Below are 57127 nucleotides of genomic sequence, written 5' to 3' on the forward strand. Positions count from 1 at the left end.
CGGTCGTGACGGTGAAGGTCGAGGACCTGGAACGTATGTCGGGTGTGGCGACGACGGCGACCGGTGGCGTCGTTCCTGTCGCGGAGGCGCTGGCGTTGGCGGAGCGGTCGCTGCCGTTTCTGGCGGTGTTCGACCGTGCCGGGCTGCCGGTGCATTTGGGGCGGATGAAACGGCTGGCGTCTCGGGCGCAGCGGCTGGCGTTGATCGCGGCCCTGCGGGGGTGTTCGCGTCCCGGTTGTGATGCGCCGGCGAGCGTGTGCGCGGTGCATCATGTGCTGGATTACCGCAAGGGCGGGGCGACCGATCTCGAGAATCTCACGCTGGCCTGCGATGGCTGCCATGCGTTGATCCACGACGGCCCGGGTGGCTGGAAAACGATTGTGGAAGGCCCGAATTCACCGTATGCGGGACGCACGGCGTGGATCGCGCCCCCGCACATCGACCCCGACCAGACCCCGGAGATCAACCACCGCCACCACGCCGGTGAACTGTTCGCCGAAATCCTGTCCCGCATCCACGTACGCGACGAGTGTGCTCGTGAGGACCATCGGCGGTGGCAGCACGAACAGGCACAGCGAAAACGCACTGCCGCCTGATGCGAGACGCTGCAGTTGTGTGGGGCGCTGCTGTGCGCGACCCGGCCGGCCCGAACAACTTTGTAAGCGGCAATGCAGTGGGTTTCGGTTGTGGGCGGGGATACCGAGAACGCCGCGGTTGCCTCTACGGCCGGGGGTTGGGTGTCGGGCGGTGTTCGTGCACACTTTCCGTGTGGGGAGTGGGACAGCCGGGTCGCCGCAGGAGCGGGCTTTGCGTCATGTTGCGGCACTGTCCTCGGGAGATCCGTTGGACCCTCGACTGCGGCTGACGATGAACTTCCACCCCGACCGCATGGTGGGAGACCGGCCGATCCTGCTCAGGATGATCGAAGACGGTGTCTACCGATCGCAGTTCGTGACAGGGACCAGCAATGGCGGCCTGACCGCTCACTCCGGCGGGGAGCGGTGGCGCTGGGAGAGCCGTATCTTCGCGGGCGCCTACGATCATGTCGCTGCCGCCGAGCGACCCGTCTACGGCTCACTGAACTTCCGCAGCAATCCCGCCGGCGGAGCGCCGCGTTTCGGCTCGTCCTACTTCCGACTCGCCGCCGGCACTCTCACCCGAGCGACCTTCTGCTACCCGGATAGTTCCACCGAACCCTCCAACTTCGGTGTCGCGGCGGCCTTCTCGCTGATCGAGTTGGCAGAGGCTGACGACCTCGATGTCCTTGATGGTCATATCGAGGCGCAGATCCATGGCCCGGTCCGGCTCGATCGTGACGTCGAGGCCCTCGTTCTGGATCCCAGCTATCGCGACACGGCTGTTCAGGATGCGGCACACCAACTCCCGTGTCCCCTCGAATGGCATCCCGGATTCCGGCTCAGCGTGGGTCAGCTGTGCCATCATCCCGACTTCCGTGGGCAACAGTACGTCGATCTGGGAGTCGAGATCGCGGTCGACGGGTGGCTCGATCCCAGAATCGTCGGTGACGCTGCGCGGACAGGCCGCTACGATCCGCAGGACCTCAAGAAGGTCTGGCACTACTTGGCGAGATTCGGTCATCCTCGCTCGCCGACGGCGTCAGATTTCGCCGATGCCAACGGATCTCAGGCCCGGGAGGCAGCACGGCGTGAACCCCTCATTGCTCGGGGATGCGGACCATGGCTTCCTGTGCGTACGACGCGACCAGAGCGCCCTCCTCCGTGAGGATGTCGCCGCGGCCGTAGGCGCGGGAATGGGCGAGCAAGGGGCTGTGCTGGCGCAGTAGCAGCCAGTCGTCGGTGCGGGTGGGGCGGTGGAACCAGAGGGTGTGCGAGGTGACCGCTGAGACGAATGCGGTGCCGTTGCCGCCGTGGGCATATCCCTCCAGGGGCAGCAGCGCCGTGCCGATCAGAGTCAGATCCGTGGCGTAGGCGACCAGCGCGGGTGCGAGTTCGGGTGCGACGTCCGGTGTCCGCATCCAGAACTCGAATTCCGGTGGCGCGGAACCGAGATCGTCCAGATCCACGGTGGTGCGGGTCTCCCAGGGCAGCAGATCCCACTGCACCTTGTGCTCGGCCGACAGCAGCGCCGGTACGGGCTCGACGGTCTGCCGGTCCGGCCCCTGCTCCCCGGCGTGCAGTGAGACCGACGCGGTCGCGACGACACCGCCGGACTGTTCCGCCACGACCGACACCGTGGCGAACGACCGCCCCGCGTGATGGCGGTGCACCCGGTACCGGATCGGCTCGTCGGTCCGGCCCTCGCGCACGAAGATCACATGCAGGGATTTGATCGCCTTGTCGGGCACCGCCGCGCCCGCCGCGCGCACGAACTGGCCGAGCAGCTGGCCGCCGAAGACCCGGCGGTAGGTCAGGTGCAGATTCCGGCCCTCGAACAGGGTTTCGGGTTCGCCGGATGAGGGCGACGGGGACAGGTCGAGGCACGAGACGAGGTCACTCCACAGTTCGGACATGACCCGAGTGTAATAGCAGTTCTCATGGACAAGAATGTAATTCTCACCTGGTCGCGAACCCGTGCGCGCAGAAGTCCCAGGTCTCGGCCGCCGTGATCGGGTGCTGGGACTCCTCGGCCGAGGCCCCGGCGGACTGCGCGATGAACATGACGGTCTGCATCAGCATGGCGGCCGTCCGGCGCGAGTTGATCTCCGGACGCAGCTGCTCGGCCGCCTTGGCCATGTCCATCAGCTCGGTGAACAGCGACAACATCGGCACGTGCGCGACCTTGACGTGACCCGGGTGGGAGATCAGCAGCTGCGGCGCGAAATCGGTGAACAGCGGGCGCCGGGCCGCGGGATCCGGGCGGCACAGCTCGAACAGCAACTCGACGGCCACCCGCAGCTTGTCGAGGGGTTCGGTCTGCCCGTCGGCCGTGGCGCGCAACTGGTCCGCGGTGCGGCTCAGGGCGTCCTCGAACAGTGCGAGCAGCAACTCGTGCTTGCCGTCGAACTGCATGTAGAAGCTGCGCAGCGACTGCCGGGAGCGGTCCACGACCTCCTGCACGGTGAAGTCCGTGGTGCCCTTCTCGGTGATGATCGCCTGGGCGGCGTCCAGGAACCGCTGGACGCGCTGTTCGGCGCGCAGCTTCGCGGTACGCAGCGAACGTTCGACGGCGCGCTGCTTCCAGGCGGGCTTCTCGCTGGGCGTGGTCACCGGCGCCTCGGTCCTCGGTCATATGGAGAGAACATGAATGCACTGTACCGGAGAATGGTAGTTACATGATCCGGACCAACACATTTCCATCTCTCCTGAAGAGAATGCTATTCTCATCCCACGCTCACGCCGGAGCCGGTGCGCATCCGGACCGGTTCGGTCTTCCCGGAGTTGAGGAGTTCGACGTGTACATCCGCTACGAGGTCGCCGACCGGATCGCGACCATCACGCTCGACCGGCCCGAGGCGGCCAATGCGCAGAACCGGGACCTGCTGGACGAGCTCGATGCCGCCTGGACCCGCGCCGCGGACGATCCGGGCGTGTCGGTCATCGTGCTGCGTGCGGAGGGCAAGCACTTCTCGGCCGGGCACGATCTACGGGACGGCCGCGGTGCGGAGCTGAGCAAGATCACCCTGGAACTCATCTACGAGAACGAGGCGCGCCGCTATCTCGAGTACTCGCTGCGCTGGCGCAACGTCCCGAAGCCGTCCATCGCGGCGGTGCAGGGCAAGTGCATCGCGGGCGGCTTGCTGCTGTGCTGGCCGTGCGATCTCATCGTGGCCGCCGACGATGCGCAGTTCTCCGATCCGGTGGTGCTGATGGGTATCGGCGGGGTCGAATACCACGGCCACACCTGGGAACTCGGCCCGCGCAAGGCGAAGGAGATCCTGTTCACCGGGCGGTCGGTGACGGCCGAGGAGGCTCGCCAGGTCGGCATGGTGAACGAGGTGGTCCCGCGCGCGGAACTCGACGCGCGGACCGCGGCGCTGGCGGCTCGCATCGCGTCGATGCCGCCGTTCGGGCTGCGGCAGGCCAAGCGCGCGGTCAACCAGACGCTGGACGTGCAGGGCTTCTATGCCGCGATCCAGTCGGTGTTCGACATCCACCAGACCGGCCACGGCAATGCGCTGAGCGTGACGGGCTACCCGATCCTGGCGGCGCTGGACGAGATGAAGTCGAAGACCTAGCGGCCCCGTCGCCGCCATCGCCTGCCGCATCCGGCAGCACCGGCGAACCGGGCACCCCGGCTCAGCCGTTCTCTTTCGAAGCGAGGAAACTCTATGCGCGATCTCATCATTCGCCGGTCCGCGGTGTGCTGCGGAGCGCTGCTGGTCGCCGCGGCGGCGCTGACCGGCTGCGGCTCCGACGACGAATCGTCCACCACCGCAACACCATCCGCCGCCACCAGTGCCGCGGCCGGGCAGGCGGATGCCGCCACGACCAAGGCCGTCACCGACGTGTACACGGCCTTCTTCAGCGGTTCCACCCCGCCGCAGCAGAAGGCCGCGACGGTGCAGAAGGGCGACGTGTTCCTGCCGATCCTGGAGGCGCAGGCGGCCAATCCGCAGGCCCAGGGGACCTCGGTGACCGTCGCCGGGGTGAAGCTCGGGGATCCCGACCACGCCGACGTCACCTACACGCTGCTGGTCGGCGGCACCCCGATGCTGCCCGACCAGACCGGCCAGGCCGTGAAAGAGAGCGGCCAGTGGAAGGTCGCCACCTCCACCTTCTGCGCCCTGCTCGCCATCCAGGGCGGCAACTCACCCGCCTGCTGAGCTGGAACGGCGGTGTGCCGCAGTGTCATTCGACGGCCGACGACATCTGCCCTTGCGACGGCGGCCGCCCATAGTCGTCGACGGTCATGGAGTTGTAGTGGCGGGCGCTCTTGGTGGTGAGGCGGAGCAGGGCGCGGGCGGGCCCGGCGGGTAGGGCGGATATCAGTCGGGCGCCCTGGACCAGGCCCGATACGCCGAGGCGGGACCTGGGAATCAGGGTGTTCGCCGCGCTCAGCGCCACGGCATGACTGCCGCGCACGTGCCCGGCCATCGCGCGCTCGTAGGCGGGGAAGGCGCGCTCGTGGTCGCCGCCGGCTCGGGCCAGCTCGCCGGCGAGGACGTACGCGCCGACGACGGCCAGGGTGGTGCTGCCGCCGACCGCCGGACCGGGACAGTAGCCCGCGTCGCCGACGAGTGTCACCCGCCCGCGCGACCAGGTGTCCATCCGCAGCTGGGTGATCGAGTCGAAATAGAACGCCGGGCTGCGGTCGAGCTCCACCAGCCAGCGGTCCACGTCGCTGTGCATGCCGCCGAATGCGTTGCGCAGCAGGGCTTTCTGCTGCGGTACGGCATCGTGACGACAGTCGAGTTCGCGATCGCCGCGGAACAGGAACAGTGCCCGCGCGTCGTCGAGGTGGCGTGCGCTGTAGATGCCCGCGGTGCGGCCGACGCCGACGTGGATGAGTAACTCTCCGTCGCGGCCGAAGTCCTTGGGCAGGCTGGTCACTCCGAGATAGGCCCCGGTGCCCGCGCTGAAGCGGGACTCGTCGCCGAACGCCAGGCGACGCACCCCGGAGTGCAACCCGTCCGCGCCTACCACGAGGTCGAAGCGGCGCGGCGCGGCGCTGTCGAACCGCACCTCACAGTCGGGTGTGATCGCGGTTATCGCATCGCCGAAGATGTATTCGACGTCGTCCTGCGTTGCGTCGTAGTAGATCTCGCTGAGATCGTCGCGCATGACCTCCACATGCCGGTCGGAGGTGGCTCCGAATATCTTGGAGAGGTCCGACCGGACGGGACGCCGGGCGCCCTCACGGTGGAGCGCCAGCCTGTCCGTGCCGGTAGCGCGCTTCTCGATGCGCGGGAGCACCCCCATCTGCTCGGAGATGTCCACGGCGGGCCGGAACAGGTCGACCGCGTGCCCTCCGGTCTTGCGCAGAGCGGGTGCGCGCTCGACGACGGTGACGGAATATCCGTGCCTGGTGAGCCAGTACGCGAGCACAGGACCGGCGATGCTGGCGCCGGAGACGAGGATCTGCATGAGCGTGCCTGCCTAGGCAGCGTGGGAATCGGAGACCTTCATGGCGTGAAGTATCACAGCGCCGGTGCGGCTGCGTCTTGAAAAAATGTTCCCGACATCGGTGTGAACGGTACCGGGCGGCCGATCTGCAGGGCGAGACTGCTTTCCGGCCGGAGCGTCGGCGCGGGCTCAGAGCTGTGCCAGCCGCGGAGCGGCGCCCGCCGCGCGAATGTAGGCCCCTGCCTCCCTGCTCAATTCCCTTGTGCTGCCAAATAATCCGTCCAGCACCAGCGTGCGGCGGACGTGCCGGTGCAGGTCGTGTTCGGAGGTGAAGCCGATGCCGCCGAGAACCTGCTGGCAGTGCCTGGCGGCGGTGAGGGCCGCCTGCCCCGCGGCGGCCTTGCCCAGCATCGCGCCGAGAGCGTTGCGAGAATGGTCAGGCAGTGCGCCGAGATCGCTGTCGGCTGTGCCCAGGATCGTGCCGAGGTTGTCGGCCGTACCGGCCGCAGTGCCGCGGTCGTCGCCGGCTGTACCCGGTGTTGCGCTGCGGTTGTCGTCGGCCGTACCTAACATCGCACCGAGGTCGTCCCTGGCCATATTCAACACAGCCTCCGCGCCCTCGAGGGCGACCAGGGTTTCGGCGAGGCGGTGGCGGACCGCCTGGAACGAGGCGAGCGGGCGGCCGAACTGCTTGCGCTCCACCACGTGTCGCCGTGCGAGCGTGAGCATGGCGTGCCCGGTGCCCAGCAGCCACCAGCCGAGTGCGTGCCGTCCCGCGGCGAGTGCCGCGCTCGGCAACTCGGCCCCGGTCGCGACGGTCCGCAGCGGTAGCTCTTCGTCCAGCGAACGCCCGGGCTCACTCTCGCGGTCCCAAACCACCCACATGCCCCCGGCGAACGGCAACGGAATCGGCCCGGCATCCGCCGACTGCGCGGCGTGCCCGACGATGTCGTCGAGAACCGAAGCGTGCGAGCCTGTTTCGCCGAGCAGCCGACAGACCGTGGAGGCCGCGACAGTGGGAGCCTCCGCCAGCAGCTCCGGCCACCCGAGTTCCGCCAGCGCGGCATCCACGTCGCGCCGATCGGCCGCGGCCATGGTCTTGCGCAGCGTCGCCGTGAGCAACTCCCACTCGTGGGTATCAAGCTCGGCCATGACCACTCCTCGCGGGCACCGATGTTACGAAATCCGCAGGTGCCCTGTTCAATGCGTGTCCGGGCCGGATCGGCGCCGTCGCACGTCGTGTCGTGGCGCGCGGGTCCGCCGTCGGCGCGGCAACGCCGTCCCCGGCGGCATCGGCCCGCTCCCGCACGATATCCGCCACTACTACTCCTTCCCCAGATCGAGCAGTCGGCGAGCGATGATGTTGCGCTGGATCTCCGCCGTGCCGCCGTAGATCGTGGCGGCGCGGGAATAGAGGTACTCTGTGCGCCAGCGCGGATCGGTGAATTCGATTGCGCCGGGCAGCAAGTCGCGCGCGGTGTCGAACAGCCGCTGTTCGGCCGTCGCGAGCAGCACCTTGTCGACGGAGGTCTCCGCGCCGAGCCGGGCGCCGTCGGCGAGGCGGCGCTGGGTGGCGGCGGACCGGCAGCGCACCGTGTGCAGCGCCAGATAGGCGGCGCCCAGTTCGGCGTCGTCGCCGGGGCAGGCCCGCCCCGCGATCTCGTCCAAACGCGTGAACAGGTAGGCGATCCGGTGCCAGAAGCAGGTGGAGCGCTCGTAGGGCAGCAGGTCCATCGCCACCCGCCAGCCGTCGCCGGGATCGCCGAGCATGCGGTCCCCGGGCACCACCACATCATCGAAGAACACCTCGGCGAACTCGTCCACGCCGTGCATGGTCCGCAGCGGCCGCACGGTGATGCCGGGGGAGTCCATATCGACGAAGAAGGCGGTGATGCCGTCGTGGCCGGGGCCGGTGCGGGTGAGCAGGACGCACCGAGATGCGTACTGCGCCAGGCTCGTCCACACCTTCTGCCCGCTGATCACCCAGTCGCCGCCGCGCGGGGTGGCCTTGGTGCGCAGCGAGGCGAGGTCGCTGCCCGACTCGGGCTCGGAGAACCCCTGACACCACTGCTCCCGGCCGGACAGCAGCAGCGGCACGGTCTCGGCGGCCAGCCCGGGACGCGCGTATCCGATCATCGTCGGCGCGAGCACCTCGATCATGGAATAGATTCCTGGCTCTGCCAGATCGCGCGAGGCGACTTCTTCGCCGAGTACCGCGCGCAGGGCGGCGGGACCACCCAGCCCGGTCACCTCCGCGGGCCAGCCATAGCGCATCCAGTCCGCGTCGTAGAGCGCGCGCCGCACCCGCAGCAACTGCTCGACCTGCGCATCGAGGGACTGGTCCGGCCCCGGCGTGAGGTCGTTGTCGTCCAGCCACGCGCGCAGACCCGACCGGAACCCGGCGATCTCCGCGCCGGCGGACGTGCCCGGCACCGGTCAGACCACCGGCTCGCGGACGATATCGAGGTAGGCCGCACCGGAATCCGGGACGCGCGGCTGCTTCCACACCTCGACCGGGAACGACACCATCACCAGCGACTGCAGCAGGTGGAACAGGTTGCGCACCTCGTCGGGCAGGTCGTACAGGTCGTACTTGTCGCAGTACTCCATCGCCGCCTCCAGACGCGGGAACACCGTGTCGTAGAGGTCCTGCATCTGCTCCATGGACGAGGCGAGCCGCTTGCGGTAGCGCTCCGGCTCGGTCGGCAGGATCCAGTCCGAAAACCGTTGCCAGTCAGCGAATTCGGCCGGTAGCCGGGGCCCGGTTCCGTTACTTTGCGCTGCCATTGCGGTACTCCTTCACGATGCGCTGAGCCGTCTTGTGCAGGTGGCGGAGCAGGATCTCCTGGTCGTTGAGCGGGAACTCGGTGATCTCGCGGGTGGCGATCATGGTCTGGGTCGCCTCCAGGGTGTTCGCGTCCTGCAGCGCGTATTCCTTGAACGTGACCGCGGCGAGCTCCTGCGCCAGCCGCTCGCGCGCGTTCGTGGCGGGCACGAAATACAGGCTGGCCTCGAAGATGTGCCGGTCCACGGCGGTCGGCCAGTAGTGATAGGTGAGGAACCAGCCCGGCGCCCAGAACAGCAGCGAGAAGTTCGGGAAGAACTCGAATTCGTCGACGCCCCAGGCCCGGTGCTTGGCCGGGTTGATGCCCTCCGGCAGCGGATCGAGGCCCTCGATATCGGGCCGGTCCCACGGGCCGAACAGGCCGCTGCGCAGCACCCGCTCGATCGGCTTGACCATGCTCGGATCCTTGGGCGGCGCCATGCCGCCCCACGACGACACCATCGAGTGCGGCGCCGCGATCTCGTAGTGCAGCGCCTCGTAGCCGACGTTGGCCAGCTTGTCGGCCTCGTCCTTGACCGCCTGCTTCATATGCAGGATCGGCGCGTGGTAGAACTCGGCGAAGGCGTCGATGAACAGCTTCCAGTTGCTGCCGATCTCGGCGCGGTAGCTGAACACCTCGGTCATCTTGTCGAACGGGTAGCCCTCCAGTCCCTTGGCGAACGGGCCCAGGTACTCGGTGAGCGGCTTCGCGTTGTCGTCGAGGTTGACGAAGATGAAGCCCTCCCACACCTCGCAGCGCACGGGCTTGAGCCCGAACTTGCTGTTGTCGAGGTCGAAGAACTCCTTCTCTTGCTGCACGAAGGTCAGCTCGCCCTCGAGGCTGTAGCGCCAGGCGTGGTACTTGCAGGTGAACTGGCGGCAGGTGCCGGCGGTCTCCTCGCCGGGGTAGTCGTCCCACACCAGCTTGTTGCCGCGGTGGCGGCAGATGTTGTGGAACGCCCGCACCACGCCCTTGGTGTCCTTGACGATGATCAGCGAGGTGCCGATGCAGGCCAGTTCCTTGGTGAAGTAGTTGCCGACCTTGGGCAGCCGGTTCACTCGGCCGACATTGAGCCAGTTCTTGCGGAAGATCGCCTGCCGTTCGTCCTCGTAGAACGCGGGATCGATCGAGTCGGTGTAGTCGACCGGCTCGGTGCCCAGCTCGGGATAGTTCTGCGTCCAGCTCCCCGCCGCTGGTTTGGTGAAGTGTGCCAAGGGATTACCTTTCGTAGTCCGGCGGCCGCGCCGACGGTGACGGGCACCGGGGCTGTGCCGGCCCGCCCCACCTATGAGAATCAGATTCTCATATTTCAACTATCAGATTTCCATGGGACCGAGACGGTGTCAACGCCTACGGTCACCGTCCGCCCCGGTGGGCGCCGCGGGCCGCGTGCCGAGTCCCTCCGGTGACCACGTGTAGATCCTTGCTCTCCCAAATCCATCCATTGATTATCCAATTCTGAGAAGATAGTTTCCATAGCGGGCGCGATGTGACGGCCACGTTCGGTACCGGCCGCTCGGCCCACAGAGGAGGAACTACGGTGAAACCGCAGCGCACAATCGTTGCCCTGATGGCGCTCGCGCTCCTGGTAGCCGGTGGGTGCGGTCGCGAGGGCGGCACCCGCGGGACCGAGGAGGGCGCGGGCCCCGCCGCCGCATCGGGCGATTTCGGCACCCTGACGAAGGTCTGCGGGCCCGGGGACGCGAAAAGCGCCTCCGCGCAGGGGGTTACAGCCTCCGAGATCGAGATCGGCATGTTCTCCGACATCGGTTTCACCAAGAATCCGGACTTCGTCGACGCCGCGAAGGTGTTCACCTCCTGGTGCAACGCCGCGGGCGGGATCAACGGCCGCAAGCTGACGACCAATCTGCGCGACACCAAGCTCATGGAGGTGCGCCAGCGCATGCTCGACGCCTGCCGGGAGGACTTCTTCCTCGTCGGCGGCAGCGCGGCGCTGGACGGCCTGGGCGTCAAGGACCGGCTGTCGTGCCTGCTGCCGGAGTTCCCCGCGCAGGTCACCCAGACCGCGAACACCGGGTCGGACCTGCAGCTGGCCGCCGGGTCCTCGGCCTCGGAATCGGTCAACCCGTACACCGGTTTCCAGGACTGGCTGCTGAAGGAGGCCTATCCGGAGTCGGCCGCCGCGGTCGGGATGATCAACGGCGACTCGCCCATCACCAAGGTCATGGGCGACAAGATGGGCGAATCCCTCACGGCCGCGGGCGCGAAGATCGTCTACAACGAGCTGTACCCGATCGCGGGCGTCGCGGACTGGACTCCCTACGCGCAGGCGATCAAGGCCGCGAATGTCAAGGGCCTCATATTCTTCGGTGACTTCCGCTACCTGGCCAAGCTGGAGGACGTGCTCACGAGCATGAACTACAAACTGGACTGGATCGACGCGAACGCCAACTCCTACAACAACATGTTCCTCGACGCCGCGAAGAGTTCGCTGGGTGCGCAGAACAACGTGCTCGACATGAGCGGCACCGCCCCGCTCGACGCGGCCGCGAAAGTGCCTGCGGTGCAACAGCTGAAGGACCTGTTCGAGCAGTACGCCCCGGACGCCGACATCACCTTCCAGGTGCTGCGCGCCTTCCAGTCCTGGCTGCTGTTCGCCAAGTCGGCGAGCGGCTGCGGCGACACTCTCACCCGCTCGTGTGTCTATACCACCGCGAGCAAGGAGACGGCGTGGACCGGCGGCGGGCTGCAGGCGCCGATGGATCTGTCCAAGCCGCTGTCGGAGCAGACTCGCTGCTTCAACGTGCAGAAGGGCACCCCCGACGGCTGGAAGACCGCCGAATTCGCACCGAACAACGGCGAATTCCGTTGCGGCTTCACCGCTTACAAGTACACCCGAGACTTCGGCAAGCCCACCACCCTCGCCGATGTCGGCAAGTCCATGACCGACCTGAAGTGACGGACTGATGGAGCAGTTCCTCGCGTTCGGGATCGTCGGCCTCAGCACCGCGGCGATCTATGCCGTCATCGGCAGCGGACTCGTCCTCACCTACACCACGACCGGCGTGTTCAACTTCGCGCACGGTGCCGCGGGCATGGTCTCGGCATTCGTGTACTGGCAGTTGACCATCGGCTGGGGCTGGCCGGTGCCGGTGGCGCTCGCCGCGGTGCTGCTGGTGTTCGCGCCGCTGTTCGGCCTGCTGTTCGGCAAGGCGCTGGCGCCGACGCAGGGGCTGGGCGACGCCGAGAAGCTGGTGATGACCGTCGCCCTGCTCAGCGGGCTGATCGTGGTGGCGCGATGGATCTGGGATCCCAACAAATCCCGATCGCTGCCGCGGTTCTTCGCCGACAGGTCCTCGATCGATCTCGGCGCGGTCACCCTCACCTGGCATCAGGCGCTCACCATGGGGGTTGCGGTCGCGGTCGCCGTGGCGTTGCGAATCCTGCTGTACCGCACCAGAACCGGTGCCGAGATGCGGGCGACCGTGGACGACCGCGCACTGGTCGGGCTCACCGGCGCGGACCCGCGGCGGGCGAACCGGATCGCGTGGATCCTGGGCATCGAGCTCGCCGCGATCGGCGGCATCCTGATCGCGCCGACCGTGGCGCTGGACGCCGCGCAGCTGTCGTTGCTGATCGTCAGCGCCTACACCGCGGCCATCTTCGGCCGGTTGCGCAATCTGCCGATGACCTTCGCGGGCGCCGTGGCGGTCGGCCTGCTGGAGAGCTACCTCACCGGATACCTGCCGCACAACGCGTATCTGCCCGGCCTGCGCCTGGCGGCGCCCGCGCTGCTGCTGTTCGTGGCGCTGCTGGTCTTTCCGCACGGTCGGCTGCGCGGCCGCGACCGCAAGCTCAAACCTGTTCCGCTGCCGACGATCACCGGCTCGTCCGCGTTCGCCGTGGTGATCGTGGTGTTCGGGCTGATGCTGGCGACCATGCTCAGCGAGCCCGATCTGATCACCTACGGCGCGATGTTCGCCTGGGGCGTGATCGCGCTGTCGTATGTGCCGCTGCTGGGATTCGCCGGGCAGATCTCGCTGTGCCAGCTGAGCCTTGCCGGTGTGGGAGCGGTGGCCTACGCGCATCTCGGGCCGGACGGCCAGTGGTGGGCGCTGCTCGCGGCGATGGGGATCGCCGGGGTCGTCGGCGCGGTGGTGGCGATTCCGGCGCTGCGGCTGTCGGGGGTGTACATGGCCCTGGCGACAGCGGCTTTCGCCGTGATCCTGGATCGCTGGATCTTCACGCTGCCCTCGTTCGAGCTGCTGGGCGTGCGGATCTCGCTGTTCGATCAGGGGTCGGTCTCGCTGGTCGGCCCGCACCTGTTCGGGCTGGACCTGGACAGCACCGCCGAGGTGACCGTCTTCGCCGCGGTCTGTCTCGCGGTCGCCGGTCTGGCCGTTGCGGCGTTGCGGCGCAGCCGGTTCGGGCGTCGGCTGATCGCCCTGCGCGACAGCGAGGCCGCCTACGCCACCCTCGGCGGCAGCCTGCTGGCGGCGCGGGTGCTGGTCTTCACGTTGTCGGCGGCCATCGCCGGGCTCGGCGGTGCGCTGTACGGAATGCAACTGCGTGCGGTCGCTCCCGACCAGTTCAATCTGGTGGCCGGGCTGCCGATCTTCCTGATCGTCACCATCGCCGGGCTCGGTGTGGTCGGCGCGGGCCTGTTCACCGGGCTGGTGTTCGCCGGACCGCTGAACGTGATCCCGGTGCTGTGGCCCGGACTGCAGAACCTGGCCCAGGTGATTCCGTCGCTGGGCGGTATCGCCTTCGGCGGCGGCGTCCTGCGGGAGGGGGCGATCGGGCCGATGCGCAAGGACTGGTTCCCGATGCTCCGCGACCGGATCGTCGCCCCGGTGCTCGTGCTGATTCTGCTGGCGCTGTGGGGGATTCGCGTGCTGGATGTGATCGACGGCTGGATGTTCACCGGCGGCGCGGTGGTGGCCGCGATCGCGGCGCGGGTCTGGCACGGTGCCCGGACCCGGCCGGAACCCGGACCGGCGGAGGTGCCCGTGGAGTGGTGGGGCATCGAACGACCGTGGGAGGCGAAGGACGAGGAGGTGCTCGATCGTGCCGTCGCTACTGGAAGTTGATGATGTCACCGTCGTGTTCGGCGGGAATCGCGCGCTCGACGGCGCCGGGCTGCGGGCCGAACGCGGCGCGGTGACCGGGCTGATCGGCCCCAACGGCGCGGGCAAGAGCACGCTGTTCGACGTGATCTGCGGGCTGCGCAAGCCGACCCGCGGGCGGGTGTCGATCGGTGGCGCCGACGTCACCCGGCTCGGGCCGTCGCGGCGGGCCCGGCACGGCGTGGCCCGCACCTTCCAGCGGCTGGAACTGTTCGGGCGCTTGACCGTTCGGGACAACCTGCTGGTGGCGGCCGAACTCGGCAGGCATCGACGGCAGGCCGCCGGGATCGTCACGGAGATCATCGATCGGCTCGGTCTGCACGAGGTTGCCGACACCTCCGCCGACGATCTGCCGACCGGCACCGCGCGCCTGGTGGAGGTGGGCCGGGCCGTCGCGGCGCGCCCCGGCCTGATCCTGCTGGACGAGCCCGCCGCGGGCCAGGACCACACCGAGACCGAGCGCTTCGGCGCGCTGTTGCGCTCATTGGCCGACGACGGCACCGCGGTCCTGCTCGTCGAACACGACATGGGCCTGGTGATGAGCGTCTGCGACGAGGTGTTCGTACTCGACCTGGGCAAGGTCATCGCCTCCGGCCCGCCCGCGGTGGTCCGCGAGGACGAGGTGGTCCGCGCGGCCTACCTGGGGGACGTATGAGCGTGCTGAAACTCCAGCGAAACTCGTCGTCGGCCTGCGCAATCCGGGCGCGCTGTGCACCCGGTTCCAGTGTCCGCTCCGCCGCTCATTTCCCGGCACGCTATCGGCCGGGATCCATGCCCGGCGCGCAGGAGAACCCATGAGCGTTGGCAACGCAACCGAAACCACAAGGGCGGCAGAGGCGGCAACCTCGCGCACCCTGCTCGCGCTCCGGGCGGTGCGCGCCGCTTACGGCGCCATCACGGTGCTGCACGGCGTGGACCTCGATGTGGCGGCGGGGCAGGTGGTGGCGTTACTCGGGCCGAACGGTGCGGGGAAGACCACCGCGCTGAAGGTGGTCGCGGGCATTCATCCGGCCGCCTCCGGGCGGTTGCTGCTCGGTGGACGGGAGGTGACCGGGGCCGAGCCGCGGGATCTGGCGCGGGCGGGCGTCTGCCTGATTCCCGAGGGCCGCGGCGTGTTTCCCAATCTCACCGTGCGCGACAACCTGCTGATGATGACGTTCACCGGGCGGTCGCGAGCGGAGATCGAGGAGACCGCGTTCAGCCGGTTCCCCGTGCTCGGCCGGCGCGCGGGCCAGATCGCGGGCACCTTGTCCGGCGGCGAACAGCAGATGCTGGCCCTGGCCCGCGGGCTGGCCACCGATCCGGCGGTGCTGCTGCTCGACGAACTCTCCATGGGTCTCGCGCCGCTGGTGGTCGCGCAGCTGTACGAGGAAGTGGCCGAGATCGCCAGGCAGGGTGTCGCGGTGCTGGTGGTCGAACAGTTCGCGGCCGCCGTGCTGGGCATCGCCGATCACGCCGCCGTGCTGGTGCGCGGGCTGGTCCGGCGGCAGGGGCATCCGGACGAAATCCGCGACGAACTGGCGGCCCTCTACCTAGGAAGTTCGACATGAGTGAGAACAGCGAGCAGACAATCGACACAGCCGAGTTCGTCGCTCGTGGCCGAGCCGGGCGGCAGCCCGGGGGAGTCGTGAGTGAGACGCGCGCGGACCGGTTCGTCCGCGAATTGCAGGAGTTGAAGATCCCCGATCCGGCGGCCGGGCGCTCGGCGCTGTGGCTGCGCTTGGGGGTCGTGCTGATGGTGGCGGGACCGGTGCTCGCGGTGCTGGCGTACTTCATGTCGCACGGCACGACCGACCCGCTGGCTCAGCGCGACGCCATCACCCTCGCCCTGGCCGGGGTCGCCGCGGCGGTGACGGGTTCGGCGCTGTTCCTGCGCTATTCGCTGACCAATTTCCTGCGGTTCTGGCTGGCCCGGCAGTCCCACGATCTGGATGAGCTCGGTAGTCGCGTGGTGGGAGGTGGTGCGGGTGTCCGATGACAGCACCGCGGGCATGAACTTCGCACTGTCGGAGGATCAGGAACTGATCCGGACATCGGTGGCCGAGCTGTGCCGCAAGTTCGACGACCACTACTGGATGGAGAAGGACCGGGACCACGAATTCCCCGCCGAGTTCTACCGGGCCATCGCCTCGGGTGGCTGGCTGGGCCTGACGATCCCGGAGGAATACGGCGGCCACGGCCTCGGCATCACCGAGGCCACCCTGCTGGCCGAGGAGGTCTCCCGCTCCGGCGGCGGCATGAACGCCGCCAGCTCGATCCACATGTCGATCTTCGGGATGCATCCGGTGGTCGTGCACGGGTCCGAAGAACTCAAGCGCCGCACGCTGCCGCGCGTGGCCGCCGGTGATCTGCACGTGTGCTTCGGCGTGACGGAACCCGGTGCGGGCCTTGACACTCCGCGTATCCAGACCTTCGCGCGTCGCGACGGCGGCCACTACGTCGTGAACGGGCACAAGGTGTGGATCTCCAAGGCGATGGAGTCGGAGAAGATCCTGCTGCTGACCCGGACGCGGCGCTACGACGAGGTCGCCAAGAAGACCGACGGCATGACGCTGTTCCTCACCGACCTCGACCGTGCGCACGTCGAGATTCGGCCGATCGCCAAGATGGGCCGCAATGCCGTCACCTCCAACGAGGTATTCATCGACGATCTGCGAATCCCGGTGGAGGACAGGGTAGGCGAGGAGGGGCAGGGCTTCCGGTATCTACTCGACGGCCTCAATCCGGAGCGGATGCTGATCGCCGCCGAGGCGCTCGGCCTGGGCCGGGTCGCGCTGGACCGGGCCGTGCGCTACGCCAAGGAGCGCGTCGTCTTCGACCGGCCGATCGGCATGAACCAGGCCATCCAGTTCCCGCTGGCCGACTCGCTGGCGCGGTTGGACGCCGCCGAACTCATGCTGCGCAAGGCGACCTGGCGCTACGACCGCGGGAAATCCTGTGGGCGCGAGGCGAATACGGCCAAGTACCTGTGCGCCGACGCGGGTTTCACCGCCGCGGACCGGGCGCTGCAGACGCACGGCGGGATGGGTTACGCCGAGGAGTACCACGTCTCCCGCTACTTCCGGGAGGCGCGCGTGATGCGCATCGCGCCGGTGAGCCAGGAAATGATCTTGAATTATCTGGGGTCGCACACCCTGGGACTGCCGAGGAGCTACTGAATGACGCAGCGCGGACTATTCGACCTGACCGGGCGCTCGGCCCTCGTCACCGGTGCCGCCGGGGGGATCGGCTCGGCCGTCGCGCAGGCGCTGGCCACGGCCGGTGCGGCGGTACTGGTCACCGACCTGGACGAGCATGCCGCCGCGGCTGTCGCCGAGAAGATCGCCGGAAACGGCGGTACGGCAGCGAGTTTCGCGTTCGATGTCACCGACCGGGAGGCGGCCGATGCCGCCGCCGAGCGGGCCGCGGCACTCGCGGGCGGGGTGCTGCACATCGTCGTGAACAATGCCGGGGTCACCGCACCCGCGATGTTCGCGAAGACCACCGCCGAATCGGTCAAGCGGCTGTTCGACATTCACGCGCTCGGCACCATCAACTGCACTCAGGCGGCGCTGTCTCACCTGGCCACCGACGGCACCGGCCGGATCATCAACGTCACCTCCGCCGCCGGGCTCGTCGGCACGCTCGGTCAGGTCAACTACTCGGCCGCCAAGGCCGCGATCATCGGCATCACCAAGTCGCTGGCGAAAGAGCTGGCGCGCAAGAACATTCTGGTGAACGCGCTCGCGCCGCTGGCCGCGACACCGATGACGGAAACCATCCGCACGGACGAGAAGTTCTCCGGGCAGATGCTCGATCGAATCCTGCTGCGCCGCTGGGCCGAACCGGAGGAGGTCGCGGGCGCGTTCGTCTTCCTCGCCTCCGATGCGGCCTCCTTTGTCACGGGGCAGGTGCTGCCGGTGGACGGCGGCACGGTGATCTGATGGGCGGCGGCGGTACGGGACAACCGTCGGTCGGCGGGCCACTGGCCGGGATCACGGTCGTCGCCCTGGAACAGGCGGTCTCCGCGCCGATGTGCACCAGGACCCTGGCCGATTTCGGGGCCCGCGTGATCAAGGTGGAGAACCCGGCGGGCGGTGACTTCGCGCGCCACTACGACGATGTGGTGCACGGTCAGGCCGCCCATTTCGTCTGGGTCAACCGTGGCAAGGAATCGGTCGCGCTCGATCTGAAATCCGAAGCGGGCGTGGGGCTGCTGCACCGGCTGCTCGAGCGCGCCGATGTGCTGGTGTCGAATCTGGCGCCCGGCGCGACCGCGCGCCTGGGGCTGGCGCCCGCGGATCTGGCCGCGCGTTATCCGGACCTGATCGCCGTCGAGATCGACGGTTTCGGCTCCGGCGGCCCGCTGTCGCACAAGCGGGCCTACGACCTGCTGGTCCAGGCCGAGTCCGGGGTGTGCGCGGTTACCGGCACCGCGGGCGCCCCGGCCAAACCGGGCCCGCCCGTCGCCGATGTCACCACGGGTTTGTATGCGGCACTGTCGATCCTGGCCGCATTGCAGGGCAGGGCGCGCGGCGCGGGCCGCGGCGGCACCATCGCGGTGAGCCTGTTCGACACCATGGCCGAGATGATGGGCTACCACCTGACCTACGCCCGGCACGCCGGGGTGGACCAGCAGCCGCTCGGGATGAGCTCGCCCGCCGTCGCCCCGTACGGGGCCTATCCCACCGCCGACGGGCAGACGGTGGTGCTCGGTACCACCAACGACCGCGAATGGCAGCGCCTCGCCAGCGATATCCTCGGCCGCCCGGATCTGGCTGCCGCGGAACGCTTCCGGGGCAATCCGGGCCGGGTCCGGCATCGCGCCGAACTGGACGAGGTGATCGCCGCCTGGTGTGGCCGTCACGATCTGGCCGAGATCCAGAAGACCGCCGACGACGCCGGAATCGGCAATGCCCGCTACAACCGGCCCAGCGAGGTCCTCGAGCATCCGCAACTGGTGGAACGAAACCGCTGGCGCACCATCGACTCCCCGGGCGGGCCGGTGCCGTCACTGCTGCCACCGGCAATTCTGGAGGGCTTCGAGCCGCCGATGAACCCGGTCCCGGCGCTCGGCGCCCACACCGACGCCGTACTCACCGAAATCGGCTGTACAGCAGCAGAACTCGATGGACTCCGCAACGACCGCGTGATCGGTACCCGCGAATGACGACCCGGTGTTCCCGGCGGCACCGTCGACGACATGGCGAGGCCGCCCTGTCTTCATTTCCGGCGCAGTTTTGGCCGGAAACCACCACCGAGGACGGGAGATAGCAGATGCGTGAGGTAGTTATCGCTGGCGCGGTTCGCACCGCCGTCGGCAAACGCAACGGGGCGCTGTCCGGCGTGCACCCGGCGGACCTGTCGGCGGTGGTGCTCATCGCGCTGGCGGAGCGCACGGGCGTGGACCCGGCCGTTATCGACGATGTGATCTGGGGTTGCGTGTCCCAGGTGGGGGACCAGTCCAGCAATATCGGCCGCTATGCGGTGCTGGCGGCGGGCTGGCCGGAGAGCATTCCGGGCACCACCGTGAACCGCGCCTGCGGATCCAGCCAGCAGGCGGTGGATTTCGCCGCGCAGGCCGTCATGTCGGGGCAGCAGGACGTCGTGGTCGCGGGCGGCGTCGAAGTGATGAGCCGGGTGCCGCTGGGCGCGGCGCGTGCGTCGGGCCGGCCGTACGGGCCGAAAGCGTTGTCGCGCTACGACGACTTCTCCTTCAACCAGGGCCTCTCCGCCGAATTGATCACGGAGAAATGGGGATTCACCCGCACCCGGCTGGACGAGTACGCCGCCCGGTCCCACGAACTCGCGGTCGCGGCCCAGGACGCGGGGGCCTTCACAAACCAGATCGTACCTGTCACAACCGATTCCGGCGTGGTGGACGCGGACGAGGGCATTCGCCGCGGCACCACCGCGGCCACGCTGGCGGGGTTGAAACCGGCATTCCGGGAGGACGGCGCGATCCACGCGGGCAACTCCTCACAGATATCCGACGGCGCGGCCGCCCTGCTGTTGACCACGCCGGAGAAGGCACGTGAACTCGGCCTGACCCCGCTGGCCCGCTACCGCGCGGGCGCGGTGGCGGGTTCGGATCCGGTACTGATGCTCACCGGCCCGATCCCCGCGACCGAAAAGGTCCTGGGGAAGGCGGGATTGGCGCTCGGCGACATCGGCGTGTTCGAGGTGAACGAGGCATTCGCGCCCGTCCCGCTGGCGTGGCTGGCCGAGACCGGCGCCGACCCGGCACTGACGAACCCGCTGGGTGGCGCGATCGCCCTCGGCCATCCGCTCGGCGGATCCGGTGCCGTGCTCCTGACGCGGATGCTTCACCACATGCGCCACAACGGGATTCGCTATGGCCTGCAGACCATGTGCGAGGGCGGCGGCACCGCGAACGCGACGGTCGTCGAACTGATCTGAACGGAGACACAGCATGCGACGAGAAGTGCTCACCGCCGACCACGACGCATTCCGGCTGATCTGAACGGAGGTACGGCGTGCGACGAGAATTGTTCACCGCCGATCACGAGGCATTCCGGCAACTGGCCCGCGATTTCGTAGAGAAGCGGATCGTGCCGGACTATCCGGAGTGGGAGAAGTCCGGCGTCATGCCGCTGGAGATCTTCACCGAGATGGGCGATCTCGGGCTGCTGGGTTTCGCGCTGCCCGAGGAGTACGGGGGCGCGGGACTGCGCGACTACCGCTACAACGTGATCCTGCAGGAGGAGGCGGCCCGCGCCCTGGTCACCCTCGGCACCGTCCGCACCCAACTCGACGTCATCCTGCCGTATTTCCTGGAATACGCCGACGCCGCGCAGCGGGAGCGGTGGTTCCCGGGGCTGGCGACGGGCCGGTCGCTCACGGCGATCGCGATGACCGAACCGGGCACCGGCTCGGACCTCGCGGGCATGCGGAGCACCGCCGTCCGCGACGGCGACCACTACATCCTCAACGGCGCCAAGACCTTCATCACCGGCGGGCTGCTCGCCGACCTGGTGATCGTGGTCGCCCGCACCGCCACCGATCCGGGCAACCGCCGCGCCGGCCTCACCCTGCTCGTCGTCGAGGACGGCATGCCCGGCTTCGCCCGCGGTCGCATGCTGGAGAAGATGGGCTGCAAGGTGCAGGACACCATGGAGCTGTCGTTCACCGACGTGCGGGTGCCGGTCGCCAATCGTCTCGGCGAGGAGGGCTCGGCCTTCGGATACCTGGGCCACAATCTGCCCCAGGAACGGCTGACGGTGGCGGTCGGCTCGGTCGCCCAGGCCCGCGCCGCGATTACCGCGACCATCGATTACACCAAGCAGCGCAAGGCATTCGGCACACCGGTCGCTTCCTTCCAGAACACCAAATTCGAGTTGGCGGCGATGTCGACAGAGGTGGAGGCGGCGCAGACGATGGTCGACCGTGCCGTGCTCGACCTGCTCGACGGCGCGCTGTCCGGCGCCGACGCCGCCCGGGTGAAACTGTTCTGCACCGAGGTCCAGGCCCGCGTGGTCGACCGCTGCCTGCAGCTGTTCGGCGGCTACGGCTACATGATGGAGTACCCGATCGCCCGCCTGTACACCGACGCGCGGGTCGCGCGCATCTACGCGGGCACCAGCGAGGTCATGAAGATGATCGTGGCCCGAGACCTGGGGTTGTAGTCGATTCACCCGCCGCGTCGTTCGCCCTCGACGTCGCGCAGGAAGGTCTCGATCATCCGGATCACGTCGTCGTGGCCCGCGTCGACGTCGAACGCCTCCTCCATGCGCAGGAAGCGGGAGATGCTGGACATCAGCAGCACCACGGCGGCGGGCGTGTAGGTGTCGGATTCGTACCCGTAGTCCGCGAGGATCTTGGTCACCGCGTCGAGCTGCAGGGTGCGGAATCGCCGGGAGGATTCGGCGATCTCGGCGCGGATCGTCTTGCGGTGGTTGGCCAGAGCGACGAATTCCATGGTCAGTGCCGTCTGTGACTGGTCGTGTATCGCCTCCCAGAGCGCCCATAGTGGTTGCGGGGCGGCGAGGGCCTCGACCTGCAGGTGGTAGCTCCGTTCGGCGCCGCGCCGGAACAGCTCGACGAACAGGTTGTCCATGGTGCCGAAGTAGTAGTACACGAGCGCCGAATTGGCGTCCGCCCGAGCGGCCAGCCGCCGGGTGCTGACCGCGGCGTAGCCCTCCTCGAGCATGATCTCCTGCGCCGCGTCGAGGAGCGCGGTGCGCGTCGCGGAGTTCTCGGGGTCGGCGTTGCGGCCCGGATTCATCTGGTGGCCTCCTCGGGTCGTGCCCGGTGTAAAGGGTGCTGCCGGAAGACCATTGACAGCTGTCGACGGCCTGCCGTATATCTTAATCACTCGCCTAATTTAGGCAGTCGATTAACTCGACGGAATCGTGGTCCACGAGCAGAGGAGTGGCCCGAATGATGAACAGTCCCAAGGACACCCGGCCCGGGCGCGTCGCCGTGGTGACCGGTGGCGCCTCCGGCATGGGCGCGGCCATCTGCCGCGCCTTCGCCGACCACGGCTACCGCACCGCCGTGCTGGACGTCGACGCCGCCGCCGCGCGGCGGACCGCCGAAGACCTGCTGGCCAGGGGCGGCGCGGCGATGGCGTGCGCGGCGGACGTGACCGATCGGCGTGCGGTCGAGGAGGCCCTGGACAAGGTCCGTGCCGAATTCGGGGCCGTGGAGATCCTGGTGACCAGTGCGGGGGCGGTCGGGTTCGCGCCGTTCACCGATATCGCGCCGGAGGAATGGGACCGGATCATCGCGGTGAATCTGACCGGCACGTTCCACTGCGTACAGGCCGCCGTCCCGGACATGGTGACGGGCGGATGGGGGCGGATCGTGACCATCTCCTCGTCGAGTGCGCAACGGGGCTCGCCGGGGATGGTGCACTACACCGCGTCCAAGGGCGCCGTGGTCGCGATGACCAAGGCGCTGGCCCGCGAATACGCCGCCCGCGGCATCACCGTGAACACCATTCCGCCGTCGGGCATCGACACGCCGATGGCGCGCCGATCCCAAGCCGCGGGAGACCTGCCCGACAACCACACGATGGCACAGGCAATCCCGGTGGGGCACTTGGGTTCCGGGGACGATATCGCCGCCGCCTGCCTGTTCCTGTGCTCGGAGCAGGCGGGGTACGTCACCGGCCAGGTGCTGGGCGTCAACGGCGGAGCCGTCATCTGACCGAATGGGAGGAACGATCGTGACCCAATGGCCCAAGCCCGTGGAGGGCAGCTGGACCCAGCACTATCCCGAACTCGGCACCTCGATGATCTCGTTCGAGGATTCGGTGTCGCCGGAGTTCTTCGAACTCGAGCGCGAGGCTATCTTCAAACGCTGCTGGCTCAATGTCGGCCGCATAGAACAACTGTCGCGGACGGGCAGCTACTTCACCAAGGAGATCGCCGCCGCCCGCACGTCGGTGATCGTGGTGCGCGACCGCGACGGCGATATCAACGCCTTTCACAATGTGTGCCGCCACCGCGGCAACAAGCTGATGTGGAACGAGTTCCCGCGCGCCGAGGTGTCGGGTACCTGCCGACAGTTCACCTGCAAGTATCACGGCTGGCGTTACAACCTCGACGGGTCGTTGAATTTCGTGCAGCAGGAGGGCGAGTTCTTCGACCTGGACAGGGACGAACTCGGCCTGGTGCCCGTGCACTGTGACGTCTGGGCCGGATTCGTGTTCGTCAATCTGGACCGGGAACCGCGCCAGACGCTGCGGGAATTCCTGGGCCCCATGGTCACCGGTCTCGACGGCTACCCCTTCGAGAACATGACCGAACGGTACGAGTTCACCGCCGACAACCACAGCAACTGGAAGCTGTTCGCGGACGCGTTCCAGGAGTATTACCACGTCCCGGGACTGCACCCGCAGCAGGTGCCGAATCCGGTGCGGACCGGAAAAGGGTTCGAATGCGCGCATTTCCAGGTGGACGGCCCGCACCGGATGGTGTCCACCGGCGGCGCGCGGCGCTGGACCCTGCCGCCGGAATACATGTACCCGATCGAACGCATCACTCGCAGCGGCCTGGTCGGGCCCTGGGAGTCACCCGACCTCGGCGAGATGCCCGCGGGCCTGAACCCCGGCCGCGTCGAACCGTGGGGAATCGATAACTTCCAGATCTTCCCCAATATCGAGATCCTGATCTACCGCGGCTGGTACCTGCTCTACCGGTACTGGCCCACCTCCTACAACACCCACCGCTTCGAGGGCGTGCTGTGCTTCCAGCCCGCCCGCACGGTGCGCGAAAGGGTGGAGCACGAGGTCGCTTCGGTGGTCTTCAAGGAATTCGCCCTGCAGGACGCGGGCATGCTGACCGGCACCCAGACGGCCCTGGAATCCGCGTACCGCACCGCCGGGGTCACCCGTTTCCCGGTCAACGATCAGGAGATCCTGGTGCGGCATTTCCACCAGGCGGTCGCCGACCGGGTCGGCGAGTATCGGCGCGAGTTCGTGGGGGCGTGACATGCCGGAGAACCTGCTACCCCCGGAATTCACCGAGTTCGAGGAATTCGCGCAGACCTGGTGCCTGGCAACCGAATCCGAACGGTGGGCGCGCCGCATGGCCGCCACCATGCCGGAACTGATCGCCTTTCACGACGCCTTCCTGCCCCGGCTGGACGACGCCATCACCTACTGCGACAAGTTCCCGCTCGAGGAGTTGCCCGAGGACGCGCTGCATCTGCTGCAGCTGGTGTATTCGCTGGTGATGGTCGCCATGGCGGTCGAGATCTTCCAGCAGATCAAACCCACCGACAGCGCCGACGCCGAGATCGAACGCGTCGCCGAACCGCTGCCGTAATCCATGCGCCGCCGATATCCGCGGGCCGGAAGGACATTCGAGATGACGATCACCATCGACAGATTCAGCGAGGGCGTCGGAGCGGCCGTCACCGGGGTGGACCGCGCACAGCTGCTCGCCGACCACGCCGCGGCCGCCACCGTGCTCGCGGCATTGGAAGAATACGGCGTGCTGGTGTTTCGCGGGCTGCACCTGGACCCGGAAACGCAGGTGGCGTTCTGTCGCAAACTCGGCGAGATCGATACCGAGCCCGGACACCATCCGGTGGAAGGCATCTACCGGGTCAGTCTGGACACCACGAAGAATTCCTCGGCGAACTATCTGCGCGCCACCTTCGACTGGCATATCGACGGCTGCACGCCGCAGGACGACGCCTACCCGCAAATGGCGACCATGCTCTCCGCCAAGGCCGTCGCCGCCACCGGCGGGGAGACCGAATTCGCCTCCACCTACAAGGCTTACGACGATCTCACCGAATCCGAGCGGACGCGGCTGGCGTCGTTGCGCGTCGTGCATTCCCTCGAGGCGTCGCAGCGGCTGGTCACCGCGGAGCCGACACCGGAACAGCTGGCCGCGTGGCGCGGCCGTCCGTCCAAGGAACACCCGCTGGTCTGGTCGCACAAGTCCGGGCGCCGCTCGCTGGTCCTCGGCGCGTCGACCGATCACGTCGTCGGCATGGACCCCGGCGAGAGCCGCGCGCTGCTGGACGATCTGCTGCGCCGCTGCACCGCGCCCGACCGCGTCTACCGCCACGAATGGTCGGTCGGCGACACCGTGATCTGGGACAACCGCGGCGTGATCCATCGCGCCGCGCCCTATGCGGCGAATTCACCGCGAGAAATGTTGCGCACCACCGTGCTCGGCGACGAACCGATCCGATAACCAGCCCCACATCCCCGGCCCCAGGAGAACACCATGCCGCGTTGGCCCAAGCCCGCCGAAGGCAGCTGGACCCAGCACTACCCCGAACTCGGCACCGCGCCCATGTCCTACGACGACTCCATCTCGCCGGAGTTCTTCGAGCTCGAGCGGGAGGCGATCTTCAAACGCGCCTGGCTCAATGTCGGCCGCGTCGAACAACTTCCGCGCACCGGCAGCTACTTCACCAAGGAGATCGCGGCGGCGCACACATCGGTCATTCTCGTGCGCGACCGCGACGGCACCGTCAACGCGTTTCACAATATCTGCCGCCATCGCGGGAACAAGCTCGTGTGGCACGAATTCCCCCGCGCGGAGGTCTCCGGCACCTGCCGCCAGTTCACCTGCAAGTATCACGGCTGGCGCTACAACCTCGACGGGTCGCTGAATTTCGTGCAGCAGGAGGGCGAGTTCTTCGACCTGGACAAGAACGAGCTGGGACTGGTGCGCGTGCACTGCGAGGTGTGGGCGGGATTCATCTTCGTGAACCTCGACCGGGAACCGCGTCAGACGCTGCGGGAATTCCTGGGCCCCATGGTCACCGGTCTCGAGGGTTATCCCTTCGACAAGCTCACCGAGCGGTTCTGCTACCGCTCCGAGGTGGGGGCCAACTGGAAGCTGTACATGGACGCGTTCCAGGAGTTCTATCACGCGGCGGTGCTGCACGGAAAGCAGACGCCGGACAACTACTCCATGGCCGCGCAGCAGGCCGGTTTCGAGGCGCCGCACTACCGGCTCGACGGCCCGCACCGGCTGGTCAGCACGTCCGGCGTGGTCACCTGGGAACTCGACCCCGAGATGCGTAAACCGATGGAGGACCTCACCCGCAGCGGCCTGTTCGGTCCTTGGGACACACCGGATCTGGGGCCGATGCCCGCCAGCCTCAACCCCGCCGGATGCGACCCGTGGGGCCTCGATTCGTTCCAGTTGTGGCCCAACTTCGTGATCCTGATCTGGTCCGGCGGCTGGTATCTGACCTATCACTACTGGCCGACCTCCCACAACACGCACATCTTCGAGGGCACGCTGTACTTCCCGCCCGCCCGCACCGCGCGCGAACGGGTCGCGCACGAGATGGCCGCGGTGACGTTCAAGGAGTACGGGCTGCAGGACAGCAGCACCCTGGAGGCCACCCAGATCATGCTGGAATCCCGTGCGGTCACGGCCTTTCCGCTGAACGACCAGGAGATCCTGCTGCGGCACCTGCACAAGGTGGCGGGGGACTGGGTCGGCGAATACCGCCGGGAGCGTGCGGAGGTGGCGCGGCGATGACCGCCACACTGCTGCCGAAGGAGTTCGCCGACCTGGAGCCGTTCGCCGAGACCTGGTGCCTGGCAAGTGAATCCGAACGATACGCCCGGCGCTTGGCGAGCACCATGACGGAGATGCAGAGCTTCTACGACGCGATCACACCGCGCGCGGAGGCCGCGCTGGCCTACTGCGACGGGTTCGCGCTCGATGACCTGCCCGACGAGGTCCAGCACCTGCTGTACCTGCTGTATTCGATGATCACGGTGTCCTTCCCGGTGGAGGTGTGGAGCCAGCCGAGGATCCCCGACACCGGTGCGGCCGCCCTGGAGTGCGTCGTGGAGCCGATCCCGTGAGCGCGGAGCGCATCGTCCTGCGCGCGGCCCGGTGGGTGGATGTCGACACCGGCCGGGTGCACGCGCCCGCGGTGATCGTGGTGCAGGACAATCTCATTGCGGCCGTAGACCCGGCGGAGACGCCCGCGACGGCGCGCGTGATCGACCTGGGTGACGTCACGCTGCTGCCCGGGCTGATGGATATGGAGATCAACCTGCTCATCGGCGGTCCGGACAATCCCTCCGGCCTGCCGAACCCGATGCACGGTGTGCAGGACGACCCCGTGTACCGGACGCTGCGCGCCACGATCAACGCCCGCACCACCCTGCACGCCGGATTCACCACGGTCCGCAACTTGGGACTGATGGTGAAGACGGGCGGTTATCTGCTGGACGTGGACCTGGCCCGGGCCATCGAGCAGGGCTGGGTGGAGGGCCCTCGCATCGTCGCGGCCGGGCATGCCATCACCCCGACCGGCGGTCACCTCGACCCCACCATGTTCCAGCGCCTCGCCCCGCACATCATGCCGCTGAGCGTGGAGGAGGGCCGTGCCAACGGCGTGCCCCAGGTCCGCGAATCCGTGCGCTACCAAATCAAATACGGAGCCGAGGTCATCAAGATCTCGGCGTCGGGCGGGGTGATGTCGCACGGCACGGTCGCGGGCGCGCAACAGTATTCGGACGAGGAGCTGGACGCGATCGTCGACGAGGCGCACCGCGCCGGAGTCCGTGTCGCCGCCCACGCGCACGGCGACGCCGGGATCCGCGCGTGCATTCGGGCGGGGGTCGACTGCATCGAGCACGGATCGCTGGCCTCCGACGACACCCTCGCCATGATGGTCGAGCACGGCACCTTCCTGGTGCCCACCAGCTATCTGTCCGAGGGCCTCGATATCTCCGGGGCCGCTCCCGCACTGCGGAAGAAGGCCGCCGAGGTGTTCCCCCGGGCGCGGGAAACGCTCCGCAAGGCGATCGGCGCGGGAGTCAGGATCGCCTGTGGCACAGACGCTCCCGCCGTGCCGCACGGCGACAATGCCAAGGAACTGTGGGCGCTGGTGGACCGGGGCATGACACCGGCGCAGGCGTTGCGCGCCGCCACCGTCACCGCCGCCGAGCTGATCGGAGCGGACGATCGCGGCCGCCTGGCGCCGGGGCTGCTCGCCGACATCATCGCCGTACCGGGCGATCCCACGAGCGATATCACGACCACTCAGGACGTGCGCTTCGTCATGAAGGACGGCCGCACGGTCCTGCGCCGCTGATTCCGGTGCTCGGGCAGGGCAGTTCGATGACCGATACGTACATTTCGAGGGTCGGCCGGTAGAGGTCGACGTCGTCGAGTCGGCTGCCGAGCACGACGGAATCGGTGGTGGCGACCAGCACGCGCGCGAACGTCGACGCCGGGATCAGCAGCGTTCCGCCGATTCGGTCGAGACCCTCGGCGATGAACTTCGCCAGCGCCTCCACGACCTCCGACCGCTTGGCCGCCACGCGTTCTCGCGCCTCGGGGTTGCGGAGCAGATACAGCGTGAACTCGTGGCCCAGCGCCGCCTGTTCGGCGCCGCGTTCGGTGCTGAGCTGCCGCCACCGCCGGGCGATCTCGTCGAGTTCGCGCGAGCCGACCTCGGTGACCGCCGACAGTACCTCGGCGAAGGTATCGAAATAGCGGCGCCAGTACCGGTCGCTCACCGCGAGGAAGAGGTCCTCCTTCGCGGCGAAGTGCTTGTAGATCGCGCCCTTCGTATACCCGGCAGTGCGCGCGATGTCGTCGAGAGTCGCTGCCATGAAGCCCTTTTCGGCGAATACCGCCTCCGCGGCATCCAGCAGCAGCGCACGGGTGCGCTCGAGGCGCCGCTCCACCGTCCACTGTTCGACCATGGCGGCCAGCTTATCAACAGGATCCGAGAAACCTATGAGTCTCTGAGATACCCACTGGTATATTGGCGGAAAGCGCTGTACCGCAACGAATCAGAAGGAGACGGCGTGATGAGCGGACCGTCGAAGAGAAAGCACACACCCTTCGTCACCGAGTCGCTGGGGGGAGCGGGCCCGCTCGGCAGCCAGGTTCGATCGACGATCACTCCGGTCCGGGTCTGGGCCGTCGTCGGCGGCGCGATCCTCGCCTTTCAGCTCTACGTGTGGATTCGCTGGGTCACCGGGCCGCATTTCGAGCGGGTGCCCGCCGGGCCGAGCGATCCGCCGACATTGATGAAGGCGATTCTCCTCACCTGGACCGCCGTGATCCTGGTCGGCCTGCCGGTCGGCATCTACTACTTCATCGTCCGGCCCTGGCGGCGGGAGCGGCGAATAACGCTCGACGGCATGCTGCTGGTGGCCTGCGGCCTGTTGTTCTTCCAGGATCCGCTGCTGAACTACTTCAATACGTGGAGCACCTACAACACCTGGATGTGGAACCGGGGCTCGTGGGTGCTGGACATTCCGGGCTGGCGGTCGTTCGGAGAACCGGGCGCCATGATGGCCGAACCGCTGCTGATGAATGCGCCGGGCTACTCGTACGGGGTTCTGCTGTGCACGATCCTCGGCTGCTGGGTGATGCGCCGAGCCAAGGCGAAATGGCCGAATATCAGCAATGCCGGGCTGATCGGCGTGCTGATCGTCTGGACGTTCTTCTTCGACTTCGTCATCGAGGGCCTGTTCCTGATGCCGATGGGGTTGTTCACCTATCCCGGTGCGATCCAATCCCTCTCGATCAACGCGGGCACCTACTACCAGTGGCCGCTCTACGAGGGGCTCATGTGGGGAGGCGTCCAGGCGGGGCTGTGCTCGCTGCGCTACTTCACCGACGATCGTGGCCGGACATTCGTCGAGCGCGGGCTGGAGCGTATCCAGGGCGGGTTCGTGCGGCAGCAGTTCACGCGTTTCCTGGCGATCTTCGCGGCGTGCAGCGTGTTCTTCTTCGTCTGCTACAACCTGCCCGCGCAGTGGTTCGCCATGCATGCCGATCCCTGGCCCGAGGACATCCAGAAGCGCTCGTATTTCGATATGGGCATTTGCGGCGAAGGGACGGGGCGGCTGTGTCCCGATCCTGTGCTGCCCATTCCCGGAAACGACACCGGCTACATCAATCCCGAAGGCCGCCTGATCCTTCCGGAGGGCGTCGAACTTCCGAAACCCGTTCCCTTCGACCGAGGAAACTGAGATGTCGAACAGTCGACCCACCGCTGTCTTATCCGCCCCGGAGTCGCCGTTCTATCGTGCGGTCGGCGAGGAGGTGGAGGTCTTTCGCGCCGCGGCGCGCCGCGGCCTGCCGGTACTTCTCAAGGGCCCCACGGGATGCGGAAAGACGCGCTTCGTGGAGGCCATGGCCGCCGAGCTCGGCCGCGACCTGATCACCGTCGCGGGCCACGAGGATATGACGTCGGCGGACCTGGTCGGCCGCTTCCTGCTCAAAGGCGGGGAAACGGTCTGGGTCGACGGGCCCCTGACCCGGGCGGTGCGCGAGGGCGCCATCTGCTATCTGGACGAGGTGGTGGAGGCGCGCCAGGACACCACCGTGGTCATCCATCCGCTCGCCGACCACCGCCGCGAGCTTCCGGTCGATCGACTCGGCACGACGCTGCGCGCGGCGCCCGGATTCCAGTTGGTGATCTCTTACAACCCCGGCTATCAGAGCGTCCTGAAGAACCTCAAGGAATCGACCCGGCAGCGTTTCGTCGCCATCGAACTCGACTTCCCGCCCGCCGAGATCGAGACCGAGGTGGTCGCCCACGAGGCCGAGATCGACAGCGAGACAGCGCATGTCCTGGTCACGCTCGGCCATGCCATCCGGAATCTGGAGGGCTCACCGCTGCGCGAGGTGTCGTCCACCCGCATGCTGATCCTCGCCGGAGGTCTCGTCGCGGCCGGGCTGAGCCTGCGCAGCGCCGCGCAGTCGGCCGTAGTCCAGGCGCTGTCCGACGATCCGGATGTCGTCCGCGCCCTCGGCGAACTCGTCGACGCTGTCCTGCCCCGGCCATGACCGCCCCGGATCCGAACGGCCCCAGCCGGTTTCGGCTACTCGGCACCTGCATCGCCGGGAGGGCTGTCGATACCGCGGAGGCTGCCGCCGGCGAGGTCGCGCACACCGACGGCCGGGTCGTCTTCGTCTCGGCGGGTTTCCCCGTCGGGGAGCAGCGCCGCGAATTGCTGGTGCAGGCCGCCCTACTCGCCGCGGGAAGCCTGGACCGGCAGTGGGTGAAGGCTCTCCGGGGACGTCCCGCGCTCGCGCGCCGGTACCTGGCTCTCGAAGGCCACCGTGCGCTCGCCGAACTCGCCGGGAGCCTGCCACTTGCCGCCGAGCTCCGCCCCGGCGGTGTACCGCGCACCACAACCGCGGGTGAATCTCTTGAAATAGCCAAGGGGAAAACCGATGTCGCCGATCCGCCGGACTGGTTCGGCGTCATCAAGCCCTCCCGATTGCTGGAGCCCGCGGCCGGACCGGGCGCGCGGGCCACGCGGAAGGAACTGCGCCTGGAATTCGATCTCATCGACATCCCCGAGACCGAATCCGACGGCGATACGGAGCAATCCGGCGCGAGCAAGATCCTGCGGCTGTTCGAGAATCCGCTGTTCAACTCCCGGGCTCTCTCGGACTACTTCCGCAAGTTGCTCGGCAGTTCGCGTTCGCCCGGCGACGGTGCCGCCGGTGCCGAGATGCAGGTGCGCGCTGTCCGGCGGGTACAGGAGATCGGCGCGCATGCCAGTCCGCTTCCCACGCCCATCCGCTTCACCGGCGACGGCAGGCCCGGTGCGGCCGTAGGCGTCGGCGGCGCGCTCTATCCGGAATGGGACGTACACGGCAACGGGTATCGGCCCGACTGGTGCCGGGTCATCGACTTCCCGTTCACGGCCGCCGCCGACATCTCCGCCGCCGGGGTGCCGCACGACGATGTGCTCCGGCGGCGCCTGGCCCGAATCGGCCTCGGCCCCACGGTATTGCGCGGCCGCGCGGACGGCGACGAGCTCGATATCGAGGCGCTCATCGATCTGTTCATCGATCTGCGCTCCGGCTACTCGCGGCCGGAACACGTCTATCTTGAACACCGCAAACTCGCCCGCGATCTCGGCGTCCTCATCCTGCTCGATGCCTCCGGATCCGCGACCGACACCGATCCGGACGGCCTCGCCGTGCACGATCACCAGCGGCGGGCGGCCGCCACGCTGGCGGTGACGCTCGAGGAACTCGGTGACCGAGTCGCCGTGTACGCCTTCCGGTCGAACGGTCGGCACGCCGTCGAGCTGCCCGCGATCAAGACGTTCGCGCAGCGTTTCGGCGCCGTCGGGCGGGCCCGGCTCAACCGGCTCCAGCCGTCGGGTTACACGCGCCTGGGCGCCGGGATCCGCGGTGCGGGAAGGATTCTCGACGCGGAGGGCGGCACTCGGAACCGGCTGCTGGTCGTCCTCTCGGATGGCTTTCCGTACGACGACGGCTACGAAGGCCGATACGCGGAAGCCGACGCCAACCGGGCGCTCGAAGAGCTCCGCGCGGACGGCATTGCGTGCCTGTGCCTTTCGCTCGGCGCCGCCACGAGTACGGCGGCGCTGGAACGTGTCTTCGGCGCCGCCGGCCATGCGAGGGCCACTACCCTGGCCGAACTGAGTCCGCGGATGGATGAATTGTTCCTGTCCGCCCTCCGGGAGCTGAGCGCGCCGCGGGCGGTCCGGTGAGTAGGGCGGGGGCTCCGGACTACGCGTACCCCAGGATCGCCTTGGTCTCCAGGTACTCCTCGAAGCCGAATTCGCCCCACTCGCGGCCGTTTCCGCTCTTGCGGTAGCCGCCGAACGGGGCGTGGAAATCGAAGGCGTCGTTGATCGTGACCCAGCCGGCGCGGATGCGGCGGGCGACGGCGCGGGCCTGCTCGAGGTCGGCGCCCGCGACGTTTCCGGCCAGTCCGTACTCGGTGTCGTTGGCGATCTCGACGGCCTGATCGATGTCGTCGTAGCCGAGGATGGACAGGACCGGGCCGAAGATCTCCTCCCGGGCGATGGTCATGTCGTTGCCGACATTCGCGAAGACCGTGGGCTTGACGTAGTAACCCTTGGCGAGCCCGTCGGGACGGCCGGTGCCGCCGACGACCAGGGTCGCGCCCTCGTCGATGCCCTTGCGGATCAGCGCCTGGATCTTGTCGAACTGCACGCCCGAGACCACCGGCCCCACTGCAACATCCCCGGTCGGATCGCCCACCGACAGGCCGGACGCCGCGTCTCGGGCCGCCGCGACGGCGTCGTCCATGCGGGAGTTCGGCACCAGCATGCGTGACAGCGCGCTGCAGGTCTGGCCCGAGTTGTTCATGAGGGTCGCGACGGCCGAACCGACATTGCGGGTCAGGTCGGCGTCGTCGAGCACGATATTGGCGCTCTTGCCGCCGAGTTCCTGGGTCACCCGCTTCACGCTCGGCGCGGCATTGCGCGCGATCTCGATGCCCGCGCGGGTGGAGCCGGTGAACGAGATCAGGTCCACATCCGGATGCGCCGACAGCGGCGCGCCCGCACCCAGCCCGTCGCCCTGGACGAGATTGAAAACCCCGGCGGGAACGTCTGCGGCATCGAGGATTTCGGCGAATATGTGCCCGCTGAACGGCGATTGCTCGGAGGGCTTGAGCACCACCGTGCATCCGGTCGCCAGGGCCGGGAAGACCTTGACGGCGATCTGGTTCAGCGGCCAGTTCCACGGGGTGATGAGACCGCAGACGCCGATCGGCTCCTTGACGATCAAGGTGGCGCCGCGCTGCTCGGAGAACGAGTACTGCTCGAGGATCTCGATCGCCGTCGACAGGTGCCCGGCGCCGAGGTCCACCTGGAAGCCGCCCGCCAGCGCCGCCGGGGCGCCCATCTCCTCGGTCAGGGCGGCGGCCAGGTCGCCGCGCCGCCTGCCGTATTCCGCGGCGATATTGCGCAGCACCGCGATCCGCTCGGAGACCTCGGTCGCCGACCAGCCCGGGAACGCCGCGCGCGCCGCCGCCACCGCCCGGTCCACATCGGCCGCCGACCCGGCCGCGACCCGCCCGCAGATCTGCTCGGTGGCCGGATCGACGACATCGAAGGTCTGGTTGTGGGCCGGGTCGGCCCATGCACCGCCGATATAGAACTTCAGGAGTTCGCGCATTACTGCTGTCCTTCCGCGTACCAGGTTCGGAACTCGTCGTAGCTGGGCATTTCCTCGGAATTCGCCTTCGGGTCGACGGCGACGTGGACGACGCCGGGCCGGCCGCTGGCGTAGGCGCGCTTGATGGCGGGGGCGATGTCCGCGTCGCGATCGACGTATTCGCCGTAGCAGCCGAAGCCCTCGGCCACCTTGTCCAGCCGCACGTCGGTGCTCCAGTGCACGCCGGGCCGCCGCGAGTCCTCCGGCCCGAAGGTGCGCTTGTAGACGCCGACCTCGAGACCCCAGGCGTAGTCGACGCCGACCACGCACACCAGCGGAAGGTTCAGTCGCGCAGCGGTTTCCAGCTCGGCGATCTGGAACTGGAACGACGAGTCGCCGGTGATCAGCATGACGGGCCGGGTGCCGCCGTCGGCCACGGACGCTCCCACCGCGTACGGCAGGCCGGTGCCGAGGTGGCCGAAGTTCTGGTTCCAGATCACGTCGCGCGGCTTGGCCTGCGAGTAGGTCCAGCCGAAAATGGTTGTGGCGCCGCCGTCGCGGACCATGATGCCCTCGGCGGGGAACGCATTCGTCGCCTCCACGATCATCCGGGCGGGATGCACCGGGGTGCCGCCGGAGGGTGCGGTCTCCGCCAATACCGCCAGCTGCGCGGCGTCCTGCTCGATCCAGCGCCGCAGCTCCGGCGTCGGCGTGCGCGGGGTGTCGCGCAGCGCCTCGACCAGCTGCGGCACGATTGCCCGCAGGTCGCCGACCAGCGGCACATCGATCGGGCGGTTGACGCCGATCGCCGCCGGATCCTGTTCCACCAGAATCCATTTCCGGTTGGCCTCGTTCGCCACCCAGTGCCGACCGCGGCCGAAGTGCACGGGCTCGCCGAGTTCGGTGCCGATGGCCACGACCAGATCCGACTGCACGACCGCCTCCAGACCGGCCTTCGAGAAGCCGTACGGGAAGGTGCGATCCTCCAGCCCCGCGATATACGAGGTGCCGCCGGAGGTCTGCAGCACCGGCGCCGCGACGAGATCCGCGAGCGCCTTGACCGACTCTCCGGCTCGCGCGGTGTGCACCCCGTGCCCGACCAGCAGGATGGGCTGCTTCGCGGCGCGGATGAAGTCGACCGCCGCGGCGATTCTGTCCGGACCGGCGGTCTGGCCGACCAGCCGATAGTCCCTGGGCGGCAACGCGGGCGGCGCGTCCAGGTCCTCGAGGATCACATGCGAGGGGTATTCGATGTACACCGGTCCCGGGGTGCCCGACAGCGCCCTGCGCAGCCCCTCGCGGATGATCTCGTCGGTCTGATCGGCGTATTCGATACTGGCGCTGTACTTCACTGAGTTCTCCAGCAGCGGGGCCTGTCGCACGAACTGGATCCGGCCGCGCCGCACCCGCTGCTCGGTGATGCGGGCGCGCTGCCCGCCGAGGAAGACGACGGGGGAGTTCTCCACCTTGGCGCACATGACCGATCCGGCCAGATTCGCGACGCCCGGTCCCAGCGTGGCGATGGCCAGCGCGGGCCTACCGGTCATGCGCGACACCGCTTCCGCCATGAAGCCCGCCGACTCCTCGTGGTGCGGCGCCACCACGTTCCAACCGCGCTGCTCGGCGAGGTGGAACAGGTGGACGAAATTGGGATCGGGAATGCCGAATACCGTATCGATGCCCTCGGCCTCGAACAAGTCCAGAATGCGTTCGTAGACTTTCACCGCCATGTTCGCTGTCCTTCCGTGGCCATCGCGAAGCTCCGGCCGATGTGCTCGGCGTGGCCCGAGGGGACCGCCGGCAGCAGCCAGAAGTCCTTCGTGTCGCGAATGGCGTCGATGTGTTCGGCTACTTCCTCGACCGTCCAGGACGGCCGGTACACGCCCGGTGTCTCGGCGATGAACGCCCGCGCGATGCGTCCCGCGATCGCGACCAGCAGTTCCGCAGTGATCGAACAGGATTCGTGGGCCAGCCAGCCGACGGCGGGCGCCGTCAGCTCCGGCTGCATCGGCGGGTAGGCGGAGGTGTCGAGCCCGTCGGCCAGCCGGGTCAGGGCCGCGGGAACTATCACATTGGATCGCACGCCATGCTCGGCGCCCTCGAGGGCGACCACGGTGGACAGGCCGATGATGCCCGCCTTGGCCGCGGCGTAGTTGGCCACCTTGGTGTTGCCGTAGAGGCCGCCGATCGATGAGGTCAGCACCACTCGGCCGTATCCGGCATCGCGCATCCGGGGGAACGCGGCACGCACGACGTGGAAGGCGCCGCGCAGGTGCACGTCGAGGACGGCCTCGAAGTCGTCGTAGGTCATCTCCGTCAGCGGGGCGTAGCGGTTGTTCCCGGCGTTGTGGATCAGGATGTCGATGCGGCCGTAGGCGTCCAGGGCGGATTCGACGATCGCGCTGCCGCCCGCGGGGGTGGCCACGGATTCGGTGCAGGCCACCGCCTCGCCGCCCTCGGCCGAAATTTCTTGTGCCACTTGGCCTGCGACATCGAGATCCGCACCGTCGCCACTGATGGCGGCGCCGGTGTCGTTGACTATCACCTTGGCGCCCCTGGCGCCCAGCAATCGTGCGTAGGCCCGTCCCAAACCCCGCCCCGCGCCGGTGATCACCGCGACGCGATCATCGAATCTCAACTCCGGCACGGCGCCCCGGGCCTTGTTCGTCTGCTCGTCCGGGCTCATTCGCTCAGGACCATCCCCTCCAGCTCGCCCGCGTCCCGCCACGCCCGCAGCAACTCCTCGAGCACGTAGAACCCGCCCCAGAACGGATCGCCGAGGAACGAGCGGCCGTTCGGCTCGCCCTCGCTGTTGTAGTAGCCGGGCGTGCATTCGGTGACGAAAGTGCTGTTGTCGACGGTGTTCTCGCGGATCGTCCGCACCCACCCCGCCTCGGCCTCCGCGCTCGGTTCCACGACGGTCGCGCCGCGCTCACGCGCTTGCGCGATGAGGTAGGCGATGTGGTCGGCCTGCTGCTCGAACATCAGGGTGGTGGCCGCGGTGACGCCGCCCTGAATGAATCCGGTGAAGAAGATATTGGGGAAGCCGTGTGCCGTGATGCCGTGCAGCGTGCGGAAGCCCTTGCGCCAATGCTCGTAGAGCGAGCGGCCCGCGCGCCCGGTGAACGGCGCGATGGCGTACTGGCGGTCCAGCGAGGTGGTGATCTCGAAGCCGCTGGCGAAGATGATGCAGTCCACCTGATGCTCGACGCCGCGGGCGACGATGCCCTGCTCGGTGATGCGTTCCACGCCCTTGGTTTCCGAGACGTCGACGAGGGTGACGTTCGGGCGGTTGAAGGTCGGCAGGTAGTCGTCGTTGAAGACCGGCCGCTTGCACATGTTGCGGTAGTACGGCTTCAGCTTCTCCGCCGTCTCCGGATCCTCGACGATCTCCTCGACGCGCCGGCGCAGCCGCTCCATCGCCCGGTAGTCCTCGATCTCCTTGAGTTCCAGGAACTTCGCCGGGTCGGCCAGCGCCGCCCAGCCCCCGGTCTCGTTCAGCTTCGCGGCCAGATTGCGGGCGACCTCGGTCCAGCCGTCGCAGATCAGATCGGGTTCGCCGGGGCTGTAGAACGCGAAGGCGGCGTTGTGGAAATTGCGCTGACGTTCGGTGCGCCAGCCCGGCGTCAATGTCCGCGCCCATTCCGGATCGGTCGGATGGTTGTCGCGCTCGAAGATGTAGGACGGGGTCCGCTGGAAGACGGTGAGATGTTTCGCGCCGCGTGCCAAGTGCGGAATGGCCTGCACGGCAGTGGAACCCGTGCCGATGACGGCGACACGCTTGTCGCCGAGGCGATCCAGCCCGCCGTGCAGGGTGCCGCCGGTGTAGTCGTAGTCCCAGCGGGCGGTGTGGAAGGTATGCCCCTGAAAGTCGGTGATGCCCGGGATGCCGGGCAGTTTGGGCCGGTTGTAGGGCCCCTGGCACATCACGACGAAGCGGGCGCGAATATCGTCGCCGCGGTTGGTGCCGATCCGCCAGCGTTTGATCTCCTCATCCCATTCCAGGGAACGGGTGAGGGTGTGGAAGACCGCCTTGTCGTAGAGGCCGAAGTGTTTCCCGATGCGCCGGGCGTGCTCGTAGTTCTCGTCGCCGTGGGTGAACTTCTCCGTCGGCATGTAGCCGGTTTCCTCGATCAGCGGCAGATACGTGTACGCGTCCGAGTCGACCTGGATGCCGGGATAGCGGTTCCAGTACCAGACGCCGCCGAAATCGCCGCCCAGCTCGATGATCCGGAAATCCGGGACGCCCGCCCGCAGCAACCGGTGCGCGGTGATGAGGCCCGCGAAACCGCCCCCGAGCACGACCACCTCGATATCGGCGTCGATCGGTTCGCGCGGCACGACCGGCAGGTGCGGATCGCTCTCGTAGAACTCCGCGAATCCGTTCTCGGCCTCGAGATACTGCTGCTGCCCATCGGGACGCAGCCGCTTGTCGCGCTCGGCCAGATACTTCTCCCGCAGGGCGTCCCTGTCCACGTCGGGGGTTACGGTGGGCTCGCAGTGCTGCATTCGGACATCCTGGATAGTGTCGGGTTCGTCTGTGGGGCAAGTGGTTTCGTCGCCTTCAGGTCAGGTCGCGCGGCGTACCGGTGCCCATGTACGAGGCGAGGTTGTGGTGCAGGTTGACGATGCTGCGCTCCCGATACGGATTCGGCTTCGCCCCGGAGAAGCCGCGCGACTTCAAACCCTTCTGCACGGCCGCCATATTGGAGAAGTCCTGTGGCAGTACGGTTCTCCAGTTCGGGTCGCCCTCGGGCGTGTACTCCCACTCGGTCTGCGGCTCCTCGCCGGGTGGGAAGAGTTCGAAGACCGCCGCCTCGAAGATGCATTTGTCGGGGTCGAAGCCGCAGGGCCGGAATCGGTAGCACAGCATGTTGTTCAGCGCGTGGCCGATCTGGAAGTTGGGGAAGATCTGCCAGGCCGTCCCCGCCCGCGCGACGATATCCGGATCCACCTTCGGCCACACCACGCCGCGTGCCTCGTCCTCCGAGCGGGCGGTATCGAGCCAATACCGCAGCACCTCGTTGGCGGGGGTGCCCTCCGGCAGCTCGTCGACCAGCCGATTCGCGACTTCCACCAGCGTGCGCGTGGTGTTGGTGTTGGCGTTCTCCCAGGTGAAGTTCTGCAGCGTGGCCGTCGAGACGCGGGCGTCGGGCCCGTGGCCGAGACGCACCTTGGCCTGGTTCTCCTCCATGCCCTTCGGCGCGTCGTAGCCGATATTGCTGTGCCTGCCCTGGGCCCGCGCCCAGCCCAGGAACTGCCCGAAGTTCATGAACTCCGGATGGGTGTAGGGCACGTGATAGGTCTCCATGAACGCCTCGAACGCGACCTTCCAGTTGCAGTCGAAGGTCAGCCACCGCCGCCAGCGGTAGCGCATCTTCTCCAGCTCGAAGTGCTCGAGCAGACTCGCCGCGGGCTCCAGGTACTCCCGCAGCGGCACGGCGTCCGGATCCATGGTGATCCAGATCCAGCCGCCCCAGGTGTCCACCCGGACCCGGTTCAGCCCGTCGTTGCGGTCGGTGAGCCCGCACGGCCAGTCCTCGCGTTCGGCGACGAAGGTGTTGCGGCCCTCCAGGTCGTACCGCCAGCCGTGGAATCCGCACACGAACTGCTTGCGGCTGCCGCGGGCGTCGTGTGCGCCGGGCGGGGTGTCGATCAGGCGGCGGCCCCGGTGCGCGCAGACATTGTGGTAGGCGCGCAAGGTGTCGGGCGCGGTGCGCACCACGATGATCGAATCGTCCTGGATCTCGTAGGTGAGGAAGTCGCCGACGCGGGGGATCTCCTCCACGCGTTCGACCTGCTGCCACACCTTGGACCAGAGTTTGTCCGCCTCGGCGCGGGCGTACTCCGCGGAGATATAGGCCTCGACGCTGATTTCCGATGGCGTCGACAGTGGTGCTGGTGTCGCGGTGGACGTTTCGGCAACGTTGTCGACGGTGTCGGTCATGATCTCCTCCTGATGCCGGCCGCGAGGTCAGTGTGTGATGGCGGCCCGGAACGACGCGTCCTCCAGGAACAGCGAGGTGTTGTCGGGGCCGAGGTGGGTCCATTTGAGATTCAGCCCGCCGTCGACGAGCAGTGTCTGACCGGTGACGTAGGTCGACAGGTCCGACAGCAGGAACAGGATGGGCCCCGCCTGCTCGTCCGGCCGTCCTCGCCGGCCCATGGCGATGGCCCGGCGGTCACGATCGGGGTCCTCGCCGACATATGTGCGGGAGGCGGGGGTTTCGGTGACGCCGGGGGCGACGGCGTTGACCCGGATGCCGTCGAGCGCGAGTTCCGCGGCCATGGTCCGGGTCGCCGCCACGAGAGCGGCCTTGGCCGTGCCGTACGCGATATGGAAAGGGGCCGTGTTCATTCCGCTGATCGACGAGATCGACACGATCGAACCCGGGCGGCCCTGTGCCCGCATTTCCGCGGCCACCGCCTGACTGGTGAAGAACATGGTCTCGAGGTTCTGCTCGAACAGCCCGCGCCAGTCGTCGCGGGTCACGCGGGTGGCCGGCATCCAGGTCGCGGGGGCGGCGCCCCCGGCGACATTCACGAGGCCGTGCAGGGTGCCGGGCGCGGAGCGGGCTCGGTCGAGCGCGGTGGCGATACCGGCGTCGGTGCTCACATCGGCCGCGACCGGCGTGATGGGAAGGCCTTGTCCGGCAAGGGGTTCGATGTGCTCGGCGAGGTTCTCCGGTGACCGGCTCACTGCTATGACGGTGGCGCCCGCGCGGGCTGCCAGGCGGCAGACGGCCGTTCCGATACCGCCGCCCCCGGCGCCTGCGACTATGACCACCCGGCCCTTCAATCCGAGCCCGTCATAGCCGAATCCGTCGGCGGCCGGACGTTCGTTGACGTTGTCACTCACATCCGGCTCTGTTGCGAGCTCCCCTATTCGCTCGCTCATGGCCGCTCACGTCCCTCTCGCAGCGCCAGGACGCTGCCTTCCGCATCCGCGGAAACGTAGAGCGTTCCGTCCGGACCGGCGGCTATACCCGCGAACGGGCCCATCGGTCCCGACAACGGCGGAGTTCCATGCAGTGGTTTCGGCGAGACACCGGGCGGCGCGCCCACCGGTAGACCCGCCGCCAGTGTGGTGCGCGCTTTCGTCTCGAGATCGACCCGGACCAGTGCCTTGGCGTCGGCGTCCACGATATGTAACTGCCTGTCGCGCAGCAGGATTCCGTGTGGATTCGCCAGGCCGTCCACCACCGTGTCGACACCGGCGGCGGTCACCGCGACCACGCGCCCGGCACCCGACTCGGACACCAGGACGGTGCCGTCGGGCCCGAATGCGACACCGCGAGGCTGGTTCAACCCGGACGCCAGCACCTCGACCTGCCCCGCCCGGACGGCCAGGACCCGGCCCGCGCCCAGCTCCGCGGCCACGATCGTCCCGTCCGTGGCCACCGCCACGCCGTAGAGCTGGTCGAACCCGTCGGCCACGACCTCCGGCTCCGCCGCCGTGCCGGGGCGGTAGCGGGAGATCTGCCCCGTGGAGGTGGCGCACACGAACTCGCCCGTGCCGACGGCCGTCACGCCGCGCACGTAACCGGGATTCCCGGCGCTGAAAAGTGAGGCGACTGTGTGCAATTCACCGTCGCGCAAAACGTAGAAGAAGGTGCCGTCGGCGACATACAGGCCGCCGTCGTGGCCGACGGTGAGATCCAGCGGCCACAGCAGGCCACCCTCCAGAACGCCCCGGGTCTCGCCTCCGGTCAGGATCTCGGTGATCGCACCGGAGAAGTGCGAGACGAACAGGCGGTCGCCGACGAAGGCGCAGTTGTCCAGGCCGGGTTCCAAGCGCGCCAGCACCTTTCGGTCGCCGGTGCGCGGGTCGATGCGCAGCACCTCGCCGGTTTGCGCCTGAGTCGAGACGAGGCAGCCCTGGGCGTCGAACTTGACCGAGTCGGGAGCACCGAGATCGCCCGCTACACGTTCGGGCGTTCCGCCGTCGGGGTCGATGCGCCAGATGTCGTTGGTGCCCATGACCGGGTAGTAGAGAAGGCCGTCCGGCCCGACCTCCATGGCGTTCGGCATCGGCAGGTTGTCCTGCAGTACCCGCGGTGTGCCGCCGTCGAACGGAATCTCCAGGAGACGCCCGCCGATTCGGCATTCGTCGACGAACAACCGGCCGCGGTGCACGGTGATGCCATTGGCGCCCGGTAGGTCGTCGCGGAGCACGCGGGTGCGACCGTCGGTGCCGCGCAGGCTGACTCGCGCATCCATGTACTCGGTGGCGACGAGATTGCCCTCCGGATCGAAGGCCAGATCGTCGGGTGCGACGATCTCGCCGCCCTTCGCGCTGATCGTCTCCAGCTCACCGGTGGCGATATCGAGTGCGCTGATCTGGCTCCCGGCCACCTGGGCCACGTAGATGCGGCCGTCCGGACCGGTGCGCAGGCCGTTCGCGCCGAACAGCCGGCTCGGCGGGGTGAGCCGCTGCAGGCGCCATCCCTCGGCGAGGGTGAGCGGTGCGGTGCTGCGAAAGCGCGCCCCTGTGGTCACGTGGGGCCTCCCGGAGGGTGAGAATGGCATTTCCGGTTCACGACTCCGCCGGTGCCGAGCCTGCGCAGGAGATGTGTCTCCGGTCGAGCGGGGGAGCGGATCGTGTAACGCGGATCACGCTACTTCAATCCTCATAAGGATAGCAATACTTGCTTCGTTTACAGGACTGTCTGTGGTGGTAGGCGAGGTGTCCGTGACGACGAGATGGGTTGGAACATTGTTGACCCCAGCGTGTTTCGGGTAGTCCACGGCTCGTGGTCGATGCATGTGTGCGTGCCCCCGGGTGATCGTCTCCGGAGCGGAACGTCCACCGGGTCGGTGCGCCTCGGCTCGGGGTCGGTGCGGGCAGTTCACCGATAGCTCGATGAGAATGCATTAACAGTTTTCGAGAATGCTGTTACTGTACCGCCGTGAGCGGCGATACCGGCCGACTTCGGGCCGGGGTTTCGGCTGTGGCGCTAGATGCGCGGCGCCCCGGACTGCATCGCCGACCGCACGCCCGTGGGGGAGGCGGTCACCACTCCGCCCTCGAACCGTTCGAGGACCAGCGTCTGGGCCGCGGCGAGGTGGGTGCGGTACAGCTGCTCGGCGCGCTCGGCCCGTCCGGCCGCGATCTCCTTCACCAGGCGCCGGTGCGTGCGCACGGCCTCGGTCGCGTCGCCGGGGGACGGGTATTCGCCTCGCCGCGTGAGGGTTTCCGCCCATGCCTGCTCCTGCGCCGACCACAGCGCGACCAGGGAGCTGACCACGTAGCGGACGGTGAGGTTCGGGGTGAACGAGACGATGAGATCGTGGAATTCGCGCGCGGTCTGCGTGAAGGCCACGCCGTCGTCGATCAGTTCCGCCGACCGGTCGACATTCTCGGTGAGTGCGGGGATCACGGTCTCGGCGCGGTCGGGCCGGGTGGCGCATTCGGCCGCGCAGAGCGGTTCCAGCATGCGCAGCCCCGCCGCCAGATCGCCGAGCGTGACGCGCGCGCCCTGCAGCGCGAGCCCCAGGTGATACGCCGCCGACGTCTCGTCGGGGCGATGCACCTCCGCGCCGCCCACATTGCCGCGCCGCACGGTGACCAGGCCCTCGGTCTCCAGGATCCGCAGCGCCTCGCGAATCGACGGATAGCTGACGCCGAAATCCTGCACCAGCTGGTCCTGGGTGGGCAGCCGGTAGTTCTCGTCGCCGGTCAGGATGCGCGAGCGCAGTTCGGCCGCAACGGTTTCGGCGATCCGGCGTTGCGGCACCCGGCCGCGCCTGGGTGCCGTCACCGCATCCGCCCGGGCATGGTCCTCACGCGCTCCGCCTTTCCGTCATGGCGGCAGTTTAGCCATCGGCGATTGACCGTACAAATATTGCTATCCTTATGAGGATTGAAGTACTGTGCGGCAATGGACTTCACGATGGGTGAGACCGTCGCGGGGCTCCGGGATGAGCTGCGGCGGCTGATAGCCGAGGAGGTCCCCGCCGATTATCTCGGTGCTTTCACCGATGATCCGTCGGATCTGGCTGTCGCCCAACGATTCTGCCGCGTACTCGCCGACCGGGGCCTGCTGTGCGCGGCCTGGCCGGAGGAGTTCGGCGGCCGCGGCGCCCCGGTGTGGGAACAGACCGCCGTGCGCGAGGAGATGTGGGCCCATCACGAGCCGCGTGGCGCGCAGTACATGGGCGTCAACTGGGTCGGGCCGACGATCATGCGGCACGGCACGCCGGAACAGCAGCACAAACACCTGCCCCCGATCGCGCGGGGCGAGGTGATCTGGTGCCAGGGCTTCAGCGAACCGGACTCCGGCTCGGACCTGGCCTCGCTCCGCACCGCGGCCCGCCGCGACGGTGACGGCTGGCGCATCTCGGGGCAGAAGATCTGGACCTCCTACGCCACCATGGCGCAGTGGTGCTTCCTGCTCGCCCGCACCTCGCCGCGAGAGCGAAAACAACAGGGGCTCACCGTATTTCTGGTTCCGATGTCCGACCCGGGGATTCAGGTCCGGCCGATTCGGTCCATGCTCGGACCGCATCATCTCAACGAGGTCTTCCTCGACGGCGTGCGCGCGACCGAGGCCGACGTGCTCGGCCGGGTCGACGAGGGCTGGTCGGTGGTGGGGGAGGTGCTGGCGTTCGAACGCGTCGGCATCGCCCGCTATGCCCGCTGTGAGCGGCTACTGCGCTCCGCGCCGGAGGTCCTGGAGTCGCACTGGGAGTCGCTGCCCGCCGAGCTGCGGGGTCGTTGGGCGCGGGCGCTCACCCGGGCCCGGCGCGCCCGGCTGCTCGCCTACCAGGTGGTGTCGCTGCAGAGCGCGGGCCGGGTCGCCCCGGGTGACGCGGCGGCCTACCGCATCGCCGTGACGCGGCTCGACCAGGAAAGCGCCGCGGTACTGACGGAATTGGCGGCCTTCGCCACCGGGGACGGTGATCGGGTGCGGCGTTTCCGACGGGCGGTCGACGACCACTGGCGCTACGCCAATGCCGCGACCGTCGCGTCGGGGAGTATCGAGATCCAGAAGATTCTGCTGGCCCGGTCGCTGCTGGGGCGACCCCGGCGCACGGGGGAGGCGGCGTGATGGGCCGGTCGCCGACTACCGCGTCGTTCCGGCCCCACGAGCACGCGATGCGGATCGAACTCTCCGACGAGGCACAGGAATTCGGCAAGCATGTACTGCGTGCGCTGCGGGCGGCCGGTGGTGACGAACTGGTGCGGGCGGCCGAACTCGAGCCGGAACGCCGTGAGTCGCTGGTGAGGCCGGTACTCGATGTGCTCGGGGCCTGGGATCTGGAACCACGGCGGGACGGCGAGGAGCTGGAGGCCGCGGCCGCGCTGTGCCGCAGCGCGGGGTACTGGGTCACGCCGTATCCGGTCGCGGAGCGCCTGGCCCGGCCGGTCGACCTGGATGTCGACGGACTGGTGGTGGTAGCCGGGGACGAACCTGCCGCGGCGGTCGCGGGCCTCGATATACGCTGGGCGGCAGTGACTTTCGACGGCCTGCGCGGTGAGGTGGCAGTCCGGGCTTCCGGGGTCCCCGCGCGCGACTCAGCGTTTGTCACACGCCTGGACATTCGCCCGCTGGACGACGACGGCGGCGCGGATCTTGCTCTCGCACTGGTACTTCCGTGCTGGACACTGCTCGGCATGCTGGATCGCGCCGTCGAACTCACCCGCGATCACATCCTGGTCCGCGAGCAATTCGGCAGGCCCCTGGCGGAATTCCAGTCGGTGCAGTTCCAGCTGACCGACGCCGAGGTCGAGCGCCGGGGCGCCGATATGCTTGCCCGGTACGCTCTCTGGAGCATCCAGTCGGACCGTCCCGACGCGCTCCTCGACGCCGTGGCCCTGCGCTCCGCCCTCTTGGACGCCGCCGAATCCGTCTTCCGCACGGCCCACCAATTACACGGCGCCCTCGGCTTCTGCGACGAATCGCCGCTGTCGTGGCTGTCCCGCTACAGCCTGCCGCTGCGCCGACTCCCGCTCGGCACGGTGGGCACCGACGAAATGCTGACCCGGCTGTCGGGGCGACGCGGTCCGTCGGGGCTGTACTCCGACTCGACGGGAGTGTGAGGCTCGATGTACGACCTTCCCGCGGTTTTGACCGTACAGTCCGCCGGACCCGTCCGCACCGTCGTGATCGATCGGCCCGATGCGCTGAACGCGGTGAACGCCGATCTGCACCGGGCGCTGGCCGAGGTCTGGCGGCAGCTGGCCGCGGACCGGGAGGCGCGGGTGGTGATCCTCACGGGGTCCGGCCGGACATTCAGCGCCGGCGGCGATCTGGAGTGGATCACCACGTTCTTGGACGACCCAGTGGCGCGGGACGAGAGCATTCGCGAAGGTGCCCGGATCATCGAGGAGATGCTGCGTTTCCCGCTGCCGGTGATCGCGGCGGTGAACGGCGCGGCCGTGGGGCTGGGTGCCAGCATTGCCGTGCTGTGCGATGTGGTGCTGATGTCGGAGCGAGCTTACCTCGCCGACCCGCACGTAGCGGTCGGCCTGGTGGCGGGCGACGGGGGCGCGGCGTTCTGGCCGTTGCTGACGCCTATTCTGCGCACCCGGGAGTACCTGTACACCGGCGACCGGATCGATGCCACCACCGCCGTCGAGGTCGGCCTGGCGAGCAGGACCGTCGCACCGGACCAATTGCTCTGCGAGGCAAGCAAACTCGCGGAGCGGCTGGCCGCCCAGCCGCCGGAGGCGCTGCGCGGCACCAAGAGAGTGGTCAACATGTATCTGTCGCAGGCCCTGGGCGGGCCGATGCAGGCCGGGTTCGCCGCCGAGGTGGCCACCATGCAGACCCCCGAACACCGGGAACGGCTGCTGGCACTGCGAGATCGAGCGCGATGACCGCGCCGGACCTCACCGAGTTCCGCACCGAGGTCCGGAACTGGTGCCGCACACACATTCCGGCCGATTGGCGCAGCGCGCAGACCGGTGCGACCGACGCGGAGTTCCTTCGCTTCCAACAGGACTGGTTCCAGCGGCTGCGCGCCGCGGGATACGCGGTCCCGCACTGGCCGCGCGAGTACGGCGGCGGCATGTCGGTGCCGGAACAGATCGTGCTCTATCAGGAACTGGCCGCCCACGACGCACCCCGGCTGGTACTGGCGTTCGTCGCCATCCACCACGCGGCCGCGACGCTGCTGTCGGCGGGGACGGCGGAACAGCGCCTGCGGCATCTGCCGGCCATCCTGAACGGCGAGATCTGGGTGCAGGGCTTCTCCGAACCGGAGGCCGGTTCGGACCTCGCCGCGCTGCGCACCACCGCCCGCCGCGACGGCGACGGCTACCTGGTCACCGGCCAGAAGGTGTGGGCCAGCGGCGCCCAGTACGCGGACTGGTGCCTGCTGCTGGCCCGCACCGATCCCGAAGCACCGAAACGACAAGGGATTTCGTTCTTCCTCATGGATATGCGGAGTCCCGGTGTAGACGTCCGCCCGATCCGCCAGGCGACCGGCGAATCGCACTTCTGCGAGATCTTCCTCGACAATGTGCGGATTCCGGCGGATCAGCTGATCGGTGCCGAGAACGCGGGCTGGCGGGTGGCTCAGCACACGCTCGGCGCCGAGCGCGGCCTGACCATGCTGGAGCTTGCCGAACGGCTCGGCAACGCCGGATTCCGATGGCTGGTCGAGGCCTGCGCGCACCCGGATCCGCAGGGCCTGCGTCCGATCGACGACCCGGTGGTTGCCGATCGGCTGGCCGCCCTGGAGATCGAGATCACCGGACTGCGCGGGCTGTGCCGGGACCTGGTGGAACGGCACGAGACGGGCGCCGTGGGTCCGGCCGACGCGTCGATCGTCAAGTTGTACTACAGCGAATTACTGCAACGTATAACTGATTTCGGTGCCGAGATCGGAGGGATGGCCGCCCATACGGTACTCCGCAAGCCGATGTCCGGCGGCTGGGAATCCGGTGCGTGGGTCCTGGATTTCGTGGGCTCCTGGGAGTGGACCATCCCGGGCGGCGCCAGCGAGATCCAGCGCACCATCATCGGAGAACGCGGGCTCGGCCTGCCCCGGGAGCCTGCATGACGCACGGCGAATTCGACGACCTCCACGACGAATTGCGCGCGGTGGCGCGCGGCATGCTCGGCAAGGCCGGGGCCGGCTCGACGGTGGACTGGCCGCAGATCGCACGATCGGGTTGGCTGGGACTGGAGGCGCCCACCGAATTCGGCGGTGCGGGTGCGACTTTCGCGGAGGTCGCGGCGCTGCTGGAGGAGATGGGACGCGCGGTGGCGTGCGGCCCCTTCTCGTCGGTGGCGGTACTCGGTCTCGGTGCGCTCGGGCTCATCGCGCCGAACCTGGGGCGGGACAGGCTGTTTCGCGAGGCGATCGCCGGGGAATCGGTGCCGATTGCCGTGATGTCGGGGGACTGCCGGGACAGCTTCGCTATAGGCGAGAGGTGCGGTCCGTCGCCTTCCGGTGTGATCATCGGTGCAGCCGGGGTGGGCGTCGATGCGACCGTGGCGAAGTCGGCGCGAGCCGGTTCAGCGGTCCCGGCGTTCCGGCTGGTCGCGGGTCCTGATGCGCTATATCTGTACGGCAGTGCGGAATTCGTGCCCGACGCGCCCTACGCCGACCTCATGCTCGTACCCGCCCGCGCCCCGGACGGTGCGATCGTCACGGCGGTCGTCACACCCGGCGCACCCGGCATGGAGATTACGGCACAACCCGTGGTCGACACGACCCGCACCCTCGCCACGGTCACCGCCGACCATGTCGCGATCCCACCGGAATCGGTGTGGCGGTTCTCCGGTGACCCCACTACGGCCCTGTGCCGCCTGCACGACCGCGCCGCCCTCGCCACCGCCTGCGACAGCCTCGGCCTGAGCGAGGCCATGCTGCAGACCACCGTCGAATACGTCGGCGTCCGAGAACAATTCGGCCGCCCCATCGGCTCCTTCCAAGCCGTCAAACACGCCTGCGCCGACATGCTGGTGCAAGTAACCGTCGCGCGCCAACTGATCATGGCGGCAGTCCGCGCCCAGGTCGAACAACGGCCGGACGCGAGCACCGCGGCCTCGATGGCCAAGGCGTACACGACCGCGGCCGCCGTCGAGGTAGCAGGCACAGCCATGCAGCTGCACGGCGGCATCGGCTACACCTGGGAGAGCGGCATCCACGCCTACCTGAAACGAGCGACGCTCAATCGGTCGCTCTTCGGCACCCCGGCCCAGCACCGTCGCCGCATCGGCCGGCGCTACGCCTGAGGCGCCGCTCAGCCGCCGACCGCCCGCAATGCGTCCAGGTCCATGATCGCGTTCGAGGTCCGGTGCACGATGGCGCGGCAGACGTCGGCCGGTTGGAATTCCGGCATGAGGGCGCTGCGCCCGATGGTGATCATCCACGCGAAATACGGGTAGAGGCACTGTTGCCGGTAGGCCAGCCACGCGTCCTCGAAGGGTAGGGCGGGCCCGCCCGCCGCGTGCAGGCGGTCGATGTAGAACGCGATGAGGTCGCGCTCCCACGCCCGGCGGTCCTCCACCTCGAGCCCGGAGGTGATCGTGTAGGTCACGTCGAAGGCCCAGCTGCCGCGCAGCACCAGCTGCCAATCGGTGAATCCCATGCGGCCGTCGTCGCAGACGTAGGCGTTGCCGATATGGGGATCGCCGTGCAGGAGCGTCTGCGCGCCCTGCTCGGCGAGCAGCAGGGCCTTCGCGCAGGCGTCGTACAGGTCGCCCTGGACGGGAGGCAGTGTCTCGGGCACGATTTCGGGGGCGCGGCGAAGCCCGACGGTGGCCCGCTTGCGCATCCCCAGCAGCCGATCGAAGTTGCGGAAATGGTCGCTCGGCGTCTTCAGCCAGCCGCGCGCCTTCAGCTCGGGAGATTCCCAGTAGTGGCCGTGCCAGACCGCCATATTCGCCAGCAGGTCCTCGATCTGCGGGCGCGTGATGGGCTGGAGCGGAGTGCAGAACTGCGCCCGCTTGGTGGCGCTGATGTCTTCGAGCAGCGTCAGCGACCGGCCGGTGCGGGTATCCGCGGCACCGAAATATCCCTGGGGCGCTTCGATATTCAGCTGCGGTCGCAGATGCTGGAAGAATCCGGGCTCACCGGGGAGCGCGTGCGCGAGGTACTGGGTCAGGCGCTGGGTGAAGGTCCGGGTCGTCTTGCCGAACAGGTGCTCGGGCAGGTGCGCGGCCCGGCCCGCCTCGTTGTAGCCCACCGTGACCCGCCACCGGCTCGTCGTGCCGCTGTCGACATCGACGATCTCGAACGATTCCACCTCCGCGCCGGGATGTCCGGCGGCGAGCACACCGGTGAGCCATTGCGCGGTGACCTCGTTCTTCTTCATCGGAATCGCGAGGTCTTTACGCCGCAGCATCTTCTCTGCCAGCACCGCGCCGCCGAGCCGCAGTGCCCCGGGCAGCACGCCCTGCGGCGCACTCTCGGTTGATGTTTCGCCCATGCCATCGCCTTCCTCGCCCTGCCCCGTGCCGCACGCCGCGGTGGATCGCAGTATCCGGCAGCGGATGCGGTCGCGCACCGGGTCGAAAGGCCCGCTCACGGGCCGCTGAAATCGCGCTTACCTGCGTATACGCCGCATTTTTCGGCTGGCGGAGGGGGTGCGAAATGGCGCGGTGTGCACGATGATTGGCGCGCGATACCCGACGACCGTCAGGCTCGGGCGGCCCACCTTCGCTGGGCCCGGCGGAGCGCGCCCGGATCGGCGTAGCCGGCGCGCCGGGCGAGCGCCGACCGAGTGTCGTTCGGGCTGGTGTGGGCACCGCGTTCCACCACCGCACTGCGGGCCCGGTCGAGTTCGCGGGTCCAGGTCGTGCCCTCGTCCGCGAGCCGTCGCTGCAGCGTGCGCCTGCTCGTGGCCAGGTGGCGCGCGGCGCGGTCGATGGTCACCCGGCCGTCGCCGAGCAGCGCGATCAACGCGTGGTGCAGCTGACTGACCCAGGTCGCGTCGAGGCGGCGCGGCGGCGGCAGTGTCTCCGCGCACCGGCGCAGGACGGCGGCGAGCGCGGGATCCGCCGTCCGCAGCGGCGTCGCCAGATCGCCGGTGCGGAAGGTGATCTGGTCCGTCGGGGCGTCGAAATCGATCCGGTGCGTGCCGAACGCCTCGACGAAGCGGTCGTGCCGCCGCGGCGCGGGCTGCCGGAAACGGATCCGGACCGGATGCACGTCGCGCCCGGTGGCGTGCCGGGCGCGGGTCACGACGGCGGCGAGTGAGAACTGCGTGGCCAGTTGATGTCCGCGCCCGTGCCCGTTGAGCAGCCGGACGTCCGCGTTCGCCTCCTCCTCGGAATCGCCGGAGACCGCGAATCCGACATTGGTGGTGATGAGGTCCGCGTACTCCTCGGAGAGCGCCAGCCCGTCGGCGAGGGTGGGCGCCGTGCTGAACAGGTAGTCGTGTAATCCGAAGTGGCCCAGCGTATTCACCTGACCGATGCGCAGCGCCACGTCGCGGTCCTCGAGCTCGTGCTCGATCAGTTCCCACAGGTACAGCTGGCTGTTGCTCGGCACCAGGGTGTCACCGCTGTCCAGCAACCACTCCGGCAGCTCCGCCGCACGCGCCAGCCGTCGCCGGGATGCCCCGGTGACCCCGGCGTTGTCCAGCATGAAATTCGGGAAAGAGACGCTGTCTGCCGTATCCACCTGTGAGCACCTGTATCCGGCCGCGAGCGGCCGATTCGAACCGATGAGCATGTGCCGATCCGTCCGAGGGCGGACCGCTCCGTGACGGTAGCCGAATGCGGTGTTCTCCGCATGCGCCGCTGCGCCGGAGTGGGTGCGCGTGCCTATCAGGAATCTGTGACATACTGCCTCCAGACAGCGGCTTCTTACCGCCGCCCGGGCCACAGCTTCGACGCGGGCCCCGATATCGCCGCTCCGGCACCATTCGCCGCGAGCGAATCGAATTCTCGCTTCGCCGGGAAGCATCGTCCGCCTCCCGAGATAGCTCCCCGCACCGCCCGGTGCCATTCACTGCGACCTACGCAGACCCCCGAACCCTGACGCAGCCATCCATACCCCTGACCACCTTGAGAGAAAGAGCGCATGCCCATGAGTGCCGACCGAGTCACCGACAGCTCCGATCCAGCGCTGCAGGAGCGTAAGCCCATGCGTACCAATCGAATTACCGATGGCCCCGAGCGAGCGCTCCTCGAGAACACGCTCGATCGGAACCGCGAAGCACTCATCGAGACCGCACGCGGGCTGTCCGAGGCACATGCCCGCCGCCGACTCGTCGCCTCGCTGACGACGCCGATCTCCTTGCTGAAGCACGCGGCCGCCGCGGAACGGATTTGGTTCCAACGATTCTGGGCGGAACTCGGCGAATCCGAATGCGACGGGTACTCCCAGCGCGACGAGGGCACCTTCGCCGTCACCGACGACGAGTCGCTGGACGACGTGATCGCCGAGTTCGAGCGCGCGAGCCGTCGATCCCGGGCCATCGCCGCCCGCTTCGACCTCGACGACACCAGGGACGTTCCGGGCGAAGGGACGATCAGCATGCGCTTCACCCTGCTCGCCATGATCGAAGAATTCGCCAGGCACGCGGGTCACGGCGACATCCTGCGCGAGCAGATCGATCGCCCGATACCCCAGAGCCCGTAAGACTTCCGCGCCACCGGCGGGACACATTGGCACGATCGGCCGCCGGATCGGCACCATCGGCACTACTCGTTCGAGCGGGCGCGGTGTCACCATCGTCGGTGGCTATCCGCACCGCCGCCGCTGTCGATCGCCGTCCCATCCGTCGAATACCTGCCGCGAGCCCTAGGACAGTGATTGGCGCACCCGAATTCCCCGCAAGTGACCTCGTCGCCTTCGTGTCCGGTCGTCCACGGCGCACCGGTCGGCGCGCCCGACTCGCGGGTGCCGCTGTACGCGCCCGAGTTCGCGTCCGATCCGCACCGCGCATATGGCGAGATGCGAAGGCGGTACGGGCCTTTGGTGCCCGTGGACCTGGCGCCGGGCGTGCCCGCGACGCTGGTGGTCGAATACCGCACGGCGGTGCGGATCCTCAATGATCCCGAGCGCTTTCCGGCCGACCCGCGCACGTGGCAGGAGAATGTTCCGGCCGACTGCCCGGTCCGCCCGATCATGGAGTGGCGGCCCACCGCGAGCCGGAACAGCGGCCCGGACTTCCTGCGCTACCGGCAGGCCATCACCGGCAGCATCGGCGAGGTGGATTCGTTCGCCCTGCATGCCGCGGTGGGGGAGATCGCCGCGCCGCTGATCGATTCCTTCTGCCGAGCCGGGACCGCCGACCTGATCCAGCAGTACGCGTTCCCCCTGGCCTTCGGGGCGGTCAACGCGCTGCTGGGCTGCCCGCCGGAGATCGGGCAGCGGGTCGCCGACGGCATGGCCGCGCTCGTCGAGGGCGTCGACGCCGAGAACGGCAACCGAATGATCAGTGCGGCGATGCTGGAGCTGGTGCAGCTCAAACGCGCCGAGAGCGGTAGCGACCTCACGTCTCTGCTGCTGCGGCATCCCGCCGGGCTCGACGACGAGGAGATGGTCCACCAGGTGGCGGGCCACTACGGCGCCGGGATCGAATTCCAGCAGAACCTGATCGCCAACACGCTGCTCGCGATCTTCACCGACGACCGGTTCGGCGGCAGCGTCGTCGGCGGCAGCCTGTCGACCCGCGACGCCCTGGACGAGGTGCTGTTCGACGACCCACCGCTGGCGAACTTCCTCATCAGCTACCCCCGCCAGCCGATCCTGCTCGACAATGTCTGGCTGGCGGCCCATCAGCCGATCGTGATCAGCATGGCCGCCTGCAACAACGATCCCGCGATCCGCGCCGAGGACCACACGGGCAACCGCTCGCACCTGTCGTGGGGCATCGGCAGCCACGCCTGCCCCGCGCAATCGCTGGCCTACCTGATCGCCCAGAACGCCATCGATCAGCTCCTCGACGTGCTGCCCGATATACGCCTGGCCGTCCCGGCCGACGAACTCGCGTGGCGGCCCGGCCCTTTCCATCGGGCCCTGGCGGCCCTACCGGTCACCTTTCCGCCCGCGTCGCCGCTGAACCCGTACTGAGGGTACGGGCGAACCACCTCGGGGCAGGCTCCTCGCCGAGTGAGTGGCCGGTCGGCGGCGGCCGGTCAGGACAGGCGCCGGGCCGCCAGCTCGCGGAGGTCGCTGGACTTGATCTTGGCGCTGCCGGTCTGGGCGAGATCCTCCTCGGCGAAGAACAGGACGTGGCGCGGGATCTTGTAGCTGGCCAGGCGTTCGCGGAGGAAGGCGCGGATCTCGTTGCCGTCCAAGCGCATTCCCGTCCGGGGCACCACGCAGGCCACCACTGCCTCGCCGAGGGTCTCGTGTGGCACGCCGACGGTGCGGGCGATGTGCACGCCCGGATACCCGGCCAGGGCCTCGTCCACCTCGCGGGGGGAGACGTTGGCGCCGCCCGTCTTGATGATGTCGGTGAGGCGGCCCTCCCAGAACAGGCGGCCCGCGTCGTCGAGGTATCCGCCGTCGCCGGTGTGGAAATAGCCGCCGGGGTCGAGGGTTTCGTCGAGCGGGGTGCCATCGTAGCCCAGCATCAAGGTCGGGCCCTTGACGCAGATCTCGCCTCTCTCGCCGCGGGCCAGGACCGTTCCCGCGAGCGGGTCGACGATCTTGATCGTATTGCCCGGCAGCGGTTCGCCGCTGCTGCCCGCGATCGTCTCCGCGGGGGTATTCGCCGGGAAGCAGGTGGTGATGGTGAAGGTTTCGGTATTGCCGTAGGCGTGCCCCGGTTCGGTCCAGTCGGTCGACACTCGGGGATGCCGGGCCGCGGGGGTGTTCACGTCCACGAACCGCAGGCTGCCGAGATCCGTTGCCGCCCAATTGAGCGAGCTTTCCAGCTGGGCCCACTGGTGCGGCCACGCGACGGGGAAATTCACCCGCTCCGACTCCATCAGGTGCAGCGCCGCGCTCGCGTCGAAGGTCGACTGCAGGACGAGGCTGCCGCCCGCGGCGAGCGTCGCGCCCAGCGCCATCCCGAAGTTGCCCGACCAGAAGAAGCCGTTCGCCGTCCAGCATCGAACGCGGTCCTGCGGGCCGAAGCCGTACATGCGGCGGAACCGCCACATCTGGAGGGCCACGCCGCGATGCGCGCTGCGGATGCCCTTCGGACGGCTGGTGCTGCCCGAGGAGAAGAACAGCACCGCGGTATCGCCGGGCCGTACCGAAGCTGCTGTCGCCTCGATCAATTCGGCGGGCTCGGCCGCGCCGCGGGCCAGGAACGTGTCCCAGGAGTCGATCGCCCCGCCTGCGACGGAGGTGCCGACGACCGCGAGGTGCCGTAGGAACGGATAGGTCACCGACCGCACCGCGCCGGGTGCGGTGGTGCCCAGCGCCGGTTCCAGTTCGGTGAGTGTCGCCGCGAAATCCCGCTTGCCGACGGCACGTTCGAACAGCAGCACCGACACCCCGGACACTCGCAGCAGGTGGTCCAGCTCGGCCGGAGTGGAGAAGGTGCTGAGCGCCACGGCCACGCCCCCGGCGAGCGAGGTGCCGAAGACGGTGGCGATCCATTCGGGCCGGTTGGTCATGAGCACGCCGACCCGGCTGTCCTTGCCCACCCCGCACGCGCGCAGGGCGCGGGCCACCGCCGTCGCGTGATCCCACAGCTCGTCGTAGGTCCAACGGGTGACCTCGGAACCCTGGTGTGCCACAAGCGCTTCGCGGTCTCCGTAGGCCCGGGACACCTCGCGCAGGAAACCGGGCAGGGTGAGCGGCCCGAGCCCCGGTTCCGTATCGAGCGGTGGACCGGAGGCGATCGCCGGAACCGTATCGTGGGTGCCCATCGTCGTTCTCCCCGGCTCAGTACGGCAGCTCGACTTCGGCGGTGCAGGCGACCAGCAGGCCGCCGTCCTGGTCGGTGAGCCGCAACTTCACCTGCACCAGCGGCACACCCCACACCGAATCCGTGTCCTTGCCTACGATCTCGGCGTCGAAGTAGGTCACGTCACCCTCGAACGCGGGTCCGCGGAAGTCCGCCTTGGTGTGGCGCACCAGGCCGTCGTTACCCGCCCAGTACGCGAGATAGTCGGTGCACCAGGCGCCCATGGTGGCGCCGTAGCCGTAGGCGCGGGCCATGCCGACCTCACCGGCCCGGTCGGCGTCGATGTGCCCGCGCGAGGGACCGACGTAGAGGCCGTCGCGCAGCCGCGGATCGATCCGGGCACCGTCCTCGTCGAATCCGAATCCCTCGGTCCAGCCGGGATCCTGGTTGATCCACGGGTCGTCGACGCCCTCCGGCGCGGTCCAGTGGAAGGTGCCCCAGATGTTGAACAGGAAGGCGCGGTACTCGGTGGTGAAGCTGGCGATGGTGTGCGGTCCGATGACGCGCCGCGGCAGGCGGTCGCCGACCTTCACCTCGTCGAAGTGCGGGGACACGCCGGCCCGGTTGGACAGCAGCCACTCGTGCCGCAGTTCGTCCACGGCCGCCAATTCCGCCGCGGTCCAGGACTTCACGGCGCCGAGCTGGTTGTCGTACATTCCGCGCTTCTTCGCCTCGGCGGCGAGATAGCGGATGGCGGTGGACCTTTCGCGGGCGACCAGCACGCCGTGCTGATTGCGGTGCGCGGTGTCACCGCGCGAGAACATGGTCGGCCCGGCGAATTTCGTCTCCGCGACCTTGTAGTCGTGAAAGCGCCGCTCCTGCCGCAGCGAATCGCCCGGTCGCACCGGGCAGCCGTAGAACCACCACTCCTCGCCACCGAAGATGAGGTGGCTGCCCGGGATGCGGCCCACGCACGCAGGCTGGGCGCCGTGCCCGTAATCCAGTGCCACGGCGATGGATTGGGGCGCGACCAGCCCGCCGTACCGCGATTCCCGCGCGAATTCCTGATCCCAGTGCAGCGGGTTGGGGTAGTCCATCGCCATCACCCAGCGGCGGATGTCGGAGGTGCTGCACGGATCCCACAGCTGCCCGCCGCCGA

At 68.5% G+C, this 57127-nt stretch carries 52 protein-coding genes (1 of these 52 cut by a window edge); 31 read left to right on the forward strand and 21 right to left on the reverse strand.

The genetic code is table 11. The annotated features are described in order from the left end of the window. On the forward strand, positions 1 to 596 hold a 596-nt coding region (locus NM1_RS08530; protein ID WP_157123875.1), incomplete at its 5' end, for an HNH endonuclease signature motif containing protein. A gap of 247 nt (positions 597 to 843) precedes the next feature. Then, a complete protein-coding gene (locus tag NM1_RS40950) occupies positions 844 to 1743 on the forward strand; it encodes a DUF3626 domain-containing protein (RefSeq protein ID WP_246010775.1) in 900 nt (299 codons plus the stop codon). Here NM1_RS40950 and NM1_RS08540 read toward each other — a convergent pair. Then, on the reverse strand, positions 1676 to 2491 hold the full coding sequence (locus tag NM1_RS08540; RefSeq protein ID WP_068016266.1) for an acyl-CoA thioesterase: 816 nt from the start codon (positions 2489 to 2491) through the stop codon (positions 1676 to 1678). The two genes, NM1_RS40950 and NM1_RS08540, sit on opposite strands and share 68 nt — an antisense overlap. Before the next feature lie 43 nt (positions 2492 to 2534). Continuing rightward, on the reverse strand, positions 2535 to 3188 hold the full coding sequence (locus NM1_RS08545) for a TetR/AcrR family transcriptional regulator (RefSeq protein ID WP_068016269.1): 654 nt from the start codon (positions 3186 to 3188) through the stop codon (positions 2535 to 2537). 185 nt (positions 3189 to 3373) lie between these two features. Here NM1_RS08545 and NM1_RS08550 point away from each other — a divergent pair, with 185 nt between their 5' ends. Together NM1_RS08550 and NM1_RS08555 are read left to right on the forward strand one after the other, a co-directional pair. Further along, on the forward strand, positions 3374 to 4156 hold the full coding sequence (locus NM1_RS08550; RefSeq protein ID WP_068016271.1) for an enoyl-CoA hydratase: 783 nt from the start codon (positions 3374 to 3376) through the stop codon (positions 4154 to 4156). 93 nt (positions 4157 to 4249) lie between these two features. Next, the gene (locus NM1_RS08555) at positions 4250 to 4744 is read left to right on the forward strand and encodes an MTB12 C-terminal domain-containing protein (RefSeq protein ID WP_068016272.1); all 495 of its coding nucleotides are present in this window, start codon (positions 4250 to 4252) and stop codon (positions 4742 to 4744) included. 25 nt (positions 4745 to 4769) lie between these two features. Here the strand turns inward: NM1_RS08555 and NM1_RS08560 are convergent, their stop codons facing one another. From NM1_RS08560 to NM1_RS08580, 5 genes are all read right to left on the reverse strand, one after another. After that, entirely contained in the window at positions 4770 to 6005 is a 1236-nt protein-coding gene (locus NM1_RS08560; protein ID WP_068016277.1) for an FAD-dependent monooxygenase, read from the reverse strand. A gap of 168 nt (positions 6006 to 6173) precedes the next feature. After that, entirely contained in the window at positions 6174 to 7136 is a 963-nt protein-coding gene (locus NM1_RS43845; protein WP_068016840.1) for an acyl-CoA dehydrogenase family protein, read from the reverse strand. A 171-nt stretch (positions 7137 to 7307) separates the two neighbouring features. Beyond that, positions 7308 to 8417: an acyl-CoA dehydrogenase family protein gene (locus NM1_RS08570; RefSeq protein WP_068016280.1), complete on the reverse strand. Its 1110-nt coding sequence runs from the start codon at positions 8415 to 8417 to the stop codon at positions 7308 to 7310. A gap of 3 nt (positions 8418 to 8420) precedes the next feature. Beyond that, complete coding sequence (locus NM1_RS08575; RefSeq protein ID WP_068016282.1) at positions 8421 to 8771, reverse strand: hypothetical protein; 351 nt, start codon at positions 8769 to 8771, stop codon at positions 8421 to 8423. Continuing rightward, positions 8755 to 10023 carry an aromatic ring-hydroxylating oxygenase subunit alpha gene (locus NM1_RS08580; protein WP_068016285.1) on the reverse strand — a complete coding sequence of 423 codons (1269 nt, stop codon included), beginning with the start codon at positions 10021 to 10023 and terminating at the stop codon, positions 8755 to 8757. Before NM1_RS08580 ends, NM1_RS08575 begins: the two co-directional genes overlap by 17 nt. Positions 10024 to 10379: 356 nt before the next feature. On the opposite strand from NM1_RS08580, the gene NM1_RS08585 reads away from it, so the two are divergent. From NM1_RS08585 to NM1_RS08630, 10 genes are all read left to right on the forward strand, one after another. After that, entirely contained in the window at positions 10380 to 11729 is a 1350-nt protein-coding gene (locus NM1_RS08585; RefSeq protein WP_068016842.1) for an ABC transporter substrate-binding protein, read from the forward strand. 7 nt (positions 11730 to 11736) lie between these two features. Further along, positions 11737 to 13860 (forward strand): branched-chain amino acid ABC transporter permease, encoded by a 2124-nt coding sequence (locus tag NM1_RS08590; protein WP_068016288.1) that lies wholly within the window; start codon positions 11737 to 11739, stop codon positions 13858 to 13860. Continuing rightward, a complete protein-coding gene (locus NM1_RS08595) occupies positions 13838 to 14551 on the forward strand; it encodes an ABC transporter ATP-binding protein (RefSeq protein WP_068016291.1) in 714 nt (237 codons plus the stop codon). The genes NM1_RS08590 and NM1_RS08595 overlap by 23 nt, the downstream gene beginning before the upstream one ends. A gap of 139 nt (positions 14552 to 14690) precedes the next feature. Continuing rightward, complete coding sequence (locus NM1_RS08600; RefSeq protein ID WP_068016294.1) at positions 14691 to 15446, forward strand: ABC transporter ATP-binding protein; 756 nt, start codon at positions 14691 to 14693, stop codon at positions 15444 to 15446. Next, on the forward strand, positions 15443 to 15874 hold the full coding sequence (locus NM1_RS08605; protein WP_246010774.1) for a hypothetical protein: 432 nt from the start codon (positions 15443 to 15445) through the stop codon (positions 15872 to 15874). The genes NM1_RS08600 and NM1_RS08605 overlap by 4 nt, the downstream gene beginning before the upstream one ends. Positions 15875 to 15887: 13 nt before the next feature. Beyond that, positions 15888 to 17054 carry an acyl-CoA dehydrogenase family protein gene (locus NM1_RS08610; protein WP_068016845.1) on the forward strand — a complete coding sequence of 389 codons (1167 nt, stop codon included), beginning with the start codon at positions 15888 to 15890 and terminating at the stop codon, positions 17052 to 17054. Next, positions 17055 to 17819: an SDR family NAD(P)-dependent oxidoreductase gene (locus tag NM1_RS08615; RefSeq protein ID WP_068016296.1), complete on the forward strand. Its 765-nt coding sequence runs from the start codon at positions 17055 to 17057 to the stop codon at positions 17817 to 17819. Further along, complete coding sequence (locus tag NM1_RS08620; RefSeq protein WP_068016298.1) at positions 17819 to 19045, forward strand: CaiB/BaiF CoA transferase family protein; 1227 nt, start codon at positions 17819 to 17821, stop codon at positions 19043 to 19045. The genes NM1_RS08615 and NM1_RS08620 overlap by 1 nt, the downstream gene beginning before the upstream one ends. Before the next feature lie 107 nt (positions 19046 to 19152). Then, positions 19153 to 20295 (forward strand): thiolase family protein, encoded by a 1143-nt coding sequence (locus NM1_RS08625; RefSeq protein ID WP_068016301.1) that lies wholly within the window; start codon positions 19153 to 19155, stop codon positions 20293 to 20295. Between the two features lie 77 nt (positions 20296 to 20372). Continuing rightward, complete coding sequence (locus NM1_RS08630) at positions 20373 to 21521, forward strand: acyl-CoA dehydrogenase family protein (protein WP_068016306.1); 1149 nt, start codon at positions 20373 to 20375, stop codon at positions 21519 to 21521. Positions 21522 to 21526: 5 nt separating this feature from the next. Here the strand turns inward: NM1_RS08630 and NM1_RS08635 are convergent, their stop codons facing one another. Further along, positions 21527 to 22120 (reverse strand): TetR/AcrR family transcriptional regulator, encoded by a 594-nt coding sequence (locus NM1_RS08635; protein ID WP_068016309.1) that lies wholly within the window; start codon positions 22118 to 22120, stop codon positions 21527 to 21529. A 155-nt stretch (positions 22121 to 22275) separates the two neighbouring features. On the opposite strand from NM1_RS08635, the gene NM1_RS08640 reads away from it, so the two are divergent. Genes NM1_RS08640 through NM1_RS08670 form a run of 7 tightly spaced genes read left to right on the forward strand, consistent with a single transcriptional unit; the run spans position 22276 to position 28431 of the window. Next, positions 22276 to 23046, forward strand: a complete 771-nt coding sequence (locus tag NM1_RS08640; RefSeq protein WP_084519323.1) for an SDR family NAD(P)-dependent oxidoreductase — start codon at positions 22276 to 22278, stop codon at positions 23044 to 23046. 19 nt (positions 23047 to 23065) lie between these two features. Continuing rightward, a complete protein-coding gene (locus tag NM1_RS08645; RefSeq protein ID WP_068016312.1) occupies positions 23066 to 24331 on the forward strand; it encodes an aromatic ring-hydroxylating oxygenase subunit alpha in 1266 nt (421 codons plus the stop codon). A 1-nt stretch (position 24332) separates the two neighbouring features. Beyond that, entirely contained in the window at positions 24333 to 24668 is a 336-nt protein-coding gene (locus NM1_RS08650; protein WP_068016314.1) for a hypothetical protein, read from the forward strand. Between the two features lie 42 nt (positions 24669 to 24710). After that, on the forward strand, positions 24711 to 25550 hold the full coding sequence (locus NM1_RS08655) for a TauD/TfdA dioxygenase family protein (protein ID WP_068016854.1): 840 nt from the start codon (positions 24711 to 24713) through the stop codon (positions 25548 to 25550). 33 nt (positions 25551 to 25583) lie between these two features. Next, positions 25584 to 26858 (forward strand): aromatic ring-hydroxylating oxygenase subunit alpha, encoded by a 1275-nt coding sequence (locus tag NM1_RS08660; RefSeq protein WP_068016317.1) that lies wholly within the window; start codon positions 25584 to 25586, stop codon positions 26856 to 26858. Continuing rightward, positions 26855 to 27190: a hypothetical protein gene (locus tag NM1_RS08665; RefSeq protein ID WP_068016319.1), complete on the forward strand. Its 336-nt coding sequence runs from the start codon at positions 26855 to 26857 to the stop codon at positions 27188 to 27190. Before NM1_RS08660 ends, NM1_RS08665 begins: the two co-directional genes overlap by 4 nt. Then, entirely contained in the window at positions 27187 to 28431 is a 1245-nt protein-coding gene (locus NM1_RS08670) for a metal-dependent hydrolase family protein (RefSeq protein ID WP_174556854.1), read from the forward strand. Before NM1_RS08665 ends, NM1_RS08670 begins: the two co-directional genes overlap by 4 nt. Here the strand turns inward: NM1_RS08670 and NM1_RS08675 are convergent. Next, positions 28397 to 29047: a TetR/AcrR family transcriptional regulator gene (locus tag NM1_RS08675; RefSeq protein WP_068016322.1), complete on the reverse strand. Its 651-nt coding sequence runs from the start codon at positions 29045 to 29047 to the stop codon at positions 28397 to 28399. The two genes, NM1_RS08670 and NM1_RS08675, sit on opposite strands and share 35 nt — an antisense overlap. Before the next feature lie 108 nt (positions 29048 to 29155). Between NM1_RS08675 and NM1_RS08680 the strand changes: the two genes are divergently transcribed. The 3 genes from NM1_RS08680 to NM1_RS08690 are packed head-to-tail and all read left to right on the forward strand — an operon-like array spanning position 29156 to position 32836. Further along, positions 29156 to 30328 (forward strand): spirocyclase AveC family protein, encoded by a 1173-nt coding sequence (locus tag NM1_RS08680; protein WP_068016326.1) that lies wholly within the window; start codon positions 29156 to 29158, stop codon positions 30326 to 30328. A 1-nt stretch (position 30329) separates the two neighbouring features. Continuing rightward, complete coding sequence (locus NM1_RS08685; RefSeq protein WP_068016329.1) at positions 30330 to 31148, forward strand: CbbQ/NirQ/NorQ/GpvN family protein; 819 nt, start codon at positions 30330 to 30332, stop codon at positions 31146 to 31148. After that, entirely contained in the window at positions 31145 to 32836 is a 1692-nt protein-coding gene (locus tag NM1_RS08690; protein ID WP_068016333.1) for a nitric oxide reductase activation protein NorD, read from the forward strand. Before NM1_RS08685 ends, NM1_RS08690 begins: the two co-directional genes overlap by 4 nt. A gap of 19 nt (positions 32837 to 32855) precedes the next feature. On the opposite strand, the gene NM1_RS08695 is transcribed toward NM1_RS08690, so the two are convergent. From NM1_RS08695 to NM1_RS08730, 8 genes are all read right to left on the reverse strand, one after another. Continuing rightward, entirely contained in the window at positions 32856 to 34274 is a 1419-nt protein-coding gene (locus NM1_RS08695; RefSeq protein ID WP_068016335.1) for an aldehyde dehydrogenase family protein, read from the reverse strand. Beyond that, complete coding sequence (locus NM1_RS08700; RefSeq protein WP_068016338.1) at positions 34274 to 35983, reverse strand: thiamine pyrophosphate-binding protein; 1710 nt, start codon at positions 35981 to 35983, stop codon at positions 34274 to 34276. Before NM1_RS08700 ends, NM1_RS08695 begins: the two co-directional genes overlap by 1 nt. Further along, entirely contained in the window at positions 35974 to 36939 is a 966-nt protein-coding gene (locus NM1_RS08705; RefSeq protein WP_174556855.1) for an SDR family NAD(P)-dependent oxidoreductase, read from the reverse strand. The genes NM1_RS08700 and NM1_RS08705 overlap by 10 nt, the downstream gene beginning before the upstream one ends. Beyond that, positions 36936 to 38762 carry a flavin-containing monooxygenase gene (locus NM1_RS08710; RefSeq protein WP_068016340.1) on the reverse strand — a complete coding sequence of 609 codons (1827 nt, stop codon included), beginning with the start codon at positions 38760 to 38762 and terminating at the stop codon, positions 36936 to 36938. Before NM1_RS08710 ends, NM1_RS08705 begins: the two co-directional genes overlap by 4 nt. Positions 38763 to 38817: 55 nt before the next feature. Next, on the reverse strand, positions 38818 to 40200 hold the full coding sequence (locus NM1_RS08715) for an aromatic ring-hydroxylating oxygenase subunit alpha (protein ID WP_068016342.1): 1383 nt from the start codon (positions 40198 to 40200) through the stop codon (positions 38818 to 38820). Positions 40201 to 40227: 27 nt separating this feature from the next. After that, positions 40228 to 41151, reverse strand: coding sequence for an SDR family NAD(P)-dependent oxidoreductase (locus tag NM1_RS08720; RefSeq protein ID WP_084519293.1), 924 nt, complete (start codon positions 41149 to 41151; stop codon positions 40228 to 40230). Further along, positions 41148 to 42752, reverse strand: a complete 1605-nt coding sequence (locus NM1_RS08725) for an SMP-30/gluconolactonase/LRE family protein (RefSeq protein WP_246010773.1) — start codon at positions 42750 to 42752, stop codon at positions 41148 to 41150. Before NM1_RS08725 ends, NM1_RS08720 begins: the two co-directional genes overlap by 4 nt. Before the next feature lie 458 nt (positions 42753 to 43210). Continuing rightward, positions 43211 to 44014, reverse strand: coding sequence for a FadR/GntR family transcriptional regulator (locus NM1_RS08730; RefSeq protein WP_068016351.1), 804 nt, complete (start codon positions 44012 to 44014; stop codon positions 43211 to 43213). A 120-nt stretch (positions 44015 to 44134) separates the two neighbouring features. On the opposite strand from NM1_RS08730, the gene NM1_RS08735 reads away from it, so the two are divergent. From NM1_RS08735 to NM1_RS08755, 5 genes are read left to right on the forward strand one after another with little or no spacing between them, the layout of a single operon-like run. Then, positions 44135 to 45304: an acyl-CoA dehydrogenase family protein gene (locus tag NM1_RS08735; RefSeq protein ID WP_068016354.1), complete on the forward strand. Its 1170-nt coding sequence runs from the start codon at positions 44135 to 44137 to the stop codon at positions 45302 to 45304. Positions 45305 to 45351: 47 nt separating this feature from the next. Further along, positions 45352 to 46296, forward strand: a complete 945-nt coding sequence (locus NM1_RS08740; RefSeq protein WP_068016357.1) for an acyl-CoA dehydrogenase family protein — start codon at positions 45352 to 45354, stop codon at positions 46294 to 46296. 6 nt (positions 46297 to 46302) lie between these two features. Further along, positions 46303 to 47076, forward strand: coding sequence for an enoyl-CoA hydratase/isomerase family protein (locus tag NM1_RS08745; RefSeq protein ID WP_068016360.1), 774 nt, complete (start codon positions 46303 to 46305; stop codon positions 47074 to 47076). Further along, a complete protein-coding gene (locus NM1_RS08750; protein WP_068016362.1) occupies positions 47073 to 48263 on the forward strand; it encodes an acyl-CoA dehydrogenase family protein in 1191 nt (396 codons plus the stop codon). Before NM1_RS08745 ends, NM1_RS08750 begins: the two co-directional genes overlap by 4 nt. Further along, positions 48260 to 49444: an acyl-CoA dehydrogenase family protein gene (locus NM1_RS08755; protein ID WP_068016367.1), complete on the forward strand. Its 1185-nt coding sequence runs from the start codon at positions 48260 to 48262 to the stop codon at positions 49442 to 49444. The genes NM1_RS08750 and NM1_RS08755 overlap by 4 nt, the downstream gene beginning before the upstream one ends. 8 nt (positions 49445 to 49452) lie before the next feature. Here the strand turns inward: NM1_RS08755 and NM1_RS08760 are convergent, their stop codons facing one another. Together NM1_RS08760 and NM1_RS08765 are read right to left on the reverse strand one after the other, a co-directional pair. Continuing rightward, positions 49453 to 50640: a phosphotransferase gene (locus NM1_RS08760; RefSeq protein WP_068016862.1), complete on the reverse strand. Its 1188-nt coding sequence runs from the start codon at positions 50638 to 50640 to the stop codon at positions 49453 to 49455. 209 nt (positions 50641 to 50849) lie between these two features. Next, complete coding sequence (locus NM1_RS08765) at positions 50850 to 51836, reverse strand: AraC family transcriptional regulator ligand-binding domain-containing protein (RefSeq protein WP_169814220.1); 987 nt, start codon at positions 51834 to 51836, stop codon at positions 50850 to 50852. Positions 51837 to 52301: 465 nt separating this feature from the next. On the opposite strand from NM1_RS08765, the gene NM1_RS08770 reads away from it, so the two are divergent. Both NM1_RS08770 and NM1_RS08775 read left to right on the forward strand, forming a co-directional pair. Then, on the forward strand, positions 52302 to 52799 hold the full coding sequence (locus NM1_RS08770; RefSeq protein ID WP_068016370.1) for a DinB family protein: 498 nt from the start codon (positions 52302 to 52304) through the stop codon (positions 52797 to 52799). 339 nt (positions 52800 to 53138) lie between these two features. Beyond that, positions 53139 to 54236: a cytochrome P450 family protein gene (locus NM1_RS08775; protein ID WP_373864033.1), complete on the forward strand. Its 1098-nt coding sequence runs from the start codon at positions 53139 to 53141 to the stop codon at positions 54234 to 54236. A 65-nt stretch (positions 54237 to 54301) separates the two neighbouring features. Here NM1_RS08775 and NM1_RS08780 read toward each other — a convergent pair whose 3' ends face one another. After that, positions 54302 to 55990, reverse strand: a complete 1689-nt coding sequence (locus NM1_RS08780) for a class I adenylate-forming enzyme family protein (RefSeq protein WP_068016375.1) — start codon at positions 55988 to 55990, stop codon at positions 54302 to 54304. A gap of 16 nt (positions 55991 to 56006) precedes the next feature. After that, positions 56007 to 57127, reverse strand: the 3' portion of a protein-coding gene (locus NM1_RS08785) for an FAS1-like dehydratase domain-containing protein (RefSeq protein ID WP_211339306.1). 61 nt of this gene lie beyond the right edge of the window; only the last 1121 of its 1182 coding nucleotides appear in the window; its start codon lies off the right edge, out of view; the stop codon is at positions 56007 to 56009.

This window comes from Nocardia mexicana NBRC 108244 (genome assembly GCF_001613165.1).
Taxonomy (GTDB): Bacteria; Actinomycetota; Actinomycetes; order Mycobacteriales; family Mycobacteriaceae; genus Nocardia; species Nocardia mexicana.

Coding starts and splice junctions, on each gene's coding strand:
- NM1_RS08760 (WP_068016862.1), bottom strand. CDS start 50,640: ATGGGCGAAACATCAACCGAGAGTGCGCCGCAGGGCGTGCTGCCCGGG.
- NM1_RS08780 (WP_068016375.1), bottom strand. CDS start 55,990: ATGGGCACCCACGATACGGTTCCGGCGATCGCCTCCGGTCCACCGCTC.
- NM1_RS08755 (WP_068016367.1), top strand. CDS start 48,260: ATGACGCACGGCGAATTCGACGACCTCCACGACGAATTGCGCGCGGTG.
- NM1_RS08740 (WP_068016357.1), top strand. CDS start 45,352: ATGCGGATCGAACTCTCCGACGAGGCACAGGAATTCGGCAAGCATGTA.
- NM1_RS08635 (WP_068016309.1), bottom strand. CDS start 22,120: ATGAATCCGGGCCGCAACGCCGACCCCGAGAACTCCGCGACGCGCACC.
- NM1_RS08590 (WP_068016288.1), top strand. CDS start 11,737: ATGGAGCAGTTCCTCGCGTTCGGGATCGTCGGCCTCAGCACCGCGGCG.
- NM1_RS08680 (WP_068016326.1), top strand. CDS start 29,156: ATGAGCGGACCGTCGAAGAGAAAGCACACACCCTTCGTCACCGAGTCG.
- NM1_RS08585 (WP_068016842.1), top strand. CDS start 10,380: ATGGCGCTCGCGCTCCTGGTAGCCGGTGGGTGCGGTCGCGAGGGCGGC.
- NM1_RS08625 (WP_068016301.1), top strand. CDS start 19,153: ATGCGTGAGGTAGTTATCGCTGGCGCGGTTCGCACCGCCGTCGGCAAA.
- NM1_RS08620 (WP_068016298.1), top strand. CDS start 17,819: ATGGGCGGCGGCGGTACGGGACAACCGTCGGTCGGCGGGCCACTGGCC.
- NM1_RS08600 (WP_068016294.1), top strand. CDS start 14,691: ATGAGCGTTGGCAACGCAACCGAAACCACAAGGGCGGCAGAGGCGGCA.
- NM1_RS08615 (WP_068016296.1), top strand. CDS start 17,055: ATGACGCAGCGCGGACTATTCGACCTGACCGGGCGCTCGGCCCTCGTC.
- NM1_RS43845 (WP_068016840.1), bottom strand. CDS start 7,136: ATGGCCGAGCTTGATACCCACGAGTGGGAGTTGCTCACGGCGACGCTG.
- NM1_RS08700 (WP_068016338.1), bottom strand. CDS start 35,983: ATGGCGGTGAAAGTCTACGAACGCATTCTGGACTTGTTCGAGGCCGAG.
- NM1_RS08750 (WP_068016362.1), top strand. CDS start 47,073: ATGACCGCGCCGGACCTCACCGAGTTCCGCACCGAGGTCCGGAACTGG.
- NM1_RS08660 (WP_068016317.1), top strand. CDS start 25,584: ATGCCGCGTTGGCCCAAGCCCGCCGAAGGCAGCTGGACCCAGCACTAC.
- NM1_RS08675 (WP_068016322.1), bottom strand. CDS start 29,047: ATGGTCGAACAGTGGACGGTGGAGCGGCGCCTCGAGCGCACCCGTGCG.
- NM1_RS08560 (WP_068016277.1), bottom strand. CDS start 6,005: ATGCAGATCCTCGTCTCCGGCGCCAGCATCGCCGGTCCTGTGCTCGCG.
- NM1_RS08705 (WP_174556855.1), bottom strand. CDS start 36,939: ATGAGCCCGGACGAGCAGACGAACAAGGCCCGGGGCGCCGTGCCGGAG.
- NM1_RS08735 (WP_068016354.1), top strand. CDS start 44,135: ATGGACTTCACGATGGGTGAGACCGTCGCGGGGCTCCGGGATGAGCTG.
- NM1_RS08640 (WP_084519323.1), top strand. CDS start 22,276: ATGATGAACAGTCCCAAGGACACCCGGCCCGGGCGCGTCGCCGTGGTG.
- NM1_RS08555 (WP_068016272.1), top strand. CDS start 4,250: ATGCGCGATCTCATCATTCGCCGGTCCGCGGTGTGCTGCGGAGCGCTG.
- NM1_RS08605 (WP_246010774.1), top strand. CDS start 15,443: ATGAGTGAGAACAGCGAGCAGACAATCGACACAGCCGAGTTCGTCGCT.
- NM1_RS08745 (WP_068016360.1), top strand. CDS start 46,303: ATGTACGACCTTCCCGCGGTTTTGACCGTACAGTCCGCCGGACCCGTC.
- NM1_RS08610 (WP_068016845.1), top strand. CDS start 15,888: ATGAACTTCGCACTGTCGGAGGATCAGGAACTGATCCGGACATCGGTG.
- NM1_RS08770 (WP_068016370.1), top strand. CDS start 52,302: ATGCGTACCAATCGAATTACCGATGGCCCCGAGCGAGCGCTCCTCGAG.
- NM1_RS08720 (WP_084519293.1), bottom strand. CDS start 41,151: ATGAGCGAGCGAATAGGGGAGCTCGCAACAGAGCCGGATGTGAGTGAC.
- NM1_RS08685 (WP_068016329.1), top strand. CDS start 30,330: ATGTCGAACAGTCGACCCACCGCTGTCTTATCCGCCCCGGAGTCGCCG.
- NM1_RS08710 (WP_068016340.1), bottom strand. CDS start 38,762: ATGCAGCACTGCGAGCCCACCGTAACCCCCGACGTGGACAGGGACGCC.
- NM1_RS08655 (WP_068016854.1), top strand. CDS start 24,711: ATGACGATCACCATCGACAGATTCAGCGAGGGCGTCGGAGCGGCCGTC.
- NM1_RS08575 (WP_068016282.1), bottom strand. CDS start 8,771: ATGGCAGCGCAAAGTAACGGAACCGGGCCCCGGCTACCGGCCGAATTC.
- NM1_RS08690 (WP_068016333.1), top strand. CDS start 31,145: ATGACCGCCCCGGATCCGAACGGCCCCAGCCGGTTTCGGCTACTCGGC.
- NM1_RS08715 (WP_068016342.1), bottom strand. CDS start 40,200: ATGACCGACACCGTCGACAACGTTGCCGAAACGTCCACCGCGACACCA.
- NM1_RS08695 (WP_068016335.1), bottom strand. CDS start 34,274: ATGCGCGAACTCCTGAAGTTCTATATCGGCGGTGCATGGGCCGACCCG.
- NM1_RS08665 (WP_068016319.1), top strand. CDS start 26,855: ATGACCGCCACACTGCTGCCGAAGGAGTTCGCCGACCTGGAGCCGTTC.
- NM1_RS08650 (WP_068016314.1), top strand. CDS start 24,333: ATGCCGGAGAACCTGCTACCCCCGGAATTCACCGAGTTCGAGGAATTC.
- NM1_RS08540 (WP_068016266.1), bottom strand. CDS start 2,491: ATGTCCGAACTGTGGAGTGACCTCGTCTCGTGCCTCGACCTGTCCCCG.